Origin of the sequence: Helicobacter canis (genome assembly GCF_900451095.1) — a bacterium.
GTDB classification, from domain to species: Bacteria; Campylobacterota; Campylobacteria; order Campylobacterales; family Helicobacteraceae; genus Helicobacter_B; species Helicobacter_B zhangjianzhongii.
Genome location: NZ_UGHV01000001.1, coordinates 1379627 through 1437297, shown reverse-complemented (window position 1 = coordinate 1437297; position 57671 = coordinate 1379627). Strand labels below are relative to the sequence as shown.

The following is a 57671-nucleotide window of genomic DNA, read 5'->3' as shown; positions in this document are numbered from 1 at the left end:
GCTTCGCTTGTTTTCTAAAAAAACTTTGTAAAATCAATCGCATTGCCCACCCAAGACTGAATCGAGGGAGAGAATCACCACAAGCCTAGATTGCGATATAATGTAGCCCAACCCCACCCCAAAGGCACAGTAATGATAAAACTCGCGGTATTTGACTTTGACTCCACCTTAATGGATGGCGAAACGATCGATTTTCTAGCACAAGAATGCGGCGCACTCCAGCAAGTCTCAGCGATCACGCATAAGGCGATGAGCGGCGAGCTAGACTTTTTTGAAGCTCTGCAAAAGCGCGTGACTCTTTTAGAGGGCTTGCCACTTAGCAAAGCCCAAGAGATCTGCCACAATCTCCCCCTTATGCAAGGCGCGAAAGAGTGTATAACAGAGCTTAAGGCTATGGGAGCAAAGATCGTGTGCTTTAGCGGTGGATTTAGCTTGGCTACGCGCTATTTTGCCAAAGAGCTAGGACTCCACGCGGATTTTAGCAATATCTTGCACGCAAGAGGTGATGTGCTTAGTGGTAAAGTCGGTGGAGATATGATGTTTAGCGACTCTAAGGGCGATATGCTAGCACGCCTGCAATCCTTGCTTGCTATCAGCAAGCAAGAGACACTTGCCATAGGCGATGGCGCGAATGACTGCGCTATGCTTGATCGTGCGGGCTATGCTATCGCCTTTTGCGCCAAGCCCATACTCAAGCAGCACGCCAATATCATCATAGACCACAAAGACTTGCGCGAGATCCTCCCGCATATCCACTAATCACACTTGATGAAAAAGATCTATATCGAGCTTAGCGATATTTGCCACCTTGTTTGCTCCTTTTGCCCAGCACCAAAGGGCGTGCGCGGCATAATGCCCCTAGAAGCTTTCGCACACGCGCTAGACTCCGCGCTTATGCTTACCAAACGCATTGCCCTGCATATTTTGGGCGATCCTTGCGCCCTGCCAAATCTAGCCGACTATCTCGCCCTAGCCCATAGCAAAGGCGCGGAGATCGAGCTAGTTACAAGCGGAGCGTTTTGCCATAAACACCGCCCCCAAACACTCCTAAGCCCCCCTATCTATCAGCTCTCTATCTCCCTAGAAGCGGGCATAGACAATGCTATTGCCAATTATGCTACAAAGCTCGCCCCCCTGCTAGCCTATCATTTACAGCACCCTAGCTGTTTTCTAAATCTTAGAATCCAAGATATAAACCTCTATCAACGCCCACAAATGCTCTGCGATCTGCTCCGCCAAATCCTACCAGAATCCATTTTTACCCTCACGCACAATGCCCACCACCAAACCTACCACCAAGCCTACCACCAAAAATTTTGCCACGCCCTATCGCGCAATGATATATACACCCTTTTTGATGAAAAAGGACGCATACGCCTATGGAGCAAGGCATTTCTCATCATAAAGCCGCATTTCACTTGGGCAGGCTTTGCCACAATGCCCCAAAAGCACAAATCCTGCCACGCGCTAAAAGAGCAAATAGGGATTCTAAGCGATGGCACGATTGTGCCTTGCTGTATGGACACACAAGGCGCGATCAATCTGGGCAATATCACAACTACAAGCTTACAAGAAGCCCTGCACTCCCCTAGGGCAGTGGCGATGAAAAATGGCTTTAAAACTCAAAGAGCAGTTGAGAGCCTATGTCAGCATTGCGGCTTTGTGGGCTAGCTTGTGGAGCTTGCGTGGGGCTTGCTTGCTCTAATTTATCAAGCAGCGCGATCAATAGCCCATAGCGACTTTTAAGCGATTGGCGCAAGGACTTCCACTGCGGACAATGCACCCCCACAAGCCCCCAAAACTGCGCGGAATGGTTTTTATGCACGATATGGGCTAGCTCGTGAATGATGACATAATCTATCTCTTCTTTTGGCACAAAGGCTAGCAAAATCGACAAGCTTAGGCGATCGTGCGTGCAGCTCCCAAAGCGCGTCCTAGATGTGCGCACTGCAAGCTTGCTAAAGCACACCCCCATACTCCCTGCAAATATATTTGCCCTTTGTAGCGCATACTCGTGCAAGCGCGATCGCAGCTCCTTAAGTGAGAGTGCGCTCACCCACTGCCCAAAGAGCAGCACCTCATCGCTATGGCTTTGCAAAACCTCCCAAGTATTTTCTCTAGTTTGCATAAAGCGATCGCACACCCTGCTAATCCACGCCCTATGCGTGTGTAAAAACTCCATAATCGCCTCATCTGTGGCATTTGGCGGACAAGTAAGCTTGATGATAGGCTGGCTAGATCCTCTGCTTGGGCGGACATTTATGCGCATATATTTACTAGGCTTTTGGCTCACTATAATCCCCAAGCCTTCAAACACAAGCGATTTTTGCACAACTTTTACAGACTTCATTTACTACTCGTTATTGTGTAATCATTTTCTAAGTGCTACAATTTCGCGAAATTATACCCAAAGGAAGCGTTATGAAAGTGTTGCTACTAGAAGATATTAAAGGTCTTGGCAAAAAGGGTGAAATCCGCGAGGTCAAAGATGGCTATGGGCAAAATTTTTTGATCGCTAAAAATAAAGCAAAGCACGCCACTAATGAAGTCATCAACAAATACAGATCCCAGCAAAAGCACCAAGCCGAGCTAGAAGCCCTAGAGCTAGAGAAGCGCAAGCAGCTTGCCAAAAGCCTAGAATCCATCACGCTAGTATTAGAGAAAAAGGGCAATAACGGCACGCTCTTTGGCTCTATCACCAAAGAGGAAATCGCCACCACCTTGCAGGAGAAGCACAATCTCCACATCGACAAAAAAGAGGTCGATATACCAACACCCATTAAACACACAGGGGCATTTGCAGTCATTATCCACCTAGGCTTTGGTATCAATGCAAATTTAGCCATAGAAGTCAAAGAGCTATAAGAAGCGTTGATGAAAGCACTTCTTGCTACTTGCTTGTCTCTAGCAAGCTTGTGTGCTGATACAATTGCTAGCTATGCTATGCCGCCACTTATCACGCTTGCACCAAATGTCAATAAGCAGGATTCTACCCTAGCGCAAAAAGCCAATGGCGAGCAGACATTCTTCCACGCAAGAGCCTTTAGCATACAGGGCGCGAGCAACGCCACCTACACCCTAAGCGCGAATGACAAAACCACGCATTTCCAAAGTGCTGGCATTAGCCTAAAACAAGCCAAAGTCGCGCTAATGGGCTACCATACACTTGCCTTTGCTGAAGGCTCTGTGCTAGAAGTGGATTCTAGCTCAAGCTTGTTTGTGATCCTAAGTGATAAATCCATAATCAACCCCCAAGCAAGCGAATATGGCGGAGAATCCAAAGTGCGCTTTGGCGAGCATAGCAAGCTGCTTTTAGCCCCAAACGCCCAAGCTAGCTTCTCGCAGCTGCGGCTCTTTATCCACGATGGCGAAGTGCGTATAGAAAATGGCGCGAATCTTAGCATTGAGGCGGATAAGGCGATTAGATTTCAGCATAGGCTAGAAAATAATGGCGGCACACTCACTCTCAAGGGCAGTGTCTATAATGTCGGCAACACACGCGGACTCACGCCAAATGACTACACCACCACCGCGCAATTTGTAAGCCGCGAAGGCACAATCACGCTACAAGGAGATTTCTACAATGGCGGGCAGACCAACAAGGGCGTAGATAGCACCGGTGGGGGCAGTGGGCTAAACTCCTTTGACCCAGCCTTTGGCGGTGGGGGCGAGCTTATCCTCTATGGCGGGAGTATGACAATTAGCGGGCAGCTCATCTCCCAGAAGGGCGGCGATCTTACCATTGATGGCGATTTGCGTAATCCTAAGGATTCTAGCATTGGGCTTTATGGCTCTGTGCTGCAAGCACAAGGCGTGCAGAATAAAAGCGGCAGCACGATAATTTTTGGCGCGTATAATGGCACGCTTGGTCAAATCAAAGGCAATGTTACTAATACAGGAGCAATCCTAGTAGATTCTAAAGGCTTATCACTAGGCAAGCATACATTCATACAAGGCACACTTACTAATCAAGGCTCACTATCTCTCACACAAGCCACACACGACTTCCTTACAATCGCCCTAGTGGATTCTAACACCGCCATTACCATCACGCACAATGACACTGCCTTGCAAGATTTCTACACTAGCTTAGGAGATGATAGCCAGATCCTACACGCACTAGAGCAAGTGTTTGACCAAAACCACAAAGGCAGTATCTATACCTATGGCGGGCGCAGTGAGCTCTCTCAACTCATCAATGATACCAAGGACACACTAGCGACAGATCAAGCCACGCCGCTAGCCGCACTAGAATCCTTGCAGACCGCCCACCTTGTAGGAGCTCCCTTGCCCCCACAAGTCCTAGCCAAGCTTAATACCTCGCAAGAAAAAGTGCGCCTTGCCTACAATACCCTAGCCTACTCTAGAAATAGACAAAATATGCCAAGATCCTATGCCCCTTATCAAAACGCCCTGCTTGCCACACCTAGCTATGCCTACGCACCACAAAGGCGCGTAGCACTTGATATGCGCGCACTTGGTGGCGGAGTATTTGGCAAGTATGGAGCAGGTGGGCTAGCGGGGCTAGAAGCTGGGGCTAACACACAAATCTATGGGCATAATCTCCGCCTAAGCGGAAGCTTCCTCTACAACACCCTAGGACAAAATCTCACAAACACAAGCACAAAATCCAGCACCTATGCCTTTGGGCTCTCACTCAGTGATACGATCGCGTGGAGAGGCTTGGAGCTAGATTTAGGGCTACTAGGCTCTTTGGGTAGCTTTGAGACGCAAAGCTCTATCACTATGGCGGGGCTAGATTCTCGCACAAGCTTCTTAGCTCATCGCATTATGGGCGAAGTGGCACTTGGGTATAGGGTTTTTATGGGATCAGTCTTTGTAAAGCCCTATGCAAGCGTGCGGCAATATCTCTTCACACAGCATAGCCCACGCACCACATCTGGGGCGATCACTCCGCAAGGCTATATGGATTATATGATCAATATCGGCTTTGGGGCGCAAGGTGGCGTGGCGTTTTCTGCCTTTAGGGGGGTGGGGATACTCACCGCTAGGGCTGATTATGAGCCACATCTCTACAATAGCAAGCAAGAATCCACCATATCGCTAAATGGCTCAAGCGTGGCTATCACACTGCCCTATAATGACCGCTTCACCCTAGGGATCAATGCCCAATACCAGCTCACGCGCAGCACTATGGGGCTAGAGCTATTCTACACGCGTGCTTTTGGCGGTATGCACGCCCTAGGTGGAAGTGCTATGCTATCTTATCGCTTCTAGATTCTACTATGCTGCCTAGCTGCACGCATACTCTCCCCTAGATTCTACAGACTTTAAGCAACTTCTCGCTAGAATCCGCACCGCACAATCCCCATAATCAAACAAGATCAAAGGCAGCAAGTGGCGCATACTCCTAGATTCTCTATCATTATCCCTACTTATAATGTAGAAGCCTACATTGCTCGGTGCCTTGAGTCTTGTATCAATCAAACTTTTAGCGATATTGAGATTTTAGTCGTTGATGATTGTGGGAGTGATAGCTCTATGACAATCGCGCAACGCTACGCCACAAAAGACCCTAGAATCCGCATAATCCACAATGCCAAAAATCTCGGCACATTTGCCACGCGTATCGCTGGGATTGCAGAAGCAAGGGGGGAGTATATCTTGCTCGTTGATGCTGATGATTACTTGCATTTGCACGCGTGCCAGACACTGCACCACGCCACAGCGCATAATGCTTCTATCTTGCACTTCAAAGCCCACTACACAGCCACCGCCAAAGCCCCGCTGCTAGCAAGGCTCACACATTATCTCCGCTATATTTTGCCTACGCGTTTTTGCAAGACTCCCCTGCACAATGAGCAAATCGCCTATAATTTTTTCCTAGACTCAAGGCAGTTTCCTAAATTTACCCTATGGGATAAATGCTACAAGGCTTCTTTGCTGCGCCACGCTTGTGCGCATTTCATAGATTCTAGCTTCACGCCCATCGTGGCAGATGACCTGCTCTTTTTCCTAGTTGTTGCCAGCCTTGCGACAAGCTATATAAGCATTGACAAACGCCTATATTTCTACTGCTTAAACACACACTCAAGTATGCAAAACCCGAGCAAAAAAGCACGCAGGATAGAGAGCTTTAGCTATGTGGCTAATGCCCTACATAGCCTAAAGCTAGATTCTAGCCTTTTGCCCCAAATCGTGCGCATTATGAGCAAAGATCTCGCCGCGCTCATTATCCTAGAGTCGCGCGTTTTAGATCCTAGGGCTTCTACCCCCAGCAGTGTGCAAAGTGTAAAAATAGCGCGTAGGGGGGGGGCAGAGCTAGAGTCTATACTAGCTCCGCTTATACCGCTTGTGGATTCTGGGCTTATCCCAGCACCCAAGATCCCGGCATATATGCGCTTTCTCCGCTCGCCTTATCTGCTCTCTTGCGCCTTGTCTCTGCAGTATTGGAATCGCTTCCTTACTTATATTCGTATGTTTGTTTATATTATTTCTATGAGGTATGTCAAAATCTAGAATCCTCGTTTGCTAAAGTGGATTCTAGGAATGCCCTTTTTGCTAACGCAAAATTTATGGATTGCCACGCCACTGCTAGCGCAGTGTCTCGCAATGACAGCGAGTTGGATTCTAGTGTGGATTGCCACGCCACTGCTAGCGCAGTGTCTCGCAATGACTATAAAAACGCCGTTTTTCAAAATGAGGATTCTAGGGAAAACGCCCAAGGTTTAAACGAGTCGCAGGCGGAAGCAAAGCTAGATTCTAGCACCGAAGCAAATTTAAATGAGCCAGCACAGGATTCTAGGATTTGCGATGAGAAAACCAGCGAAGCGGTGCAAGGCGAAGCCGCAGCAGGTTTCTTTAGCAAACCTTTGCTTTTCAAGCCGCGCAAGGAGATAAGACTCGAGTGTCTATTGACGCAGCGCGGCGCAGAAATCAAAGGTTTATCGCGCAAAGCCGAATCCACCAAAAAAGCTGAATCGCTTTTACTTTTAAAGGCAGCCTATGCCGCTGCCTAAAATCCTCCAACTCGGCAAATTCTACCCCCCAGACATTGGCGGGATTGAAAGTGTAATGCAAGATATTTGCGATGGGATAAATGCTAGAGGGCTAATCTGCGATGTGCTATGCTCTAGCTCTTCTTATAGCTTTAGCTATGAGATTTTAGACTCTAGGGCTAGAATCTACCGCACCAAAAGCTTTGGCAAGCTTGCCTCCACTTCTATCACACCGCAGATGATTTTCACACTGCAAAAGCTTATAAAAGCCTATGACATTATCCACTTGCACCTGCCAGACCCTATGGCAAATCTAGCCCTTTTCCTAAGCGACATACAAGGCAAGCTCATCATCTTGCACTGGCATAGCGACATCATCAAGCAAAAGCACCTGCTAAAGCTCTATGCCCCCCTACAAAGCTGGCTACTACAAAGAGCGCATAGCATTATCGCCACAAGCCCCAAATACGCCCTAGAATCCGCCTTTTTACAGCCCTACTGCGATAAATGTGTAAGTATCCCCATAGGCATAGATGATATAGCCCCTAGCTCCCTAGAATCCACCCTGCCACAACGCCCAGCACAAAGCAAAAAGGAGGAGAAAAAGATTATTTTTGCCCTTGGGAGACTTGCGCAAAACAAAGGCTTTATATATCTAGTCCAAAGCGCGCAATACTTACCAGATGAGTATGAAATCCACATAGGGGGCGATGGCGCATTGCACTCCAAGCTAGAAGCCCTTATCAATGAGCATAAGCTCTCCCATAAAGTCAAATTGCTAGGGCGCATAACGCGCGATAAGCTAGCAAAGCACTATCAGCAATGCCACATTTTCGTGCTGCCTTCTATCCAAGAGTCTTATGGGGTTGTTTTGCTAGAGGCGATGAGCTTTGGCAAGCCAATTATTAGCACCAAGCTTAGCCCATCAGGGAGCGATTATGTCAATGCCCATAATATCAGCGGCATTGTAGTCCCGCCTAAAAGTCCAGCCGCCATAGCTCAAGCCATTAGAGAGATAGAGCGCGACTATGAGCGATTTTCGCGCGATGCTAGGGCTAGATTTTTGCAGCTTTTTACTAGTGAAAAAATGCTAGATTCTATCTATGAGCTTTATTGTAGCCTTTATGCAAGTAGGGAAAATCTCTTAGGGGGGGGGCAGAGCTAGGTTATAAAATCTATATTTTTATAGATTCTAGCCTAGAATCTATTTTTTTATACAACGCCTTTTTTCTGTCATCGCGAGCCGTGTGCCAGCACGGCGTGGCGATCCATAAGCCAGAATCCACTTTTTCAAAAGTGGATTCTAGGAATGCCCTTTTTGCTAACGCAAAATCTATGGATTGCCACGCCGACAAGTCGGCTCGCAATGACAGCGAGTTGGATTCTAGTGTGGATTGCCACGCCACTGCTAGCGCAGTGTCTCGCAATGACAATGAAAAAGTGGATTCTAGGAGTTTTGCCAAAAACGCTAAAAATCTAACAACACTGCAGGCGGAAGCAAGGTTAGATTCTAGTAAAAGTCCCAGCGATTCTAAGATTTTGGAGCTAGAATCGGGGCTTTTACTAAAGAAACCTGCTTCGGCTTCGCCTTGCACCGCTTCGCTTGTTTTCAAGCCGCACAAGGAGATAAGACTCGAGTGTCTATTGACGCAGTGCGGCGATGAAATCCACGATTCTAGCCCAAAAGCTGAATCGCTTTTAAAGCTGCCTAAAATCTCCCTCATCACCACCACCTTCAACTCCGCTACCACCATTTCTAGCACGCTAGAATCTATCCTAGCACAAAGCTATACCGACTTTGAGCATATCATCATCGATAATCAAAGCAGCGACTCCACGCTATCAATCATAGAATCCTACCGCCCACAATATCGCGCAAAAGGTGTGAGCCTACAAGTCTTTAGCCAAAGGGATTTAGGGATTTATGATGGTATGAATAAAGGCTTAGAAAAAGCACGCGGAGAGATTGTGGGCTTTTTGAATGCTGATGACTTTTTTGCCTCAAAGCTTGTGCTAGAGTTTATCGCGTGGGGGTTTGATAAGCCAGATTCTATTGATATTGTCTATGCTAATATCCTTTACATAAGCCACTCTATGCAGCCTTTGCGCACACTTAATGGCAAAAATCTCAAAAAGCTAGATTTCGCACTAGGCTTCCACCCACCTCACCCAAGCTTCTATGCCAAAAAGGCTCTTTATACGCGCTATGGGGGCTTTGATCTCTCCTATGCAATCGCAGCGGATTATGAGATTATGCTGCGATTTTTGCAAAAGTATCAAGCAAAGTCTCTATATATTGATGAATGCTTTGTCAAAATGCGCGTGGGCGGGACCTCCAATGCAAATCTTAGCAATATTATGCGCGCCAATTTTGAATGCGCTCGCGCGTGGCGGGACAATGGCTTAAGCAGCTTCCCTATCTTCATCGTGCTAAAGCCACTGCGCAAGATATTGCATAGGCTTGTAATGCTCTTAGGGGGGGGGGGGGAGAGCTAGAGTCTAAGCCGCTTTATCTCACATATCATATTGCTTTTGCTCCATCTTATCGCTTCGCTTCTTTTGCTTTAGACAATTCTTTTGCCCTACAAGCAAAGCTAGGTGGATACAATGCCGCCTAAAATCCCACGCAAATGCCTTAAACCCCCTAAATTCCAGCTCCCTAGATTTAAGCTCTTAGGCGCGAGCGATTGCAACAATCCTAGCGCGATACCTAAAAAGCAGATTCTAGCGTGGGAAAAGCAAGGGATTATAGAGTATCTAGGCGAGACAAAAGATGTCCGCCCCTTTGTAGAATCTGCCTCCTGTGTGGTGCTGCCAAGCTCATATAAAGAGGGTGTGCCTAGAGTTTTGCTAGAAGCTATGAGTATGGGCAAAGCAATCATTGCCACAAATATCGCAGGGTGCAAGGAGTGTGTCGCCCCACCTTTTACAGCATATAAAAATCTCCTTATCGGGCAAAATGGCATACTTATCCCGCCTAAAGACGCACACGCTCTAAGCCTTGCGATGACCCTGCTTGCCTCAAACACACTGCCAAACACAGCCCCAAACACTTTAACACAAATGGGAGCAAATGCTAGGGCTTTTGTCAAAGCTCGCTTTTGTATATCAAGGGTTATTGCACACTATACAAGGGCAGTTACTTCAATCCTAGAATCTAGTTTTACTAAGAGAGATTCAGCTTTACTAAAGAAACATCGGTTAATGCCAAACGCTTCGCTTGTTTTGGGTAGTCATTCCGCAGATTTTGGGGATTGCCACACTTGGCAAAGCAAAGCTTACAATGAGAGTAAAAAAGTGGATTCTAGGAATGCTCTTTTTACTAACGCAAAATCTATGGATCGCCACGCGGATTTTCAATCCGCTCGCAATGACAATAAAAACGCCGTTTTTCAAAAAGTGGATTCTAGGGAAAACGCCCAAAGTTTAAACGAGTCGCACGCGGAAGCCAAGCTAGATTCTATGGATTGCCACGCCACTGCTAGCGCAGTGTCTCGCAATGACTATAAAAACACAATATGTAAAAAAGTGGATTCTAGCGATGAAGCCCCAAATCTACACCAGCAAGCGCAGGATTCTAGGATTTTTACCCAAAACGCTAAAAATCTAAGCAAGCCGCACGCGGAAGCAAAAGCGGATTCTAGTAAAAGCCCTCGCGATTCTAAGATTTTGGAGCTAGAATCGTGGCTTTTACTAAAGAAACCTGCTTCGGCTTCGCCTTGCACCGCTTCGCTTGTTTTCGAGCCGCGCGCGGAGATAAGACTTGGTGGTCTATCGCACAAGCGCGGCGATGAAATCCACGATTCTAGCCCAAAAGCTGAATCGCTCACAAACCTAGTTTTTGTGAGTAATACTTGTTTTGGTATGTATAACTTCCGCCTCCAAGTCCTGCAATCCTTGCAAAAAAGTGGCTTTGCTATCCATATCATAGCCCCCTTTGATGCAAGCACAAGCTCCCTAAACCAAGAGGGCTTTACCACGCATAATATCCGCCTAGATTCTCGCTCACTCAATCCGTTGAAAGACTTCCGCACCACATATACACTCTACAAACTCTTAAGACGCATACGCCCAGCTCTTGTGTTTAACTACACCATAAAGCCAGCTATTTACTCTTCAAGCGTGTGTAATGCCTTAAAAATCCCAAATATTGCCATCATCACAGGGCTTGGCTATGTATTCATCAATGATAAGGGTGAAAAAAGCAGCCTTAAAAAGCGTGTGCTACGCTTCATTGTGTGCCTTATGTATCGCTTTGCCCTTAAAGCCACGCAAGAAGTGTGGTTTTTAAACAATGATGACAAGCAAGAGTTTTTATCCCACAAGCTTATCGCACAAGATCAGGCATTTTTGCTTGATAGTGAGGGGGTGGATACGGAGTATTTCTCTCCTAAGGTTTGCAAGGATCCTGCACTACAAACACAAGAGACACAAGGGGAAATTGTCTTTTTGCTCGTGGCTAGAATGCTTTGGGATAAGGGCGTGGGCGAGTTTGTAGAAGCGGCAAAAATGGTGCAAGAATCTATGCAAAAGGCTAATAAGATAGAATCTAATGGGGGGGGGGCATAAACAATGCCGTGTCGCTAAAAATCCGCTTTAAGCTCTTAGGCTCAAGCGATTGCAACAATCCTAGTGCGATAAGCAAAGAGCAGATTCTAGCGTGGGAAAAGCAAGGGATCATAGAGTATCTAGGCGAGACAAAAGATGTCCGCCCCTTTGTAGAATCTGCCTCTTGTGTGGTGCTGCCAAGCTACAGAGAGGGGGTGAGTGTATCTCTGCTAGAGGCGATGAGTATGGGCAAAGCAATCATCACAAGCAAGGCAAGTGGCTGCAAGCATTTGGTAAGAGAGTTTGACAATGGCTACTCTAATGGCTTTTTATGTGAAGTGCGAGATGTAAAGTCTCTAGCAGGGGCGTTTCAGGCATTTATCGCGCTAGATTCTGTGGCAAAAGAGCTTATGGGGCAAAATGCAAGGGAGTTTGTGTGTGCAAACTATGATATGAAGCGCATCATTGCCACCTATCACAACGCCTGCCAAAACGCCCCCAACAAATCTATGCTATAATGCCCTATCCCACAAAAGGCAAATATCTTGCATATATCAACCAAAGAGCATATTATCTCTGTCGCGCTTTTGCACCATAATCTCTCTCTATCATCGTTGCGGGCATTGTATGAGGCATTGCGGGCGCGGTTTGCGTATTTTGAGATCGTGCTGCTAAATCCTACGCTAGAGAGTGAAAACAACCCCCCATTAGAATCCATTTTGTCATCACAAGCGACACGCTCTCCGTCATCGCGAGCCGATGAAGCCCTTTTCCTGTCATCGCGAGCGAGTGTAGCGAGCGTGGCGATCCATACACAAAATAAGGATTCTAGTCGTGAAACAATGGATTGCCACGCAAACGCTAGCGCATTTGCTCGCAATGACAGCATAAAAGTGGATTCTAGGGAAGCTCAAAATCTAAACAACTCCGCACAGGATTCTAAGATTTTTGCCAAAAATGCTAAAAATCTAAACGACTCGCACGCGGAAGCAAAAGTGGATTCTAGCACCGAAGCAAATTTAAATGAGCCAGCACAGGATTCTAAGATTGTGGAGCTAGAATCGTGGCTTTTCAAGCCGCACAAGGAAAATAAGACTAGAGGTCTATTGACGCAGTGCGGCGATGAAATCCGCGATTCTAGCCCACAAGCTGAATCCCTAATATTACCCCCCCCCCCCCCGTTACTAACAGCATAACCCACACCATCCCAAATTGCCGCGTGCTGCAAGTGCGCTCTATGGCTGGAAGCCCTAAGCGTTTAGGCTCTATCGCTTATGAGATTTTCTTGCGGCATTGCATTGGGGATTATGTGCTGTTTATGGATTTGCAGAGCGACCCGCTTGAAGTCGCACTTGCAATGCTAGAATCCTGCCATAATTATGACATCACCATAGCCACGCGCAAGAGCAAGCCCTATAACTTTGCGCAAAAATACACTTCAAAGCTTTTTTACAAGCTCTTGCGAGCCTTTAGCGATGGGGCATATAGAGAGGAGTTTAGCGAGTTTTGCGTGCTATCGCGCAGGGCGATCAATGTGCTACTACGCACGCAAGATGACATTAAGCTTTTGCGATTTATCGATTTTGATAGCACGCTAAAGATCTGTGAGCACCCCTACACCCCCACCAAAATCCCCAAAAAATCCCTGCTAGATTCGATCAATCTAGGGCTTGATATGCTCTTTGGTCGCTCTTATAAGCTGCTGCGGCTAGGCACAGGGCTATGCTTGGGCTTTGCGATCTTTAATGCACTATATGGACTATATATCATAATCTCCTTTTACTTTATGCCCCATATAGCCCAAGGCTGGACCTCAACTTCTAGCTATATGGTGCTAAGCAATATCGGGCTATTTTCTATGCTCTGTATTTTTGGCGAGTATATGCGCATAATCTTACTTCGGCAAAAAGATGCCATCTATGAGATCATCGATGAGCAAAGCTCTGTGGTCTTAGACTATGTCGAGCCAAATATCAAGGAGTCCTAATGCCAAAGACACTAAATATCCTGCTACCTGTGCTCAATGAGCAAGACCGCCTAGAATCTGGCGTGCGCACGCTTGCGGCATTTGTGATCAAGCATAATATCCCCTGTATGCTTACGATCGTTGATAATGGATCTAGTGATGCTACGCAAGAAATCGCTTTGTCGCTAACAAGGGATTCAGCTTTTCTAAAGAAACCTGCTTCGGCTTCGCCTTGCACCGCTATCGCTGGTTTTGGGCTAGAATCGCGGATTGCTGCGCCGCGCTGTGTCGATAGACGCCCAAGTCTTATCTCCTTGCGCGGCTTGCAAAGCCACGATTCTAACTCCAAAATCTTAGAATCCCGGAATGAGAATCCACAAACAAGCAAAAATCTTAGAATCTTTGAAGAGAAACAAGCTATGCAAGAATTGTCATCGCGAGCCGATGAAGCCCTTTTCCTGTCATCGCGAGCGAGTGTAGCGAGCGTGGCGATCCACAGCCTAGAATCCATTTTTGAAAAAGTGGATTCTAGGGGTTTTACCCAAACCGCTAAAAATCCAAGCAAGTCGCAGGCGGAAGCAAACGAGGATTCTAGGGGGTTTGATTCTGCTAGCGCAGAATTTGTGGATTGCCACGCAAACGCTAGCGCATTTGCTCGCAATGACAGCAAAAAAGTGGATTCTGGGGAAAACGCCACAAATGTGAGCAAGTCGCAGGCGGAAGGATTTTGCGATGATTTTCTAAAGAAACTTCGTTTTGGGGGCTTTCAAGGCGCGGGCGCAGGGATTTATCTGGGTGATAATGAGCAAGCCCGCGCCGTAGAATCCACCAAAAGCGCGCAAAAGCCAACGCCAACAAGCCCAAAAATCCAATACCTCCGCCTAAACCAAAAAGGCGTAGGTCTCGCCCTCCAAGCCGGCATAGACCACAACGCCTCCCTCCCACGCCCTTGCGAGTTTATCGGCTATATGGATATTGACCTATCCACCGACCTTACTCACCTGCTTGAAGTCTATGCCAAGCTATGCCAAGGACACCCCATAGTCGTAGGCTCAAGACTGCTTCAAGGCTCGCAAGTCGTAGGACGCAAGCTCTTGCGCGAGCTCACCTCCAAGACACTCAACACCATCATCAAAGCCGCCTTACACACAAGCTTTAGCGATGCGATGTGTGGATTTAAATTCTACCGCGCCGATATAGCCGCACTCTTGCGCCAACAATGCAGCGATGATCCTAGCTGGTTTTACTGCGCGCAAATGCTTATCCAAGCCCAAGCCCTAGGCATAGAGATTGAAGAAATCCCCGTGCGCTGGGAAGATGACGCACTAGGCTCAAAGGTGCAAGTAGCCAAGCTTGCTAGAATCTACCTAAAAGAAATCTACCGGCTACGCCACTTGCGCCGCGCGATCCTAGCCCATAAAAGCTAAAGCCAATGCAGCCACGCCAACAATCCCATAATTTCAACAAAGCCCTGCTTATAGGCAGCGGATACTTTGGGCAGATTCTACGCCCCTATATCGCCAAGCACTGCGAGATCCTAGCCATAGCCAACACCTCTACAAGCGACCTCCCTGCCCTTTTGCGCCAAGCAGATCTATGCTTCATCGCCACGCCCTTGCACTCGCACTTTGAGCTAGCTAGAGCCGCCTTGCAAGCCCACTGCCATACATTCATAGAAAAGCCAGCCACCAGCAACGCCCAAGAATACAGCGAGCTTGTATCCCTAGCCACAGCCCATAGCCGCGTGCTTTTCACCGACTATATCTACACCCTAAGCCCATCGATCCGCCACGCGCTGCTACTTTGCCAAGGCTTGCCCCTAGAATCCATCTGCGCCACAATCACCCAATATGGGAAATTTTATGAAAATGAAAGCGTGCTTGAAGTGCTAGGGGTGCATTATCTAAGCGTTTTTGCTCTAATGCAAGAGCTTGGCATTATCGCAGATGTAGAAGTGCAAGAATGCGTGTTTTTAGATCAAAAAAAGCTAAGTGCTAGGCTTAGGCTATGCGCAAAGCAAGCAGAGAGATCTATCCCCATATCGCTAGAATGCTCCTTGCTTAGCCACAAACGCCAAAGAGTGCTAAGGCTCTTTGGCAAAAAGTCCTGCCTGCAAGTCAATATGCTAGATCCAGCCCCACTCTCTTATGTGGATTCTAGCCCAGACCACGCCCTAGAATCCAGCCTACCTATCTTTGATGAGGGGGATAATCTCGCCCATAGCCTAGCGACATTTATGAGCTTCATAGCAAGCGATAATCTAGCTAAGGATATGCATTATGTGGCGCATACAAATATATGTGAGAGGACAGCCTGCTTGCTAGATTCAGCTTTACTAAAGAAACATCGGCTAATGCCGAATGCTTCGCTTGTTTTGGGTAGTCATTCCGCAGATTTTGGGGATTGCCACACTTGGCAAAGCAAAGCTTACAATGAGAGCAAAAAAGCGGATTCTAGGGAAAGCCATTCTGCTAACGCAAAATCTATGGATTGCCACGCCACTGCTAGCGCATTTGCTCGCAATGACAGCAAAAACGCCGCTAGTAAAAAAGTGGATTCTAGCACCGAAGCAAATTTAAATGAGCCTGCAAAGGATTCTAGGATTTGCGATGAGAAATCGGGGTTTTGCGAGCGCGTGCAAGGGCGCATACTTGGCGTATGTAACCGCAGCACGCGCGAAGCAATCCACGATTTATCGCGCAAAGCTGAATCCACCAAAAAAGCCGTATCCGCCAAAAAAGCTGCAACACACTACGACTGCATTATCATAGGGGGTGGGTTTTTTGGCGCATATATCGCAAGCTCAATGTCGCGCACGCACAAAAAGCTTCTTCTCATAGAAAAAGAGCGCGATTTGCTCCTGCGTGCTAGCGTGCATAATCAAGCCCGCGTGCATAATGGCTACCACTACCCACGCTCCCTTAGCACCGCCCTAAGCAGTGCTAGGCATTTTGCGCGATTTTGCGATGAGTTTGCTCCTGCGATTGATAGCAGCTTTGAAAAATACTATGCCATAGCCAAATACGGCTCCAAAACTTCTGCCACGCAGTTTTATCGGCTTTTTAAGCAGTTTTCTATCCCCATTGAGCCAGCAAGCGATATGGCGCGATCATTGTGCGATAATGCGCTGATAGAAGATGTGTTTTGCGTGCAAGAATATGCCTTTAACGCCAATATCCTGCGCCAAATCCTGCAAGAAAGCCTGCGCAAAAATCGCGTCCAAATCGCACTAAACACACAGGCTCTGCGAGTCTTTAGCGATCAAGGGGAGGTAGGGGTGAGCGTGCTAGAATCTAGCGTGCAAAGAGAGCAGATCTTCCACGCCCCGCTTGTGCTAAACTGCACTTATGCTGGGATCAACGCCCTTTTGCACAGATCAAATCTCCCGCCCTTCCCGCTCAAATACGAGCTTACAGAAATGGCTTTGGTGCGCCCGCCAGAGTCTTTGTCTAAAATAAGCTTTACCATTATGGATGGGGCATTTTTCTCCCTTATGCCCTACCCTGCTAGAGATTGCTACACACTAAGCCATGTCCGCTATACGCCGCATTGCGCGTGGAGTGGCACGACAAGCACCGAGCTAGGCAATGCTGATCCTTATGCCTTGCTAGATTCTCTCTTGCACCCTAGCCCTACAACCACATACAAGCTAGAATCCAAATTCCCCCTTATGCGCCACGATGCTATGCGCTATATCCCAAGCCTATCAAAGCTGCAATACATCGACTCTCTCTATGAGATAAAAACACTCCGCACGCACAATGAAATCGATGATGGCAGACCCATAATCTTTGCCAAAGACTATGGGATACCGGGCTTTTGCACCATTATGGGCGGCAAAATCGATAATATTTATGAGATCATTGCCTGCTTGCATAAGCATTTCTAGCACTTCATCATCGCTTCACATTCTGCGTTTATAATCTGCTACAATTTTTACCCACATTGCTAAGTATCTAGGAGATATGTCGTGAGTGTTTTAGCCAAGGATATGTATGCCAAGCTCTACCCCAAGCACACAAAGCGCAAATGGCTTTTTCTATCTATCGCGCTTATCTGTCTAGTGGCTGGGGGGATCATCTGGTGGCTCTATCCTAGCACGCCCAAATACATCTACAAAACCGCTATGCCAAAGACTGCTACAATCACGCAAATCGTCTCTGCTGCTGGCACACTCTCGCCCATTGATACCGTTGAGGTAGGTAGCCAGATCTCTGGGCGTATCCAAGAGGTGCTTGTCGATATAAATGATAGCGTGCAAGAAGGACAGGTGCTAGCGACCATAAATCCAGAGAAGCTTAATCAAACCCTAAACAAGCAAAAAGCCTCCCTAGAATCCGCCAAAGCCCAGCACAAGCTTAGCCTAATAACCCTAGAAAAAGCCAAGTGGAACTACGACCGACTGCAAGAGCTATATAAGCGCACACAAGGCAAATCCCCCTCAAAGCTAGAGCTACAAACCGCCAAGCTAGAGTATGAAAACGCCCTAAGCAGTGCGCAAGTCAATGCCCTAAATATCGCAAATATACAAGCAGATGTCAAAAGCAGTGAAATTGATATAAAAAACTCCATAATCCTAAGCCCTATCAATGGTATCGTGCTAGAGCGCAGTATTGATCCGGGGCAGACCGTGGCAGCAAGCTTTCAAACGCCCACGCTATTTAAGCTAGCAAAAAGCCTTGAAGAGATGAGTTTAGTTGTCAATGTCGCTGAAGCTGATATAGGCAAGGTGCAAATCGGGCAAGCCGTGCGCTTTAGTGTCGATGCCTACCCGGATACAGACTTTAGTGCTAAAGTCGATCGCGTAAGCTATGCTGCCACAGAAGATACTAGCAACAACATCATAAGCTATGAGACTAGAATCCTAGTCAATAACCAAGCCAAGCTGCTTCGCCCGGGTATGAGTGCTAGTGCAAATATCATTATCCAAACACAAAAAGATGTGCAGACAATCCCTGTAAGCGCGCTCTTTTTCGAGCCGCCAAAGCAAGAGGCTAGCAAACGATCCTTTTCTTTCTCCACTCCACCGCCGCCGCGCAAAAGTAGCGCAAAAGCGAGTAAAAAGCCTAGCAAAACCATCTATATCCTAGAAAATGGCAGCCCCACCCCCATAGAGGTAGAAGTAGGCATAAATGATGGCATAAATGCCCAAATCCTTAGCCCAAAGCTCCCAGAAAATACCCAAATCATCACACAAGCAAGCCAAAAGCAATGAGCTTTATCCTCCTAGAAAATGCGCATAAAACCTACAAAGCAGGCTACCAAGCTATGCGCGGGGTCAATCTCGCCATAGAGCAAGGCGAGTTTGTCGCGCTTATGGGTCCTTCTGGCTCGGGGAAATCCACCACTGCAAATATCCTTGGCTGCTTAGATTCGCTCACAAGCGGTCGCTATGTCTTTAATGGCGTAGATGTAACCAGCCTTTCACGCAAGCAAAGAGCCTTGCTACGGCGATTTTACATAGGCTTTATCTTTCAAGGCTTCAATCTGCTCTCACGCACCTCCGCGCTAGAGAATGTCGAGCTGCCGCTTTTATACCGCGGAATCCACAAGCACCAAAGAGAGCAAAAAGCCCTGCAAGCCCTAGAAATGGTAGGACTAAAAGAGTGGTCGCATCATCTAAGCAATGAGCTAAGCGGCGGACAGCAGCAGCGCGTGGCGATCGCTCGGGCAATCGCGCAAGAGCCGATGTTTCTCATCGCTGATGAGCCCACGGGAAATCTGGATTCTAAGCGCAGTGTGGAGATTATGCAGCTACTTAGCGAGCTTAATCAAAATCTAGGCATCACAATCCTTATGGTAACGCACGAGCACGATATGGCACGCTATGCCTCAAGGGAGCTACACTTCCTTGATGGGCAAATCCAGCAGGAGAGAAAAGTGGATTCTAGCATTAGCCCCCAAACACCCAGCCAAATGGATAAATAATGCTGCTAAACTCCTTCCTCCTAGCTTTCAAACAAATCCGCCGCAATCTCTTGCGCGCATTTTTGACAATGCTAGGGGTGATTATCGGCGTGATAAGCGTAGTGGTGATGATAGCTATCGGCAATGGTGTCAAGCAAAATATCCAAACCCAAATCAAAAGCCTAGGAAGCAATATCATTATGCTAAACCCAGCGCGTGGCTTTGGCAGTGGAGGCACAAGCTTAAAGCGTAGCTTTAGCAGCGCAGAAGTCGCGATCCTAAAGCACAATCTAACCTCTGTGCGTGCAGTAGCTCCTGTGGCATACAACGAAACTCTTGTGCGCTATGGTGGGAAAAACGCTCAAGTGCAAATTAGCGGAGTTGATGAAGACTACCTGCTGGCTAGTGCGTGGGAGCTAGAATCTGGACGCGCCATAGAAGAGAGAGAGTATAGCACAGGGGCGCGTGTGTGCTTGATAGGACAAAGTGCGGTAAAAGAGCTCTTCAGCCAAGAAAACCCCCTTGGAGCTAGAGTGCGTATCCGCGATAGTATGTGCGAGGTTGTAGGCGTGCTAGAATCTAAAGGGCAAGGCGGAAGGGGCAATGATCAAGATAATGTAATACTTATGCCTTTAAAAGCCTTTTCAAACTTTGTCTTTGGGACTACTAGCCCATTTTTTATCTCGCAAGTGCTTATCTCACTTGATGATGGAGTCGATAGTATCAGCGCAGTGGCAAAGCTACGGCAGATAATGCTCCAAATCCGCCCAGCACAAGAGGGGCAAAGAGAGCTATTTGAAATCTGGGATACCAAAGAGATGGCAAAAGCTATGGAAGAAACAACCAAAACAATGACCCTATTTCTAGGGGCGATTGCAAGTGTAAGTCTCTTTGTAGGGGGGATTGGGATTATGAATATTATGCTTGTCTCTGTAACAGAGCGCACCAGAGAGATCGGCACTAGGCTTGCCATCGGCGCGCTAGAGAGTGAAGTGCTTATGCAGTTTCTTGTAGAATCCATAGTGCTTAGCTCGCTTGGTGGGTGCATTGGGATCGTGCTTGGATTTTTTGGCGCACTGCTTGCTAGCTATATTATGGTGCTGCCATTTGTGTTTGATATAGGCGTGGCGTTTATGGCATTTGGTATTTCTGTGCTAATTGGCATAATCTTTGGCTACTTGCCTGCCAAAAAAGCTTCGATGCAAGATCCTATTAACGCCCTGCGCTATGAGTAAAAAGGGAGAGGATTTGGCTTTACGCGATAAAGCAGGGAGCTTGTGGCTAGCTCGTGCGATAGACCGCAAGTCTTATCTCCTTGCTCGCCACTGCACAACCCTGCTTTACTAAAGAAACCTGCTTGCGTGCCCCGCCTTGCACCGCTTCGCTGGTTTTCTCATCGTAAATCCTAGAATCCTTTGCTGGCTGTTTTAGAATTGCGGTATTTTCCTAGAATCCACTTTTTGAAAAAGTGGATTCTAGGATTGTGCTTTGTTTTTATGGATTACTAAAGAAGCTGCGCTTTGCCACGCCGACTTCATCGGCTCGCGAGTGAGAGAAAATGGGCGTTTTCACAAAGCCTGTTTTACTTCAAAAAGCTTGGTTTGCTTTACAAAGCTTGCTTTACTGCCGCATTGCTCGCCCAAGACTGAATCGCCAAACCCCATAGAATCCACTTTTGCTGTATCTGCTAGTAACTTCTATGACAAAACCTGTCAGCCTAGTGGGATACAATCTCATACACCACACCAAAGGAGCAGCTATGAAATGGTTCGCATTGGAATGGTTGGCACTTGCTGCCATAGCGACACTTTATTTGCTGCAGCTTTCACTATGCCTATATCTATGCGTTCAAGGCTATCCCTGCATACAAGAATGGCGAATGCCACAGAGCTTTATGGAGGGGCTTGGGCTTTTTGTGATAATTGCAAATATCCTTGTATCGCCAATTTATTTAGTGCTTATCATAGGGTATATAGAGCGCATTTGGCAAAAGATTGGCTAAATGCCATCACAAGCACGCATACGCAAAATTTAAGCTCGTTTTTTTTTTTTTGATTTAATACACTTTTGCACGAAGGAGATCGTATGACACCACAACAAACCCAAATAGACTACGAGAAGCTTTTCACAGAAGCATTGAGTCATTACAACACAATCAAAAAGGATTCTACCACCAAGCTAAATATCCTAATCGCAGGCAAAACCGGCAATGGCAAAAGCACGCTGATAAACGCGATATTTGGCGAAAATCTAGCTAAAACAGGCACAGGCAAGCCTATCACCCAAGCGATCACAGCTTACACTTCTGCTAGCTTGCCAGATCTTACCATCTATGATACCAAGGGGCTAGAGCTAGGAGACCCTAGCACGATTGAAGCAGTGAAGGGCTTCTTGCGAGATAATCACGCCAAAGACCCGCAAGAGCAGATCCATATCGTGTGGTTTTGTATCGCAGAGCCTTCACGCCGACTAGAGCCAGCAGAAAAGGATCTCTTTGACTTTATCAAATCCCAAAACTTCCCCATAATCGCCACGATCACCAAAGCCTCCCAAGACAAAGATGAAAATGGCAAAAGCTTCAAGGAGTTTGTGCAAAAAGAGCTTAAGCTAGGTGAGACTCACATAGAGCGCACAAGAGCCTTAGAGATAGAAGATGATGATGGCAATTTGCAAAAGCCAAAGGGGCTTAACGAGCTTTTAGACAAATCTTATAAACTTATGGGAGAAGCACAGGCAAACGCCCTAGCACGCTTCCAAGCCCACGACAAGGAGCAGCGGCACAAAGCCAATCTAGCCTATGCGAAAACCATCATCAACCGCTATGCCGTATCATCAAGCTTGTCTGGTGCCGCACCTATACCATTTTCTAATATAGGGATTTTGACAGGCTTGCAGGTTTATATGATTCTTCATATCAATAGTATTTTTGGCATTGATATGAAGAAGGAAAATGCCGCCCAGCTTGTCGCCACGCTTGCTTCTGTCGTAAGCGCGGCGTTTGGGGCGCGCTTTTTAGCGCAGATTGCAGGAAATCTGCTTAAGTTTATCCCCGGTCCCGGGAGCATAGCAGGCGGAGTGATCAATGCTACAATCGCTGTTGGCTCGACTAAAGTAATAGGCAATGCCTATCTTGCCTACCTTGATAAAAATTTTGATCATCTCACAAGCATAATTACAGACCTCACGCCAGATATGTTTAAAAGCTATGTAAATAGCGCGAAAGCCGAATACGATAAGGAGAAGAAATAATGGGGATTTTGACCTTTATTTTTTGGATCATTGTTTTGATGCTTGTGATATGGGCTGGTGGTGCCTTGATGGCTATTGGGCTGGTGGTGCTAATGTTTGCTGCTATCATCAAGGGGCTAGAGCAAGGCTACCACTGGTATATCGGCGAGCCTTTTGAAGTGATTTGGATCATCGGCGGTGGCATTGCTCTGCTGTTTTTACTCTATGCATTTCTATCAAAGCGTGATAGCTAGCTAGGCATAAAGCAAAGATTAAACCGCAATGCTGCAAGATATAGAACAAAAGCTAGCAGAGATAGAGAAGTATAAAAACACTTGGGGCGATAATATTACACTCCTGCACTCTAGAATCCGTGAAGAAAGAGCATTGATAGAAGCGCGAAGAGAAAATGCCCCACAAGATGCCAAAAATGCTCTTGACTCTATGGAAAAAAATTGCAAAGATCTTAAAAAACATATAAAAACGCTACAAGATAAAATAAAAGAAGCAGAAGAAGAAATAAACAAACTAAGAAATCTTGAGCCTAATGAATGCCTAAAAATCCTTGGTGAAAAAGAAATTGGGCTTATAGGCTCTATCTTTAAGGGAAAAGATAAATGACAGGGTGTGAATGGCTCGCATTGATACCACTAGCAGCCAAAACAGCAGATAAGGCAAAAAGCTGGCTAGATAAGCCAAAGCGTAAAGCAGCCAATAAGGCAATTCGCAACTACGCAAACAACAAACTAGGAGAGACAAAAGCTCTGGTTGATCAATTAGAAACAGATCTTGCTAAAGCAGATTTTTTGATACGGCAACATAAATCCGCAATCACAGCCAAAGCAAAAAAAACGCACGATATTATTATGGGTGTGTGTGATTGCGAATCTCTCTCTAATGCTGCTTATTTACATCAAGCTCCTATAAGCCCTAGAATCCACTTTTTGACTATCGCCCTTTTTCTCTCACTTGCGAGCACCGCTTGCGCCGCGTGGCAAAGCGCAGCTTCTTTAGTAATCTATAATCAAAAAGTGGATTCTAGATTTGCGTGGTTTGGCTATGGATCGCCACGCCTTTTTCAAGGCTCGCGATGATGATAGAGAAGCTGGCTCGCGCGTGAGAGAAAATGGGCAGTAGGCTTGTGATAAAAAGTGGATTCTAGGACCACACTAGGCTAGATCCACTAAGGCAGATCAAAAATCAGCACTTCATTGCTAGAATCCAAGCCCTTTAGGCTAAAAGTGGATTCTGCGCAGCACATCACGCCATCGCTTGTCTCTATGGTAAATGGCTTGGTTTGGCTAGATCCTATCTCTAGCTTGCCTCGCACCACTTGGATATAAGCTCTGCGACCACTATCAAAGCTAAAAGTCTCATTTGCAATATCCCTATACAGCCACAATCGCATATCTTGATAGACTTTGAGTGAGTCTTGCTCGGCGTTTGGGGATAAAATAAGCGTCTTGCCCTTGCTTGTGTCAAAAGCCCTTTGCTCGTATCGTGGAGCGATGCCTAGCTCATTTGGCTTAATCCAAATTTGATAAAAATGCAGCGGCTCATCTAAAAGATTAAACTCCGAATGCGTAACGCCACTGCCCGCACTCATTATTTGAAACTCCCCGCTAGGCACGCGCTCTTCATTGCCCATACTATCTTTGTGCGCGATGCTCCCGCTTAGCACATAGGTTAAAATCTCCATATCCTTATGCGAGTGCGTCCCAAAGCCCTGACTTGGCTTTACTCTGTCCTCATTGATGACACGCAGCGCGCTAAATCCCATAAATCTCTCATCATAATACCCTGCAAACGAAAAGCTATGATAAGTATCAAGCCAGCCGTGATTGAAATGCCCTCTTTCATTTGCTTTGCGTAGTGTTAGCATATTACTCCTTTTGGTTGGGGTTAGTGGATTCTAGTTAGCTCGATTTTGCGCTCGCAATGCTCGATTGTATTAAGCCTATGGGCGATGACTAGCAGTGTTTTGTCCTTAGCTACGCCATAGATCTCTTCCATAATCCTTGTCTCTGTCGCAGAATCTAACGCGCTTGTGGCTTCATCTAGGACTAAAATCTCTGGATCATCATAAATCGCCCTTGCGATCCCTATGCGCTGCTTCTGCCCCCCACTTAGCAAGATCCCCCCCTCGCCCACGCGCGTATCAATGCCATCGTGCTCGCATAAAAAGTCATAAATATTTGCCTTTTTGCACGCTTCAATGACTCTTTGCCCATCAAGCTCACTGCCAAAGGCGATATTTTGCGCCACACTACCATCAAAAAGATAAATTGTCTGTGGAATATAGCCGATTTTCTTGCGCCAGCTGCGGAGGTTGTGATTATCAATTTTTACTCCATCGATGAGGATCTCGCCCTTTTGGGGCTTATAAATACCGATGATAAGATCTACTAGCGTGCTTTTGCCCGCGCCACTCTCTCCGCAAAATGCTACCTTATCGCCCTTGTTGATGATGAGATTAAAATCCTTGATGATAGGTTTATTAGGCTTGTAGCCAAACTCAATACCGCGCAGCTCAATGCTGCTAGTAAATTGACAAGGGGCATTATCCTCATAATCTGTATGATAAAGCAAATCCTCATAGACTTGCTGCACCGCCACACCATAAAACCCCATCATATTGTAATTTTGCAAGAGCTTTGTCATCGCAGGCAAAATCCTATACAACGCTAGCGCATACATAGAGATGATAGGCAGCACCGCCGCAGCAGAGTCATATCGCACCAAAATATACACCACACTAGCAATCAGCACGCTAAAGCCTATCGTCTCTAAAATGAGCTTGGGTGTAGGCAGAAGAGTTTGCGCGAGAATCTCCGCACCAATGCGCGTGTGGCTAGCACTCTCAAACTCTTTTTGCACATCTTCTTGATTGCCCTTGAGTTTGATGATTTTAAAATTCCCAAAAGTTTTAGAAATAATCTCGTGGAAGCGCATATCCATAGTGTTGCGTATCGTGCCCATTTGTTTAATCTTGCCACCGATAAATCGCGTAATAAGCAGCACCTGCACACCTAGAATCGCACTTAGCACCAAGGTCATCTTCCAGCTAGTAAGCAGCAGTAGTCCATACATCAGCACGATCGTAAAAATCTCTGCAAACATCTGCAGCCAATACTGCACATAAAAAGACGCTTTAAGCGCAGAATCTGTAATGGCGTGGCGAATGGTATCGGTCTTTTTGCGCGTGAAATCAGCATAGTTTAGATCCACTGCCTTACAAAAAAGCCGATAGGCAAAAAAGTGATATTTGCGAAATGCGAAGCGATTAAGCGCGTAATTATACGCCACGCCATACACAATTCTAAAGAGATAAAATGCGATCAAAATCACGCTAAAAAATATCATAAACTGCGTCGATGAGCTACACTCCAATAGCTCATAAATGCGCTTTGAAATATCTTGAGATAGGATTAAATCAGGATTAGAGGCAAAAGTAATATAGGGCATAATGATACTAATGCTAATGGTCTCCATCACAGAGAAAAACACCGTAGCGATAAACAAAAAAAGCAAAATAATCTTATCGCGCCTTGTGAGCATAGCACGCAGCATAGAGACATAGCTCATTGTTTTAGCTTTTTGCTTAGTCATTTTGGGTTGTTTTTGCACCGATAGCTTTAGAGACACTTGCTTGGCAAGCGCGCATAATCGCGCCACGCACGCCACTAGATTCTAGCGCGGCTAGTCCTTCAATGGTCGTGCCTCCGGGTGTGGTTACTTGCTCAATCAGCTCTTGCGGAGTATATCGATCAAGCAATGCCCCAACACCCACAAAGCTCTCTTTCACAAGCTTTAGGGAATCTATCCTACCAAGCCCTGCACGCACCCCAGAATCCACCAACGCCTGAGCGATAAGCGCGAGAAATGCAGGCGAGCTACCGCTTGTAGCAATGCTAGCATCAATGAGTTTCTCATCTTCTACAAATACCACACTGCCAAAACTCTCGCAAATCTTTTTTACCTGATTTCTATTGGCATTGAGACAAAAAGCAGTGGTCGCGCTTAACCCACAAAGAGCAGCGATATTTGGCATAAGGCGGATATATGCTTGCGCACTTATGTGGCTTTGCAGTGTAGCGACACTCACGCCAGCAAGCACACTATACACAGCCTTAGCCTTACCCAAATAGCTAAAACTACCCAGCCCATAAGGCTTGATACAAAGTAGCACGATTTTATCTTGGGCAGGCACAATAGAGGCTTTGCACTCCATAGAAGCTTTAGCGCGATTGCATTTGACTTGATTATTGGAGCTGGATTCTAGCGGGATAGCCTTGGCATTTACCAAACCTAGCTCGGCGATAAATTTCTCTGCCTTTGTGCTATCTCTGCCACAAATCTCTAAAGGATATATGCCATTTAATCCCTTAGCAATAGCCTGTGCCATAGCACCATAGCCCACTATAATAATAGTTTGCATAGTAGTATCTTGCGTGGGGGTTACTTGCCGTGCTGGGTCCGTAGATGATTGTATATGTGTCATTGCTCTTGCTTATGGTGGTTTTGTAACGCTTGTTTCAGCTCATAAAAACTCTCATCAAAATAATACACATTCTTTGCACCCATCTCTACAAGATAAGAGCCATACACAGAAACCGTATAGCCGCTATAACAATGGAGCATATAAGTTGTCTGTGGATTAGCTAAAATCTCTTGCGATAAGCTAGCAAAGTCTTGCATAGGAATATTTCTAGCAATATCTATATGGTCTAAAGCATAATCTTGCGAGTCTCGTATGTCGATGATTTGCATATCTGGAATCTGCTCCAATAATGCTAGAAGATTTGCAGAGCAAGCAAGCTTGGCTTGGCTCTGATGGATAGGAGAATACTGAAAATCACTACTAGGTGTATCACTCATAGCTTCTACACTCTATCAACACTACTGCAGTAGCTTTTCTCTACCTAGACAAACTCAATAAACGCCATCTGTGATGCATCACCTCTCCGCGTCCTAGTTCTTTGTATGCGTGTGTATCCACCTTTACGATCCTTGTATCTCGGTGCTATTTCAGCTACTAGCTTTTTTGTCGCAGCTTTATTTTGCAAATATGCAAAAACTAGCCTATGAGCATTAAAATCACCAACTCTAGCAGTAGTAACAAGCCTTTCAATATAAGTTTGAAGCTCTTTTGCCTTAAATACGCCTGTCTCTATCTTACCATTGTCAATCAAAGCTATCGCTAGATTTTTCAGCAATGCTTTTCTATGAGAGCTTGTTCTACCAAGCTTTCTATATCCGTGTCTATGTCTCATCTTTACTCCTTAAATCAATCAACTATTTTGATCGACCAATTTTTTTATTAAACGCTTCTAGCACTTCTGCGCTCAAAGATGTCCCAATAGGGTAGCCAAAAGAGCTTAACTTTTCAGCAATCTCATCAAAAGACTTCTTCCCTAGATTCTTGATATTTTTCAAATCATTTTCACTCATCATAACAAGCTCGCCAATATATTGGATACCAATTTTATCTAGGCAGTGAAAGCAACGAGTGCTAAAGTTGAGTGTATCAATTTTCACAAGAAGATTTTTAATATCAACAATATCTTCTGCAGGTGTATTTGAATCTGGATTCAAAACCGCCACATCTTGACCAAAAATATTAAGCTGTGTTTGTGCCATAGCTATGGCATTTTTAAACACATCAATTGGCGCAACTTGCCCATCTGTCTCAATCTCAAACACAATTTTTTCAAAATTGGGGTTATCTTCCACAAGAACATCTTCGATTCTATACACAGCACTCTTCACAGGAGTAAAATACGCATCAAGCGGTATCAAACCAATCTCACCGGTAAAATCTTTATCCTTTCTCACCAAGTCATTAGGCTTCAAACCAATAGAACGCTTAATAACAAGAGAGAATCTAAACTTAGCATCTTCATTGATTGTAGCAAGATAGGCATCTTTATTGACCACATCAATCTCATCGCTTGCTAAATTCGCACCACGAAGCTCCATAGGACCAGTAAATTCATAATTAACACGAACAGTGTCCTTAATGTCCGACCCCTTGTTTGTGAAGCGAATGTTTTTCAAATTAACAATAAATGGCGTAACATCTTCAGCAATGCCACGCACAGAATCAAACTCGTGCGCGACACCATCAATATGCAACATAACAGGTGCATATCCAGGCGTGCAAGAGAGCATTAAGCGTCTTAGAGGATGAGCAAAAGTAATCGCATAGCTTGGCTCAAAAGGCCACACACTCACGCGAATGCGATTTTCACCCAAATCTTCTATCTTAATCTCATTGGGAATGTGGGGAATAGTTTTAAAAATATCCATAAATCACCTGCCTAACTATTATTTCGAATATAATTCAACTATCAAACGCTCTTCAATAGGAATAACAACTTCCTCTCTCTGTGGATAGCGCGTAAAAATACCAAAACGCTTGTCTTTATCTATATCCACCCAAGGAACAATTCCCACTTGTGCCGTAAGATCAATGGCTGCCACAATTTGTGGATTATTTTTGGTCTTTTCAACTATTTCAATCTTTTGTCCAGGCTTCACAAAATATGATGGAATATCAAGTCGCTTGCCATCCACTAAAATATGTCCGTGTGTAACAAGCTGTCTAGCGAAACGACGCGTAGTAGCAAACCCCATACGATAAACAACATTATCAAGACGGCATTCAATAAGTCTAACAAGATTCTCACCCGTGTTGCCTTCTTGTCTATTTGCTTCGACAAAAATAGAGCGAAATTGCTTCTCTGAAACGCCATACATTACTTTAGCTTTTTGCTTTTCACGAAGCTGCAAGCCGTATTCAGAAATCTTCCCTCTTCTTTGTCCGTGTTGCCCCGGAGCGTAAGGTCGCTTTTCAAGCGCACTCTTTCCTGCCAATCTTCTCTCGCCTTTTAAAGCCAAAGAAACCCCAAATCGTCGTTCTAATTTTTCAACCGGTCCTCTATATCGTGCCATTTTATCCCCTTACACTCTTCTTCTTTTTGGTGGTCTGCAGCCATTATGTGGCAATGGCGTTACATCTTTCAACCACAAAACCTTAATGCCTTCAATAGCCCCCACGCTCTTAATAGCAGTTTCTCTACCACTGCCAGGTCCTTGCACCTTAATGCCAACTTCCTTAATCCCGTGCTCTTTAGCCTTAGCCAAAGCACTTTCAACTGCTTGTTGCGCGGCATAGGGAGTAGATTTTTTACTTCCTTTAAACCCTAAACCACCAGCCGTAGCCCAACATAGCACATTGCCCATTTCATCTGTAACAGTTACATTTGTATTGTTAAAAGTAGCCGATATACACACGATCCCTCGCGCAATATTCTTTTTAACAACACGCTTTTTTGTTGTATTTTTTGCCATTATGTCTCCTTGATACTATAACTACGAGCTTTTAGAGCCAACAGTCTTGCGCTTACCTTTTCGCGTGCGCGCGTTGTTTTTTGTTGTCTGACCGCGGACAGGAAGCCCTTTCCTGTGTCTCAAACCACGATAACTACCAAGATCCATAAGAGCCTTAATATCCATCTGCACCTTTTTGCGCAAATCACCTTCAACCATATAGCTTTCTTGAATTTTCTTAGCAATCATAGATACTTCATCTTCGCTGAGATCATTAACTCGCTTATCAAAAGAAATATTCACAGCCTTAAGAATATCTCTTGAACTCTTAAGCCCAATGCCATAAATATATGTGAGCGCATACTCAACTCTCTTCTTTTTTGGCAAATCTACACCAGCAATTCTCGCCATTGTTTATCCTTGTCTCTGTTTATGTTTAGGGGTAGCACAAATCACTCGCACAATGCCCTTTCGTTTGATAATTTTACACTTATCACACATTTTCTTGACCGATGGTCGAACTTTCATACAATCTCCTTAATTACTTTTAGGATAATGGGCATATCACGCTATGTAACACACCCTATCAAAACTAAAAACGCGGATTATATCCGAATATAGTTTAAAGCAGGCTTATTTATAGCGATATATAATCCTGCCCTTATCCAAACTATAGGGCGTTAATTCTAGCTTCACCCTATCTCCGGGCAAAATCTTAATATAGTGCATTCTCATCTTTCCTGCAATATGACATAAAACAATATGCCCATTGTCCAGCTCCACTCTAAATGTCGCATTTGGCAAGGCTTCAATCACCTTACCATCAATTTCTATCACATCATCTTTTGCCAACGCTTACTCCTTTTCTAATGAGTTAAAATCCTTGCCTTGCCATCGATCATAGCTATCGTATGCTCATAATGGCTGCCATTTTTCATATCCTTTGCAACAACCGACCATTTATCATCCAAAATCACTGGAGTCCCATCAAGCTGGCACACCATAGGCTCAATGCAAAACACCATTCCATTTTTAATCTTTGGACCTTGCTTGGAATTTGGGGATTCTAGATAGTTTGGTATCTCTGGCTCTTCGTGTGGCTTTCTCCCTATGCCGTGCCCACAAAATCCAAGCAATGGAGCAAAACCTCTGTTTATTATCGCTTGCTCCAAAAATAAGCTTAATTCTTTAAAATGAATGCCAGGTCGGCAAAAATCTATCGCTTCATATAAAACATCTTTGGCACAAGCAATCAGCTGCTTATCTTTAGAATCTATCTTGCCAATACCAACCGTAATAGCCCCATCACCAAACCAACCACCACACTCTACACCCAAGTCAATCCCCAAAATATCGCCTTCTTGCAATCTGTAATCACTTGGGATCCCGTGGATAATCACAGAGTTAAGAGATAAGCAAGTAGCATTTGGAAACCCATACAATCCTTTAAATGCCGGCTTTGCCTGCTGAGACAAGATATAATCTTCTGCAATTCTATCAAGCTCATAAAGACTAACTCCGGGCATCGCATTCTTAGATACAAGCTCCAAGGTCTGCGCCACAATTACTGATGACTTTGCCAAAGCAACAAGATCTTTCTTGCTACGAATCGCTATAGCCACAACAATACCCCGTCCATCACTCTCTAAACCCTAGAATCCTACCGCACTTAGTGTTTTATACTTATTCATATAAACTTGTGCCTCAATCTTACGCATTGTATCGATGGCAACTTGCACGACAATCAAAACAGCCGTTCCACCAAAATAGAATGGCACACCTAAGAGCTTGACCAACACCCAAGGCAAAGTAGAAATAACGGCAAGATACAATGAACCCCATAGGGTCAAATTATTTGCGACAAAATTCAAAAATGATGAAGTCCCCTCACCTGGACGCATTCCCGGAATATACCCTCCTTGACGCTTAAGATTATCTGCAATATCCTTGGCATTAAACACAATAGAAGAATAAAAATATGCAAAAAACACAACAAATGCAAACATCAAAATATGATGCAAATAATGGCTAGGACTCAAAATATCCGCAATAAGTTGGAGATATTGATTACTCGAAGCCTGCAAAATCGTAGAAGGAAACACAAGCAATGCAGAAGCAAAAATAGGAGGTATTACACCACTTAGGTTTAGCTTGATTGGAATGTAATTCATAATGCGCTTATTTTGATTTTGCATAATAACTTTACGCGCATAGGAGATAGGGATTCTCCTCTCGGCAAGCTCAATATACACAATACAACAAATAGTAGCTACAATAATCACGCCAATAACAATAAGACTCAATACACTAATCTCACCCGTATTAACAAGCTTGAATGTTGATCCAATTGCATTCGGTATCCCAGATACAATACCACCAAAGATAATGAGACTTATCCCGTTACCCACACCTCTTTGGGTAATCTGCTCGCCAATCCACACAAGTAGCATTGTCCCAGCAAGCATCGCAAACACAGAAATCAGCAAAAATTCTTTCATATCAATCAAAATTGCACCATTAGGACCTCCGCCAATACTACGCAAACCAAACGATACGCTAATAGCTTGAATAACCGTGATGACAATAGTAACATAACGAATAATTTGCATATATCGTTGCATACCATCACGCTCTTTTTTCATCTTTGCAAGTGGAGCAAAAGTAGCTGCCAAAAGCTCCATAATAATAGAAGCTGTAATATAAGGCATAATACCAAGCGTAATAATGCTAATACGCTCCACAGCACCACCGCTAAACATATTAAAGAGTCCCAATGCATTGCTACTGCTTAAGCGGAAAAAATCTTTAATCACCGCTGCATCAACTCCTGGTATTGGAATGTATGCAAGCACACGATAAGCAAACAAAAAAGCTAAAGTGATAAGAATCTTATTAACAATCGCTTTATTCATAATAAAACTCTTGAGCCACTATCGTTGCCTACTTACAGCAACTCTAGCATCTTTTACTTTGCCAACAAGTGCTGAAGCACCGGATCCTATAAGTTTAACAAGGACATTGGACTGAGTGCCTGAATGCGTAGTCTTCGCATAACCAGGAAGCTTATGTATGCTCTCTATACTCTCTATAGTAATTTCACTAAGCCCAGCCACTGCTTTGACTCTATCCACATTGATGGTGTAGGGTTTTTGGATTTTTGTTGTGAAACCAACCTTTGGCAATCGGCGTTGCAAAGGCTGCTGCCCACCTTCAAACCCTCTTTTAGCCGTATATCCAGCTCGAGCTGTTTGACCTTTGCCACCACGCGTCGATGTCTTGCCCATACCACTTCCCTGCCCTCTTCCTACTCTCTTAATATCTCTTACACTTCCCTTGGCTGGTTTAATTTCGTGTAAAGAAGCCATAACGATCTCCTTATTAAATTATGCTTTAATCTGCGCCAGAGCATCAAAAGTAGCTCTAACGACATTATAGGGGTTGCTAGAACCTAAAGATTTAGTAAGAATATCCTTAATCCCAGCAAGCTCAATAACAGGTCTAGCTGATCCACCAGCAATAACGCCTGTCCCTTCGCCAGCAGGCTTAAGTAGAATCCTACTAGCGTTGTATTTATACTCAATATCATGAGCAATGGTAGTGCCCTTAATATTAACTTTGATGACATTCTTAAAGGCATCATCTACCGCCTTTTTAATGGCATCTGGCACTTCCTTTGCTTTTCCCAAACCAAATCCAACCATACCATTGCGATTACCAACAACCACAAGAGCATTAAAACGAAATCTACGCCCACCTTTCACAACTTTCGTTACACGCCCAATATTTACAACAATCTCACTAAACTCTTCTCTATCAATTTTCATATGCCTTCCTTAATGTTATAGCGTTATACCTTGCTCTCGCAAAGAATCAGCAAATGCACGGATAACACCGTGGAACAAATACCCATTGCGATCAAAAACCGCCTCGTTGATACCTTTACTTTTTAATTCTTGAGCAAATACGACAGCAATCTCCTTTACCTGTTCTTTATTATTGCCAAGCTTAAGTTTTCTCCCATCAACAGTAGCAATTGTTACTTGCTTTACATCATCAATGGCTTGTGCATATAAATATTTATTTGACCTAAAAACACTAATCCTAGGACGAGAATCCACACCACTCACTCTATCTCGTATGCGTGCCTTTCTCTTAAGTCGCAAACTTTTTTTCAATGCCAAAACTTTATCAGTCATAACTAGCCCCTTATATTTTATTTTTTCGCTGTCTTACCAGCTTTTCGTATGATTGTCTCATCAATATACTTAATCCCCTTGCCTTTATAAGGTTCAGGTGGTCTAAACTCTCGTATCTCAGCTGCAATTTGCCCAATTTGCTGTTTATCATCTCCCTTAATAGTGAGTTGATTTTTATCAAGAGTCATTTCCACACCACTAGGTATAGGATACTTGATTGGATGAGAAAAACCAAGTGCAAGCTCAAGAGTATTACCAACTACAGCAGCCTTATAGCCAACACCATTGATTTCTAGGACCTTTGTAAAGCCCTGTGTCAAACCGATAACTATATTATTTGCCAAAGCCCTATATGTACCCCAAAAGGCTCTAGACTGCGGAGCAGAATCTATGGCATAAAAGATAAGCTCCTTATCCTTTAATTCTACCTTCACTCTTCCAAAAGTATCAAGCTCTTTTGTAGCTTTAACACCCTTAAATACAATTTTACTGCCATCGATATTGACCTGCACAGAATCCGGAATACCAATAGGTCTTTTACCAACTCTTGACATAATATTCTCCTATTACCAAATACTACACAAGGCTTCGCCACCAACATTTGCTCTATATGCCGCATCGTTGGATATTACACCTTTGCTTGTGCTTACAACTATTGTCCCATATCCGTTCTTAAATCTCTTTAATTCACTACGAGCCTTATAAACTCTACGACCAGGTTTGCTAATACGCTTTATCTCATTAATCATAGACTTTCCACGCTCATCATAAGCAAGCTGCACGAGAATTGACTGCTTACCATCTTTATCGGTTATATTATATCCCTTAACAAATCCCTTTTCTTTAAAAACCTCTAAAATCGAAACCACAATCTTGGCGTAATACAAAGTCGTGGATTCTAGTCTTCTCATAGAGGCATTACGAATTCTTGTCAAAGAATCTGCAATAATATCATTTACCATAACTACTCCTTATTTTACCAACTAGCTTTGCGCAGACCGGGAATCAAGCCCTCATTGCCCATCTTACGCAAGCAAACTCTACAGAGCCCAAAATCCCTATAAACAGAATGTGGTCGCCCACACACCCTACACCGAGTATATGCTCGCGCACTAAATTTCGCTTTTCTATTGGTTTTTGCGATCATTGATTTTTTTGCCATACTATCTCCCTTTTGCAAATGGCATACCAAATAACTCTAAGAGCTTGAATGCCTCTTTATCATCTTGTGTCGAAGTAACAATGGTAATATTCATACCGTGCGTTACCATAATATCATCATAGACAACTTCCGGAAACATAAGTTGCTCATTTAAACCAAAGCTATAATTACCGCGCCCATCAAATCCATTTCTAGGAACACCTCGAAAATCCTTGACCCTTGGCAACGAAATTACAATAAGTTTTTCTAAGAAGTTATACATCTGTTTTCCACGCAAAGTTACCTTAACGCCCATAGGCATACCTTCACGCATTTTAAAACCTGCAACAGACTTTTTCGCCTTTGTAATAATAGCCTTTTGTCCTGCGATCAACGAGATCGTATCCGCTATATTTTGCATAATCTTAGAATCTTTAGCATAATCTCCAGCACCGACACTAATCACAATCTTCTCTAGTTTTGGAAGTAGCATAGGATTCTTAATATTAAGCTCACTCTTAAGCTGCTCTCTTATCTCATCATTATATTTTTTTTTCAACGCAAACATAATCTACTCCCCATCTTTCTTGACATTAGAAATATGTATAGATTTTTCTTTAGTTACAAAACCACCTTTGGGGTTATCATCAGTAGGTTTAATAGCCTTTTTCACAAGAGCACAACCTTCGACAACAACTAGCGACTTCTTGGGGAATACAGCAAGCACTTTTCCCACTTTTCCCTTATCATCTCCAGCGATAATCTTAACCATATCGCCCTTTTTTATCTTACACTTTATCACTACAACACCTCCGGAGCTAACGATACAATCTTCATAAAATTTGCATATCGCACTTCTCTACTTACTGGACCAAAAATTCTTGTCCCAATAGGTTCCTTTTTTGCATCAAGAATCACTGCTGCATTATCATCAAATCGCACAAGCGAGCCATTAGCTCTGTGGATTTCTTTTTTTGTCCTAACTACAACAGCTTTAACGACCTGCGCTTTCTTCACCTTTCCATTAGGGATCGCCTTTTTTACAGATGCAACAATCACATCACCAACACTGGCATAACGCTTATGACTACCGCCAAGCACCTTGATGCACATAATTTCTTTTGCACCACTATTGTCCGCTACATTTAAGCGTGTAAAACTCTGTATCATACTACACTCCTACCGATACGATCTCTTTGAGATTAAAAGACTTAGTTTTAGAAATAGGCTTACACTCTATAGCTACAATCTCATCGCCAACTTTCACCTGATTTTTCTCATCGTGAATGGTGTATTTTTTAAAACGCTTAACAATCTTGCGATACTTTGGATGGACAACCTTGCGCTCCACCAAAACAACTGCGCTCTTGTCTCCTGCACGAGAAATAACCCTACCTTGTATCACTCTTTTATGTGACTGTGTTTGGCTCATTTACTATCCTTTTTTGCCGATATTGCCGTATTGACTCGAGCAATATCCTTTCTTACCATTGCAATCTGACTAGGATTAGTCAGCTGCCCCGTTTTAAGCTTTAAGCGCAACTCAAAAAGCTCAGACTTTTTCTCTTTGAGAATCTTATGAAGCTCTACCAAATCCTTATCTTTCAAATCAATAAATTTCATTTTCACTCTCGCTAGTTATGATTTTTGTTTTAAAAGGAAGTTTGCTCTGTGCCAATGCCAAAGCATCTCGCGCCATACTTTCTTCAACACCAATAATCTCATAGATAATTCTACCCGGCTGGATATTCATCACCCACTTCTCGACCGCACCCTTTCCTTTACCCATTCTCACCTCAAGAGGCTTTGCGGTTAAAGGCTTATCTGGAAAAACCCGTATCCAAACCTTTCCTGTTCTCTTGATATGTCTAGTAAGGGCAATACGAGCTGCTTCTATTTGACGAGAATCTATCCTGCCAAGCTCAAGAGCCTTGATACCTATATTTCCATAAGCCAAAGAAGATCCACGCATAGACTTACCGCGATTGCGACCTTTCATCTGCTTTCTATATTTTGTTCTTTTGGGCATTAGCATATTTATTGTCCCCCTCTTCTAGATTTTGACCGAGACCCTCGCGAATCCTCTTCGCCATCTTCATCGCGTCTATCAGGCTGAATACCTTTTTGTAGAATCTCACCCTTAAATATCCACACTTTAACTCCAATAATCCCATAGGTAGTAAAAGCTTCGGTGAATCCATAATCAATTTTAGCACGCAAAGTATGAAGCGGAACTCTGCCTTCCATATACCACTCTGTTCGAGCCATCTCTGCTCCAGCCAAACGACCGGATACTTTGATTTTCACACCCCTTGCACCAGATTTCATTGCCGCTTGCATAACTTTCTTCATAGCACGTCTAAATGCCACACGCTTTTCAAGCTGCATAGCTACATTTTCTGCTGCTAACTGGGCATTTGCCTGTGGTCTCTTGACTTCTTTAATATTGATTGATACATCTTTTTTAATGAGATGTTTCAGTGCCTCACGCTTATTTTCAATATCTGCACCCTTTTTCCCTATAATAAGACCAGGACGAGCAGCTACGACAGTTATACGAATCTTAGCCGCAGCTCTCTCAATAATAATTTCACTAATACCTGCATAATAAAGCTCTTTCTTTAGAAACTTTCTAATAATATGATCCTCAACAATATTGTCCGGAGCAGTTTGCGTATTAGGAAACCAACGAGATGTCCAATTTCTATTGATACCTAATCTAAGTCCTATTGGATTAACTTTCTGTCCCATGGTTATTTATCCTTCAGTTTCTGATTTTTCGCTTGAGATTTTGGCTTAGCAGCAGATGAAACAACCTTTTTGCTACTGTTGTTGTCGGCTGGCTTACCTTCTACCTTCTTACCTTTTTTATCTCCCACACTAGCATTAGCGACCGTTTTTTTGCTAGGCTTTTTTGTCTGCAGAGCATTAATCTCACTCTGAGACAAAACTTCCACGAGAATATGTGAAGTGGGTTTGCGTATAGGTGTCGCACGACCCCTAGCCCTAGGCATAAACCTTCTCAATACAGGACCAGCATCAACACGACAAGAATGCACAACAACACCCTTCGCATCATAGCCACCATTTGCAATAGCCGAAGCAATCACTTTGGCAATCAACTTGGCTGCCTTGTTGGGGGTAAATTCTAAGCTTGCCAATGCAATCTCAGCATTCATACCCTGCACCTCCCTTGCCACCAAACGAGCTTTAGTTGGAGACAATCTAACAAAACGCAATAATGCTCTACTCATACTACACTCCTACTTGCCAATCTTTTTTTGAACACTGCCTTTGTGTCCCTTAAAAGTTCGCGTAGGAGCAAACTCACCTAACTTGTAACCAACATGATTTTCTGTTACATATACGGGGACAAACGCCTTACCATTATGAACATTAAAAGTCAAACCTATCATATCCGGCAAAATAGTGCTTCTGCGAGACCAAGTTTTGATAGGTTTGTTGTCTTTGGTCTCTCGAGATTTCGCTACTTTCTTTGCCAAATGCCCATCAATAAAAGGACCTTTCTTAATTGATCTTGCCATCGTTATTCCTTACTTTTTCTTTCTTGAGATAATCAACTTATCACTCGCCTTTTTGCGACGAGTCTTATATCCTTTAGCTGGTGTTCCCCAAGGAGAAACAGGATGCCCACTAGAGCCTGTTTTACCCTCACCACCACCATGTGGGTGATCTACTGGGTTCATAGCACTACCACGCGTTTGCGGACGCACACCTAGATGGCGATTTCTACCAGCCTTACCTATAGATATGTTAATAAAATCTTCATTACCAACAACACCTATAGTCGCCATACATTCATCAAGTACATAACGCATCTCTCCACTTGGCAAGCGCAAGATCACATATTTACCCTCTCTCCCCATAATCTGTGCGCTTGATCCAGCACTTCTAGCAAGTTGCCCACCTGCTCCCGGATGCATCTCTATGTTATGCACAATTGTCCCAATGGGGATATTTTTTAGCTTCATTGCATATCCGGTTTTAATGTCAAGTCCAGATTCTGCAGAGATTACTACATCTCCAACTTGCAAGCCACTAGGCTGAAGTATATAACGCTTATCACCATCGGGATAAACTACCAAAGCAATGCGACAATTCCTATATGGATCATACTCAATTGCTGCAACACGCCCCTGGATACCAAATTTATTACGCTTAAAATCAATCACGCGATACAATTTCTTTGCGCCACCTTCTTTATGCCGACTAGTAATCCTACCATTATTATTTCTTCCAGCAGACACGGGAAGTTTTATCAATAGCTTTCTCACACTGGGCTTTGCCGTAATGTCATTAGAGCTAAGATTGCTCATAAACCTACGGCTTGGGGTATATGGTTTATATGTTTTAATTGCCATACTTTACTCCTCTATGCTGTGAGCGAATCAATCTTCGCACCATCTGGAATCTTCACATAAAACTTTTTATAAGAATTTCTCTGTCCAACTCGACCCTTAAAGCGCTTAATCTTGCCATTTTGACGCAAAGAATTAACGCTCACCGGGACAACGCCAAAATATTCCCTAAAGACCTCTTTGAGTTGATTCTTGGTAACACGCGTTGATGTCTGCACAACCAAAACCCCACTCTCTTGAAGAGACAAAGATTTTTCCGTATAAAGAATGGATTTAATATCTGTTATATCAGCCATTTACTTCCCCTTACTTCCAGATTCTAAAAATGCATCAAACACAGCTTTTTCAATCACTACTGCGTGAAAAACAGCTACAAGATAGGCATTCATCTCACTTGCTTCGATAAAATAACAATCTTGCAAATTACGATAAGCCAAAAATGTCTTCTCATCACGAATAGAGTGAGACACAAAAAGCACACTGCGCTCATTGAGAGTCTTAAACACAGCATAGGCATCTTTTGTCTTGCCGCTTTCAATACTTAGAGAATCCACAATATATAGCTTGCCACTCTGGGCTTTTTGCTTAATGGCATATTCAAGCGCAAGTCTTTTTTGCTTTTTATTGATCTTAAGATCATAGTTTCGGTTATTGCTTGGACCGTGAGCGACACCACCACCAACGAATACTGGAGAAGTAATACTACCAGCCCTTGCGCGTCCGCCGCCCTTTTGTGCCCAAGGCTTCTTGCCACCTCCACTCACTTCGCCGCGTCTTTTAGCCTTAGCATTGTTTGCGCGCAAAGAAGCTAAATATGACTTAATATACAAGTAGAGATTATGCTCCTTAATGCCCTTATAACTATCAGGCAAGGCAATCTCACTTGTCTTTTTAAATGATTTATCTAACACTACTGCACTACTCATTTCTCACCCTTCATTTAATGATAGTAATCTTGCCAAATGCACCATTATGCCCAGCAACAGAACCCTTTAGCACAACAATGCTATTTTCCTTGTCAAAAGAAAGCATCTGTGCTTGAACCGTTACCTTTTCATCGCCATAATGTCCTGCCATTTTTTTCCCGGGCTGAACGCGACCTGGCCACTCACGATTCCCAATTGACCCAAGTCTCCTGTGAAATCGACTACCGTGTGCAGCAGGACCACCTTGGAAATTCCATCGTTTCATAGCCCCGCTGAACCCACGCCCCTTTGTGTTAAAAGACACTTTCAAGCGTTGCGCACTCTCAAGAGAAGCCATATCAAGATCACCAACCTCTGTATTTGCCACCGCTAAAGTAGCGAACCGATTGTATTCCTTGCTAAGATTGTATTTCTTCTGCTGCCCCATAATACTTTTATTTTGCATTTTGCCTTTGGAGTAAGCCACTATCGCCTGTCCATTGTCCTTTATCTCGCATACCTTGGTTTGCAAAACCTTGAGAAGCGTAACAGGCGTGCTGACACTGCCGATAGTCCTACTCATACCTATCTTTTGCACTAAAAATTCCATCTCAAATCCTTGCGTATATATCAATTCTCTCTTAAGCTACTTGCTCATAGAAGTTACTTCTACATCGACCTCTGGAGCCAAGTCAAGCTTCATTAGCCCTTCAACAGTATCCGGCGTGGCAGACATAATATCAATGATTCTAGTATGCACGCGGATCTCAAACTGCTCTCGAGAATCTTTATTTACATGTGGAGATCGCAACACCGTGTATTTCCTACTCCTAGTAGGCAATGGGATAGGACCACATATTTCAGAACCTGTGCGTTTCACAGCCTCGACAATAGAAGCAACAGATCTATCAAGAACCCGATGATCATAAGCCTTTAGCTTCAATCGAATTTTTTCCATAGATTTTCCTTAAGTCATTGAAAGATTTATCAAACTCTAAAACAAAGATTCTCTGGCTATCTTCTTTACTAAAAACCCATAAAGAACCCACTGCCATAAATGCAATGTATGAAATTTGAAACCGAGATTATAGATAAAAAACACAAAAATAGTCAAGCATTTTGCCTATTTTTAGGCAAAAAAAGAAAAAAATATTTCCTTATAAAAAGGATATATTCCCAGACCTGTCCAATCCAGCTTATTGCTTCCTTAAGATAAATAATCTTGACAGGGGCAAAGCCTTTGCAACCACAATAGCTTAAGCTTGTTGCTGCAAAAGCTTTGCTTCATACAAAAAAAGTGATGGCTCATAGCTAATGTTTTTTATCTCATCTTTTTTGGCATAAGAGAGATAGAGGATTTCTTTAGCTCGCGTGATTGCTACATAAAACAACCTGCGCTCCTCTTCGATACTACCACCCTTAGCGATAAGTTTGAGATTAGGAAAACGCCCTTGCATTAAATCAATGATAAAAACCATACCAAATTCTAGTCCCTTGCTCGCGTGGATTGTTAGGAGATTGACACCGCTTCCTTGTGTATTTTCACCGCTACTAAGCACCATAGCATTCAAAAATCGCCCTAGATTCTCGTAGTTTTTCGCAATATCTTGCAGCAAAATAATTTTACGCATAATGGCATCTTTTGCCTGTGTTTTGCGCTCTATATCAACACTGCCATCTTTATTTTTTGCACGCCTTGCACAAAGCAGCTCGACAATATATTGATACAGCTGACTTGAAGCAAGCATAGAAATCAAATCTTTAGGCTTAGTGGCATAGTCATATCGCTCCACCGCCGCATAAAAATCGCTCAAAAATCTCGCACCATCAAAACTTAGCTTTGGGTGTGATAAAATCGGGTGCCCTACAAAATTACCCTGCACGACATTATCAAACTTCTTCACATCTTGCAATGCAAAAAAGTCATCAAACAGCCCTAGCTGCGCGTTTTTAGCCCTCTTTTCAAATGCCCTAACACTAGAATCCGGTGCTAGCAACCCCCTTTTTGCATCGCCATTCCCCAAGCGCAATAGCCCCTCATATAGCTCCCTAGCGATAGAATCCCCAATCCCAGAGCCATAGCTCAAAATATGAATATATGCCATCATATCTTTTGGGTTATACAAAAGTGAGCAAAAATCAAGCATTAGAGCCACTTCTTTAGCATCAAAAAAGCTCACTCCACCCTTGCGCTTTGAAGGGATATTAAGCTCGCGTAGCAACGCCTCGCAGCCATCTGCTGAAGAGTTATTGCGAAAAATGATGGCAATATCATCAAGCGGATAATTAGCTGTAAGGATCTTTTGCGCCACGCCTTGATACTGCTCAAATAGCTCATTGTAAATAAGCAGCTTTGGCGCGATGGGCTCTTGCAGGTTGATTACCTCAAGCCCTTTGGGGTAAATGCGCTCGTTTTTTTCTATCACGCGATTAGCAAGATCAAGGATATAGCGCGTGGAGCGATAATTCTTGCTTAAAGTAAAAACCCTAGAATCCACATAAGTCTCTGTAAAGCTTGAAATAATAGAAATATCCGCGCCATTAAAGGCATAAATACTTTGGTCATAATCCCCCACGCAAAAGAGACTTTTAGGATTTAGCGCGTGGATTACATAATTTTGCAAGGGATTGGTATCTTGATACTCATCGCATAAAATCTCTTTATAAGGACACTCTATGCCGCGCATTTCTTTGGCATATTCCAAAAGCAAGTCATTATAGTCCATATAATTATGTGATTTTTTAAGCGCGTGATACTCTGCAAAAATCCCTTCATAAATATCAATATATGCACTATGATCACTCCCACGCGCCCCAAGCCACTCTTCAAAGCTCTCATTATTGCGCGAATTAAGATAGAGTGAATATAAATCAAACAAATACTCCCCAGAGTAAGGTGGCGTGCTTGTTTGATGCTGATAGACACGCGATTTTGCGATACTTTTAAATAGCACTTTTAATTCTTTAGGCTGCTTTAGAGATATGGCATATTTATCTTTCAAAAACCGATAACTCACAGCGTGAAATGTCCCACACTCTATCTGCTTTGCCACTTCACCAAAGCGACTTGCCACGCGTGCGATCATCTCTTGGGAAGCTTTGTTAGTAAAAGTTAGCAGTAGAATCTCACTTGCTTGCACGCCGCTCTCTAGCAAATGCGCGATCCGCCCCACAATGGTAGAAGTTTTCCCCGTGCCAGCAGAAGCGATGATGAGATTATGCCCCATAGGTGCAGTGGCTGCAGCATATTGCTCTGTGTTTAGATTCTGTAAGGGCATTAGCGATCGACACTTTTAATAATCTCATCAATCACCATATCCACAGGCGTAAAGGCGCGTTTAAGCACTTGCAATGGTGTCTTTAGCAAATCTTGTGCGAGAGAAATTTGTGTCTTAGGATCTTGGATAGTGCCTCGCACGCTTACTTGGGTAGTTACCTTGCCATCTTTGCCTAGCAGCAAATACCCTACAATAGGAATCTTGTTTAAAATCCCGCTAAGATTTTTTAGCGTGGAGATAGAGAGTCCCATATCCACTTCTTGACTCTCAAGCTCGATAAAGCCACCGCCTTGCATATCCATAGATTTGCCGATGAGATTTATGGATTCTAAGCCGACATACTGCGTATTAAGAGCTAGCTTGATGTTGCCTTGCTTCACTTCATAGCCCTTAGCACTAAGACCCGGGCTTCTAAACATCACAAGAGATGGGATTGTATCAATAAGCCCAATGACATTTTGCACGATCGCAAATCCCTTAAAGCTTGTGTTTTGCATATAAATATCACCATTAAAAATGTCATTTTTATAGATTCCACTAAGCTCAAACAACCCTCCATCAACGATATGCCGCCCAACAACACGATTTAAAAACTCTGCACCAAAATTCCCCGCTTTGATGATGGTATTGCCGTGGATAATGTCAATATTCGCAATGCCATTTTTATAAGTCGCATCAGCACTAATGCGATCATCGCGGATTTTGGCATTAAAGTCATCAAATGGGATCACAACATCTTTGAAAAATCCTGTGATATTCTGCGCTTGGATTGCGATGATCCTAGGTTTAATGCCATTTTGTCGCTCATATCTACGCTTAGCGCGTAAAAACTCACTCTCAAGTAAAATCTCTTCTTTTGTGAAAACCGCCTTTTTCTCACTAGAAGTGCTAAAGGCTTCTTGGATCGCTGGGATTTTGCTAGCGAGCAAGCCATCAATACTCACATCAATATCCTTAAAATTTGCAATGATTGTATTGTCATACAAATCAAGCCCGATTAGCCCATCATCGCTAAGGACTTGTAGCTTATTATTTGCATAGCTACCATTGAAAGTAAATGTATGCAATGGCGTCTTATCTTTAGAGAGCAAAAATGTAGGAAAATCAGCAATACGCACTTGGAAAGATAAATCTTGCGCACTTTTTAGATCCACTACCGCACTCCCTGATGAAAGCCCAAGATATTGCATAAGCGGAGAAAAAGGCGCGAACTTGCCAAAATCCACCACATTAGCACGGATACCATCGCTAGATAGCTGCACATACACATCAAGAGCTGGGACACTCACTTTGACAGGATCGCTTGAGAAGTCAATCTCCACATCAATTTGCGGAAGTGTTTGCTGCGTGGCTTTGAAAATATCATAGGTGAATTTCTGCTCATCTTGGTGCTTGATTAGGGCAATGATTTTTTCGCGCATTTCTTGCTCACTCATAGGCTTTGTGAAGTCAAGCTCTATGCCGTTTCTACTATGTATTCTAGCGTGGTTAGTTGGCTTGGCGTGATCGGGGGCTTGCGGATCTTGGTCTTGCGGATTGGCACTAGGTGATTGCGCGGGATCAAGAGCTTGGCTTGAGGCATTGGAGGTGGATTCTATCTCGGGGCTAGATTCTATCTCTTCTTGGGTAGATACATCGCTAGTAGATTCTACTTGGGCGGATTCTGGGTGATTTTCACCCTGCGCTTCTTGCTCTTGCTTAGATGTATTGGCACTCTTGCTATCACTTGGAGAGTCTTGCAAAATGGATTCTAGGCTCTCTAGCTCGCGCGGATTTGCTTCTTGGTCTTGTGCTTCTTCTATGGAGTGATCAGGCGCAGAAAAGTCTATAATCTCTTCTTTGGGGGCTAGGGAGACATCAGGCTTGCTAGGCTCTAGCACCTCTGCGGCTTGGTCTGTGGCAGAATCTGCAGTAGATGCTACTGCTTGATCTGTGGCAAGGGCAGGATCTATCGCTAAAGATCCCTTGCTAGAATCCGCATTTATAGATTCTATCTCTTGTGCGCTAGATTCTTTAGGGGCTGGGTCTTGCGAAGTTTTATGTGTATCTAGCTGGCTAGAATCCTTAGCAGAATCTTGGCTAGAATCTTGGGTGGATTCTAGCGATGGCTTCATATCGCCATTAGCAACGGAAGCAAAATGCGCCATATAAGCAAGCATTTCTTTAGGCGTAAATGGCTTGATAGAATCTCGTTGCCACACATTGCTACTTTGCACGCTTGGCACATTTAGCACATTTGGCACACTTGGCACATTTAGCGCATTTTTGGATTCTAAGCTAGAATCTAGGCTAAAGGCTCTGCCCACGCGCACAAGCTCCCGTGAGCTAGGATCTAGAGTAGAATCCAGCCGGACTTGCTTATGAGACTTGTGTGCAGAATCTTGCGAGTCGATAAGGCGTTGGTTGATTTCTGGATTGGTGCTAACCCGCAAGGAATGCACAAATAAATTTGTCTTAAGTCGCTTTAATGCTAGATCGATATGAGCTTTGACATCAATGTCAAAGAGATTTTCATAGCTAATATTTTGTGTCCATATATCAATGGCATTGCTCCCACTTTTTGGGTTTATATCAATGACGACTGAAGCATTCTTGCTGACAAAATCTAGCCCCCCAGAGCGCAGCACCACCTGCTGTGCGGATACTTTCCCCCCTAGCTCCACCTTAGCATCATCACCAAAGGGGATATGGATAGCAAGATTTGCCTGCATATCTGCACTAATGCGATCAATTGGCAGCTGCACCCCATAAAATGCAAGCAAATCCCGCAGTGCCTGCGTATAAAGCAGCTTCTTAGAAGTGGCAAAGATAGAAAGCGTAGGCACAGAATCCATAAGCGCAAACTCTAGCTTAGAGCCGCTTAGGTCGATGGATTCTAGCTTGGGGGCTATCATCTCAAGTGCTGCCTTGCCATTTTCTGCTTGGATTTTAGCGCGATTTGCGCTAAAGGGTGCTAGAGCTGGGTCAAGCGCATAAGTGGGCTTTGTGGCATAGAGTGTGAGCTTGGTGTTGTTTATGAGTGATTTTATAAACTGCTTTTCGTGCAGTGCCACATCAAAGCTCGCTTGCTCTAGCTCTATGGTATCAAACCTAAGCGCATTAAAAAGCCATATATCTAAAGCAGGTAGCAGATCCTTAGCACTCTGGGCGATGAGAGTCCTTATAGAGCGCAAATCGTTGATTTTTGATGTTTTTGCCTTTAGCACAAGGCGTTTAAAATCGCTTGTGCCTTGCAAAAAGAGCTTGCTTGTGGATTTACTAGCAGATATATGTGTGTCATCATTGCCAGAGTCAATCAGCAAAGGCGCGAGAGAAACACCAAAGCTAAATTGCCCGCTTGCCCCAGAGTAGATGATCCGCCCAGCTACCTCGACATCTGGCTCAAACACTTGTAGCTTGCGGATATTAAGCTCGATTGTATTGCCTTGGTTTTGGACATTAAACACCGCTTGTAGCTTGGGGAAAGATAGCGCGTAATGCTCCCCATCATAAAACACGCTAGCGACATACTCATCACTTAAGACAATCTTCTCTATCCGCAGATTTTCAAAATACGCCAACCCCCATAGCGCGTATTTGACATAATCACTTATCTCTTTCAGCGTAGGTTGCAAAGATGGCTTTGCGTTTTTCTCAGGCTTTTTGCTCATCACCTTTGCTAAATCCAATTCCTGAACTTCTAAGGAGAATTTATTATTGAGTTTTAGATACAATCCGCGTATTTGTATATCAGCAAAGCGCAGCTTATCGATTGCAATCCCATCAGATAGAATCTTAAAACCACCAACAAGGGTAAATATGGTAACAAACAAAATGATAAATATACTCAGCATTCTTTTAGACGGCGTTTTTCTCATTATCTTAGCGATCTTTTTTTATTTGGGGTTACCTATTACTAGCATTACTAGCACACCTATTACTAGCGCGGTAGTTGTCGTGCCACAAGGTTCAATAAGCGCGATTATAACACAGCTAGGCAAAAATGGCTGGGATATTACGCAATTTGATAGGCATATTTTGCGCTTACTTGGCACACCTCAAAGTGGCGTGATTGACATAAGCTATGCTGTGCATAATGGCGTGATCACAAAGGGGGATTTTCTCTACGCACTCACCTCTGCCAAAGCCGCCCAAGAGAGCGTTACGCTAATCCCCGGAGAGACACTGCACTTTTTCATCATAGATATTGGCGTGCAGCTTGACCTAAATGAAGACAAACTCCTAGAATCCTACTTGCGCTATGCGCCTTATGAAGAGGGCGTGATCTTGCCAAATACTTACAAAATCCACGCCAACGCCACAGAAGATAGCCTTATGCGCTCACTTATCCAGCAATCCCTAGCGATCCACGAGGACCTAGCGCGCAAATATTTGGGAAGATATGAGCAAGATGAGTGGTTTAGGCATATCGCTATGGCTTCAATCATTCAAAAAGAAGCCGCCAATACGCAAGAAATGCCCATAATCGCCGCTGTGATTTACAACCGCTTAAAGCTCAATATGCCCTTACAAATGGATGGCTCACTCAACTATGGCAAATACTCCCATAGCAAAGTAACGCCAGAGCGCATACGCAACGACAGCTCGCCTTTCAACACCTACCGCAACAAAGGTATCCCGCCAATCCCGGTAGGCAGTGCTAGCATTGAGGCGATTAAGGCGGTGTTTGAGCCAGCGCAGGTGGATTATCTCTACTTCGTGCGCAACAAAAACGGCACGCACTCTTTCAGCAAAACTTTCAAAGAGCATAGAGAGAATTTTGATAAATAACGACCAAGGTTATTGCTACAATTACTTCAACACTTAAGGAGCAGCTATGCAATCAACAATCACAACACACAAAAACCTCCGCTTTGCCTCAGATTTTGGGCAAGTGGCGTATGATCTCTATGAGCCTGCAAAAGTGGATTCTAGCCCTATAATTATCCAAATCGCCCACGGAATGATCGAGCATAAAGACCGCTATGAGTGGGTAGCTAGCACACTTGCGCAAAAGGGCTATATCGTAGCAGTAAGCGACCATAGAGGGCACGGAGAGAGCCTAAATAGCGACAATGGCATTACACTTGGCTCAATGGGTGAAGATGGATTCTGCCGCGCGAGCTATGATCTCTACAAGCTCTCTTGCTTGCTTAAAGAGCGGTATGCAAATGCGCGCATTGTGCTGCTAGGGCACTCTATGGGGTCGCTACTCTCTAGGCGATATGTCTCGCTCTATAGTGAAGAGCTAAGCGGACTTATCCTTAGTGGCTCACCAGCATTTGATGAGGATCTCAAATACGGCATAGCTCTCGCGAAACTTTTGCGATTTTTTGGGGCAAAAACCTTTGGGCAAAAATTCTTCACCAAGGCTCTTTTTGGCGGATTTAATAAGCGGTTTAAAAAGGATTCTAGCGATGGCTTAGGCTGGCTCTGCTCTAGTGAAGAAGTAAGGCAGGCATATAGAGATGATCCTAAATGCCAATTCCACTTTGATATAGAAAGCTTTTTACACCTCTTTATGGGTATGCAAGAAGTCTATGGCAGCTATCCTAATCCCAAAAATCCGCATTTGCCTATTTTGTTTATCAGCGGGAGCGATGATGCAAGCGGGCATTTTGGCATAGGGGTGAAAAAGGCGCGCACACACCTAAAATCCCAAGGCTTTGACGATGTGGATATTTTGCTCTATGGGGGTGCTAGGCACGAGGTGCTAAATGAGCCGATAAAAGAGCAGGTTATAGCAGATATATTGCTATGGCTAGAGTCTAAAGGGCTATGATGAAGCGCACTTGTGGGCTGCTTTTTGGGCTTTGCTCATTGCTCCAATCACTCTATGCAGGCGCGATTTGTGAGTATAAAATCCAGCAAGCCCAAGATGGGCTTAATGCCTATGAGCAAAAAGCCAGCAAAGATCCAGCCAAGCTACAAGAAGCACGCGATGATCTAGCTCGCTTGCTAGAGCATTGCGATGATACAGAGGTCCTAGCAGAAGTTGCAGAGTATATCACCTATACCAAATCCCAGCTCACTAGTGCTAATATCGCCCTAGCACAAGCAAAAGAATCTAGCGATAAAAGCGCGATCCACCAAGCCACCTTAGCGCAAAAAATCGCCCACAGACAATATATCGCCGCCCGCCAAGAAGAGCTGCGGCTCAAAGATTTACTAAAGCCTAAGCCCTAGATCCATATCCGCACAATTACACGCCTTAAAATCTATTTGCTTCTAGCCCTATCTTAGAATCCACTTTTGCGTATAACGCCCTTCTCTTGCCATATTGAGCCTTTAGGCGAAATATCTCTGTCATCGCGAGCCTTGCGCTACGCTGCCCCTCTGTCATCGCGAGCAAGCGCGGTAGCGATTGCGTGGCGATCCATAATTTTGCGCTAGCAGAAAGTCATTACTAGAATCCACTTTTTGTGTATCGTTGGCATTGTTTTCAAAAGTGGATTCTAGTGTGAAAGCTCTCTCTACGATTCAGTCTCCCTTAACGCAAAAAGCTTACTCTGTTTTATCCGCAAAAAGAAAAAGGTTTATCCCCACCCCGCTCCCCTTAACCCAAAAAGAAAAAGGCGACCGCTTTATCTTTTTGCAATCAAGGGGAGAGCCTCGCACTTCCGCTTCTAGCACTCGCGCGGAGGCGGGACACTACTGCCCGCCGGACTTCCGCGCTCGCGCACCACGAAGCGGGCGAGAATCGGTTGCGCCTTGCGGCGCGATTGAAAAGATGGATTCTGCTAGCGCAGAATCTGTGGATTGCCGCGCGGACAAGTCCGCTCGCAATGACAGAAAAAGCGTTTAGTGTAAAAAGTGGATTCTAGGAGTGAAGCCCAAATTCTGTCATTGCGAGATTTGCGTGGCAAATCGTGGCAATCCACTTTTCAAAACGAGGATTCTAGGGAAATGTTAAAAATGTAAGGGGAAAAATTAAAAAAGTGGATTCTAGGATTTTGGTTTTGTTTTTTATGGATTGCCGCGCGGTGCAAGCACCGCAATGACAGAAAAAGCGTTTAGTGTAAAAAGTGGATTCTAGGAGTAAAGTTAGTTTGAGAGCAACACGATTCTAAGAACTCTAAAGAAGCTACGCTTTGCGGTGGGGCTGTGGGAGCTTTGCGATTTTTGGGGAAGGTTAGAAAAAAGTTTAAATGATAAAAAAGTCTAAATTCTAAAAAAGCTAGCAAAGGATTCTAGGATTTTGGTTTTGTTTTTAATGGATTGCCGCGCCACTGCTAGCGCAGTGTCTCGCAATGACAGAAAATAGGCGTAAGGTGTAAAAAGTGGATTCTAGCAAGCAAGCTTTTATTGTCATCGCGAGCAAGCGCGGTAGTGATTGCGTGGCGATCCATAATTTTGCGCTAGCAAAATAACCTTTACCAGAATCCACTTTTCAAAAAGTGGATTCTAGGGTTAAATGCCAAAAACACAAAAGTGGATTCTAGGGAAATGTTAAAAATGTAAGGGGAAAAATTAAAAAAGTGGATTCTAGGAGTAAGTAAGAATTGTAAAAAAGCTAGCAAAGGATTCTAGGATTTTGTTTATTTTTTCTTATGGATTACTAAAGAAGCTACGCTTTGCCGCGCGGTGCAAGCACCGCTCGCAATGACGATAAAAAAGCTGGAAATTAAAAAGCTTGAAAAACTAAGAGAGTCGCGGCGGTAGGATTACAAAAAGTGGATTCTAGGGTTAAATGCCAAAGGTGTAAAAAATGGATTCTAGGATTGAAGTTAGTTTGAGAGTAAAACGATTCTAAGAATTGCGGTGTTGCTAGTGGGGCTTTTTAAGGATTTTAGGGTGGAGCTAGACTAGAGGTCTGCGGTTCCCCTAAAATCCTTAAAATCGCCACTATGGATACCCAAAGCTGAATCGCTATGGGTTAAAAGAAATAATGCCAGCGCATAGAGGCGTTATGCGTAATCCCCAGCAATCCCCCTACTGCCACATAGCCAGCAGAGAAGTTCCCTAGCTTGTCTGTGTGGTAATTTATCACAAAGGTGCCTTGGTAGAAAAATGGAGCTACATGCACTGCTGCTGCTCTACCTGTCTTTTCATCAATGGTATAAGCCTTGCCATTAAGTGTTGGCATAATGTTTATATCTGTATTCATTAGATACCTAAAGCCACCACCTAGTGTAGTAGAGAGCCTTTTGCCATACTCTTGGTAGTAGTTGAGATTTGCTTGGGCATAAGTAACAGCATAGCCTTGGCTTAGTCCTCCATAGCGTAGCTCACCAGAGCGGTTTGTCCTCATCTCAAACTCTCCTAGATAGCCACCCTCTACACCTACACCAACTGAAGGGAAGAGGATAGACTTAGCCCCATACATATACACAGATGAGCCTAGTCTAAAAGATGAGCCAAAGTTGATATTCCCTACATTAGCACTAAATCGCATACCATTCATATCTTGTCCTACAGATATATCGCTATAGCCGCCATTGATGTCAGCTAGGTAGTAGAATCCTGCTAGCTTCGTCTTAGCAAAGATATGGGAGAATCTAAGCCCTAGGAAGCCTGTGTGTCCTTGGGCATCGATATGGGCTTGCTTATAGCCATTGTAGATATACTCATACCCACCATAGAAGCCGATATTCCCACTTGTTTGTCCAAGAGCTAGATCCCAAGTCGAGCCAAAGAGTGTGCCCACACTCCAAGAGCTTGTTTGTGCGCCATTGGTTGCTTTATGTGAGCCTGTCCCACCATAGGCACGGATAAAGAAATCCCCTTGGACTTTATGCTTAGCTAGTAGCTCTGCACTTATCTCTCCAAGCTTTGGCTCTTGTGGCATTTCTGGTTTGCTAGCTAGGATTTTAGGCTTAGTAGGAGCTTTTGGCTGTATAGGAGCTTTTAGCTTATTGCTTTGGGCATCAGCTAGGGCTATAAGCTTTTGATACTCTCTCTCATAGCTTTTTTTATCTTGCTCGTATTGTTTGAAGTCTTTTAGATAGTCTTTGCGCTCTTGCTCGTATTTGCTCATAGCCTTTCTATAGTCTTTATGATTTGGCTTGAGATTTGGGCGCACAGGGGCTTTTGGCTCTATGGGAGCTTTGAGATTGGCATTAAACTTATTAGTTTTAGCAAGCACTTCTAGGTTTTTTCTCTTTTCTTCATAGCTCTTTTTCTCTAGCTCATAGCGTTTTAGGGCTGTTTGGTAGGCTCTTTGGTTTGACTCATAGGCTGCCATTACTCGCTTATAGTCTTTATGATTTGGCTTTAGATTTGGTCTTATAGGAGCTTTAGGAGCTATGGGGGCTTTAAGGTTGTTTGCTCTAGCTATGGTCTCTAGCTTGCTATTTTCCTCATTATAGATTCTAAGCTCTTGCTCATAGTTGCTCATAGCTTTTTCATATGCTTTTTGTGCTTTGGTGAAATCTGCCATAGCCTTTTTGTAGTGCTTATCGCTTGGCTTTAGATTTGGGCGCACAGGGGCTTTTGGCTCTATGGGGGCTTTTAGCTTTTTGGCTTTAGCGATGGTTTCTAGGTTTTTGCGATTATCTTCATAGGCTTTTTTGTCTTTGTTGTATTGCTCTAGGGCTTTTTGGTAGGCTTTGTCTTCTTGCTCGTATTTAGCGATCAAAGCTTTGTTTTCTTTGGTGCTAGCGAGTTTATCCCATTTGGCTAAGTCTAGCTTGTATTTGGCTAGGTCTTTTTGATACTGGGCTCTTGCATCTCCTAGGGTGGCTGCTTCTATGCGCTGCTTGGTTCTGCGCTCTTTGTTTTTCAAGCTTCTTCTGTTTTGTTCTGCGAGATAGGTGTCTATAAGCATTTTTCGTCGCATAGATTGGCGCACGACTACGCTTGTCATACTTGCAGCCACAGAAGCTTCTACCTCAAAGATAGGGGTGCCATCGGGATTAAACTTCACCCCTATACCTTGGAGCTCTGGGCTTGATTCAAAGGTGGGCTTGCTAGCTCCATCTACATAGCTATGGCTACCAGATGTTACATAGTCTGTAAGATTCTTGCTAATGCTTTTTGCAGGGTCAAAGTTGCCATCAAGGTAGGTTACTTGGATTTTATTGACGGCAAATTCTTTGTTGGTTCCTTGAGTGCTTGTATCGTTATTTATCGTTACTCTCTCTATAGCTTGGTTGCCTTTGAGTCCTACGCTTAGGGTATCAACGGTGAGTTTAGCGTCTTTAGTGATGTTGATATTAGAGAGTGTATGAGGCTCTACATTACCTGCTGTCCCTTGTCCTACACCATTTAGGGTGTTGATGGTGGCACTGCCTTTTGTTACGCTTAGCTCTTTGATGATACCACTTGCTAAGCCACCGCCTGTGTTATACACAGCATTATTGGTTACGCTATCAGCGTCTTTGGTGAGCTCTAGTTTATCAATGGTGCCGTTGTTAGTGATGTGGTTGGTAGCAGCGGCTTGGGCAGCGTAGAAGTTTGTGCCACTTCTAGCTTGTTTTGTGGTGGTGTTGGTAGTGAGTGTGGTGATAGAGCCGTTGTTGGTAAAGGAACCACTCGCTAGAGTAAATTTAGCAACCTTACCGATGATAGTGTGATTGCCACCCTCTTGAGTGATGTTATCAAAGGCAGAATCTGTGCCATTGACAAATGTAGAGCCACTGCCACCAGCTTTTAGCACTACATTGCTAAGTGTGCCGCCATTGTGGGTGAATGTGCCGCCGGAGAGATTGAGATTGGTAATTGTGCCACCTTGCTGGATAGCACCACCACCACTTTGATTGAGTGTAGTTACACTGCCTTTAATTTGCTCAAACACACCATTGCCGCTTAAATCCACCTTTGCAATAGTGCCACCTGTGATTTGAGCATCACTATAGCCACTAGAGCCGCCATTATGCTTACCTTGATGGAATGTCCCATTAGTGATATTTAGGTTGGTAATCTCACCTGCAAGCTGATGTGCTTTGCCACCGCTAAGATTAAAGTCTTCTACCTTTATCTTGTTGAAAATTTGCGTGTCGCTATTTGCACCCGTTTGATTAAGCGTGGTGATATTGAGCTTATCGCTATTTTCATTATTGACTTTTAGGTGTAATAGTTTGGCTTGGTGATTTAGGGTGTCGATGGTGTTCTTACCCCCAGCTAGCTTGATCTCTAGCTTTGTATCGCCTTTTAGCGCAAGCTCTTTTATGGTGAGATTTTCGTTTCGGCGACATTGCTTGCAACTAGAATCGACAAAAAATGACAAAATCCACATAGGCGTATCCTGACTGCCCCTCTTACTTACATCTAACTCAAAATAGTCTATTGTGCTCTTTGCGTAAAAAAGGGGCTTCATCTGCACGGGTCGTCTTGTATAAGCGTAAGCAAACATTGCGTATTTGTAATTGTGTATTTGTTGATCGTTTTTGTTTCCATAGCGACTTAGCACGACACCACTCCTAATATTTGAAAAACTGCCTTCATTCTCTCTTGCACCAGTCCCATTATCTGCAAATGTTTTGCCACTATATCTGTCCCCATCGTTGCCCTGTATTATAAGGTCTTGAGCGTTATTCTTTGGTATGTCATTCGCACTAGCCACTGCGGAGCTAAGAGCAAGAAAGCATATTAAACTTAATCGTGTAGCCTTAGACTTAACTAGCTTTTGAGAATCTGTAGGATTTACAGCATTTAAAGAGAGATTATATACCCCCCCCCCCCCCCGCACGAGTATGGGCGTTATTATTTGAAGTTTTCATAAGTTCTCCTTGTGTAAGTGAAATGTAATAGTAGGAAGCTGGCATTGTTTATAAATTTTGCTTATTTTTTGCTTATTTTTTTGGCGTTTTTTTTTTTTTTGTAAAAATGTGAGATTTTGTGGAATCATTTGGGAGCGGGGATTTGAGATTTATCCTAGATTATACATATTCTTTACATTCTCTTTACAAATTAAGCTTTTTTGCGTTTATTATGGCTTTGATAAATGGAGATCTAAAATATCTCTAACAATACTTGCTATCAAAGAAAGAAAATCTAGCAGACTATCTACTCTCTAGCAGATTCTATAATGGCAAAAAGCTCTTTAATGATTTTTGGATGTAAAGTTTTACCTGTGTGGTGGGGTAGGACTATCCTGTGGGAATTTTTTATGTAGATTCTGTGGCTACCCTTTTGTCTTGCGATAATAAAGCCTTCTTGAAGCAAAAGTTTTTCAGCCTCTTTTGCTGTAAGTTTTGGTAGCTCAGGCATTGGCTAGTTCTATGGGAATAATGGCTGTATCTTTAGCCTGTATATGTCTAATCTCATCTAGCTGCAAACTCTCCATATACAATGCTGCCGCTTCTTTGATATTGCTAATGGCTTCTTCATAGCTATCCGCTTGAGTTACACAGCCACTAAGCTCAGGCACAAAAGCAAAATAACCATTCTCATCTTTTTGGATAATGGCATTTAGAATCATACAAACTCCTTATGGCGAAACTGAAGCGGATTCTAGCAGAAGTTTTATTATCCAAGTCAAAAACTTAGGGATAAGGCATAAGACAAAGCTAAGTTTGGATTCTAAATGTAGGATTTTAAAATGTGATAGAATTGCGATTAGAGGTTGCCTAAGAGAGTGCGACCTCTCTTGGCGTAACCTACTTTGAATAAAGAAGGTTACGATGAGTAAGATTGTTTGCAAAATCTTAGTCGCTATGATATTATTATTTTCATAGTCGTTCGCTTAAAAGCTCACTTAAGACCGCTCACGCGGGAGTAAATCCCGCTTCGCTCCTAAAGGATTGAGTTATGACTACCTGCGGTATTCATCAACTCGTTTTCTAAGGTTGTCAAGTGCTACTAGGATAATCCATAGCTCACCTTATTGAAACCTTTGGTCGTTAAGGGGGTGGGCTAGTCTTACTCTACTCTCTTACTTAACGCGTGCTTCACTCTTGTTTGATTTATTCAAAATCGCTTGTTTTCTAAAGAAACCTGCTTCGGCTTCGCCTTGCACCGCTGCGCTTGTTTTCTAAAGAAACTGCGCTGCGCTTGTTTTGGATTGCCACGCTTTGTCTTGCGCCAAAGCTCGCAATGACCAGAAAAGGGCGTTATTCGAAAAAGTGGATTCTAGGGCTATGCTTCATCTACAACACATACGGAAATGGCAAAGGTATATCCCGCAAAGATTCTAAGATTGTATGAGAGATGTGGATAAGTCGCGCTTGTTTGGGGGCTAGGGCTTTGATAATTTCAGCGGCTTCATAGTGGCTTAGGTGGTTGCTGCTATCTTTTTTGCCATTGCTATCCACAAACGCCCCTGCATCAATGTAGCAAATATCAATGCTCTTTTGCTGTAAAAACTCTAAACTCTCTTGCGGCAGCCCCGCACAATCAGTAAGATAGGCGATATTCTCGCTTGGAGTTTGGATAAAGTAGCCAAAAGTGGGCTTTGAGTGCAGAAGTGGGATAGGCGTGAAAGTGTAGCTATCAATTGCTATGGGTGTAAATGGGCGTAGGACTTGGTAGGTGATAGATTTTGTATGCTTAAATAAATCCCCAAAGCCCTGCCTATCATCTGGGTGGTAGCACGCGATATGCTGCTTACTATAGCGCAAACGCAATAGCCCCAAGGCGTGGTCAGCGTGAAAATGCGTGAGAAAAATAGCACGGATTTTTGCACCATCAAAAAGCGTGGCAGTGGCTTCAATCCCACAATCAAGCAAAATATACTCGCTAGATTCTGTTTGCAAAAACGCGCTTGTGGAGAGATTTTGCCTGCCTTGTTTTCTATACTCTTCACACGCGCCGCAGTTGCAGTTATGGACAGGTATACCGCCGCTGTCGCTGGAGCCTAGGAAGTGTAAAATCTTAGAGGGGTTATTTATATTTGGCGTTGGCTTTTCTGTCATTGGCAGCACCGCTTGCACCGCGTGGCAATCCATAGATTCTGTGGCAGCAAAAATGGCGGT

Annotated in this window: 66 protein-coding genes and 1 pseudogene (1 of these 67 cut by a window edge); 26 read left to right on the top strand and 41 right to left on the bottom strand. The window is 44.0% G+C overall.

The genetic code is table 11. The features are described from left to right. Positions 1-132 precede the first annotated feature (132 nt). Together serB and DX060_RS06765 are read left to right on the top strand one after the other, a co-directional pair. The gene (gene serB / locus DX060_RS06770) at positions 133-759 is read left to right on the top strand and encodes a phosphoserine phosphatase SerB (RefSeq protein ID WP_115011747.1); all 627 of its coding nucleotides are present in this window, start codon (positions 133-135) and stop codon (positions 757-759) included. 9 nt (positions 760-768) lie between these two features. Beyond that, entirely contained in the window at positions 769-1671 is a 903-nt protein-coding gene (locus DX060_RS06765; protein ID WP_115011746.1) for a radical SAM/SPASM domain-containing protein, read from the top strand. On the opposite strand, the gene DX060_RS06760 is transcribed toward DX060_RS06765, so the two are convergent. Further along, complete coding sequence (locus tag DX060_RS06760; protein WP_115011745.1) at positions 1616-2350, bottom strand: M48 family metallopeptidase; 735 nt, start codon at positions 2348-2350, stop codon at positions 1616-1618. The genes DX060_RS06765 and DX060_RS06760 overlap by 56 nt on opposite strands. A gap of 71 nt (positions 2351-2421) precedes the next feature. Here DX060_RS06760 and rplI point away from each other — a divergent pair, with 71 nt between their 5' ends. From rplI to DX060_RS06665, 20 genes are all read left to right on the top strand, one after another. Beyond that, positions 2422-2865 (top strand): 50S ribosomal protein L9, encoded by a 444-nt coding sequence (gene rplI, locus DX060_RS06755; RefSeq protein ID WP_115011744.1) that lies wholly within the window; start codon positions 2422-2424, stop codon positions 2863-2865. 9 nt (positions 2866-2874) lie between these two features. Beyond that, positions 2875-5238: a hypothetical protein gene (locus tag DX060_RS06750; RefSeq protein ID WP_115011743.1), complete on the top strand. Its 2364-nt coding sequence runs from the start codon at positions 2875-2877 to the stop codon at positions 5236-5238. 120 nt (positions 5239-5358) lie between these two features. Continuing rightward, the gene (locus tag DX060_RS12350; protein WP_115011742.1) at positions 5359-6480 is read left to right on the top strand and encodes a glycosyltransferase family 2 protein; all 1122 of its coding nucleotides are present in this window, start codon (positions 5359-5361) and stop codon (positions 6478-6480) included. A gap of 17 nt (positions 6481-6497) precedes the next feature. Further along, a complete protein-coding gene (locus DX060_RS11365) occupies positions 6498-6980 on the top strand; it encodes a hypothetical protein (RefSeq protein ID WP_181814224.1) in 483 nt (160 codons plus the stop codon). Next, entirely contained in the window at positions 6967-8124 is a 1158-nt protein-coding gene (locus DX060_RS06740; protein WP_115011741.1) for a glycosyltransferase, read from the top strand. Before DX060_RS11365 ends, DX060_RS06740 begins: the two co-directional genes overlap by 14 nt. Before the next feature lie 80 nt (positions 8125-8204). Then, positions 8205-9455, top strand: a complete 1251-nt coding sequence (locus tag DX060_RS06735; RefSeq protein ID WP_115011740.1) for a glycosyltransferase family 2 protein — start codon at positions 8205-8207, stop codon at positions 9453-9455. 111 nt (positions 9456-9566) lie between these two features. Then, positions 9567-11528, top strand: coding sequence for a glycosyltransferase (locus tag DX060_RS06730; RefSeq protein ID WP_115011739.1), 1962 nt, complete (start codon positions 9567-9569; stop codon positions 11526-11528). A gap of 8 nt (positions 11529-11536) precedes the next feature. After that, the gene (locus DX060_RS06725; protein WP_181814223.1) at positions 11537-12025 is read left to right on the top strand and encodes a glycosyltransferase; all 489 of its coding nucleotides are present in this window, start codon (positions 11537-11539) and stop codon (positions 12023-12025) included. A gap of 27 nt (positions 12026-12052) precedes the next feature. Then, entirely contained in the window at positions 12053-12703 is a 651-nt protein-coding gene (locus DX060_RS06720) for a hypothetical protein (protein ID WP_115011737.1), read from the top strand. Between the two features lie 41 nt (positions 12704-12744). Then, positions 12745-13494: a glycosyltransferase family protein gene (locus DX060_RS06715; RefSeq protein ID WP_115011736.1), complete on the top strand. Its 750-nt coding sequence runs from the start codon at positions 12745-12747 to the stop codon at positions 13492-13494. After that, entirely contained in the window at positions 13494-14900 is a 1407-nt protein-coding gene (locus DX060_RS06710; protein ID WP_115011735.1) for a glycosyltransferase, read from the top strand. Before DX060_RS06715 ends, DX060_RS06710 begins: the two co-directional genes overlap by 1 nt. A gap of 5 nt (positions 14901-14905) precedes the next feature. Then, positions 14906-17362: an FAD-dependent oxidoreductase gene (locus DX060_RS06705; RefSeq protein WP_115011734.1), complete on the top strand. Its 2457-nt coding sequence runs from the start codon at positions 14906-14908 to the stop codon at positions 17360-17362. A gap of 81 nt (positions 17363-17443) precedes the next feature. Further along, positions 17444-18688 (top strand): efflux RND transporter periplasmic adaptor subunit, encoded by a 1245-nt coding sequence (locus DX060_RS06700; protein ID WP_115011733.1) that lies wholly within the window; start codon positions 17444-17446, stop codon positions 18686-18688. Next, complete coding sequence (locus tag DX060_RS06695; protein WP_115011732.1) at positions 18685-19401, top strand: ABC transporter ATP-binding protein; 717 nt, start codon at positions 18685-18687, stop codon at positions 19399-19401. The genes DX060_RS06700 and DX060_RS06695 overlap by 4 nt, the downstream gene beginning before the upstream one ends. Next, entirely contained in the window at positions 19401-20615 is a 1215-nt protein-coding gene (locus tag DX060_RS06690; protein ID WP_115011731.1) for an ABC transporter permease, read from the top strand. The genes DX060_RS06695 and DX060_RS06690 overlap by 1 nt, the downstream gene beginning before the upstream one ends. A gap of 253 nt (positions 20616-20868) precedes the next feature. Beyond that, positions 20869-21435: a hypothetical protein gene (locus DX060_RS10865; protein WP_147278789.1), complete on the top strand. Its 567-nt coding sequence runs from the start codon at positions 20869-20871 to the stop codon at positions 21433-21435. Positions 21436-21465: 30 nt separating this feature from the next. Further along, on the top strand, positions 21466-22629 hold the full coding sequence (locus tag DX060_RS06680; RefSeq protein WP_115011729.1) for a YcjF family protein: 1164 nt from the start codon (positions 21466-21468) through the stop codon (positions 22627-22629). Continuing rightward, a complete protein-coding gene (locus tag DX060_RS06675; RefSeq protein WP_115011728.1) occupies positions 22629-22862 on the top strand; it encodes a hypothetical protein in 234 nt (77 codons plus the stop codon). Before DX060_RS06680 ends, DX060_RS06675 begins: the two co-directional genes overlap by 1 nt. 28 nt (positions 22863-22890) lie before the next feature. Further along, positions 22891-23229, top strand: a complete 339-nt coding sequence (locus tag DX060_RS06670) for a hypothetical protein (RefSeq protein ID WP_115011727.1) — start codon at positions 22891-22893, stop codon at positions 23227-23229. After that, positions 23226-23702, top strand: a complete 477-nt coding sequence (locus DX060_RS06665; protein ID WP_115011726.1) for a hypothetical protein — start codon at positions 23226-23228, stop codon at positions 23700-23702. The genes DX060_RS06670 and DX060_RS06665 overlap by 4 nt, the downstream gene beginning before the upstream one ends. Positions 23703-23791: 89 nt before the next feature. On the opposite strand, the gene DX060_RS06660 is transcribed toward DX060_RS06665, so the two are convergent. From DX060_RS06660 to DX060_RS06490, 35 genes and pseudogenes are all read right to left on the bottom strand, one after another. After that, positions 23792-24490 (bottom strand): pirin family protein, encoded by a 699-nt coding sequence (locus DX060_RS06660; protein WP_115011725.1) that lies wholly within the window; start codon positions 24488-24490, stop codon positions 23792-23794. Between the two features lie 20 nt (positions 24491-24510). Then, a complete protein-coding gene (locus DX060_RS06655; protein ID WP_115011724.1) occupies positions 24511-26217 on the bottom strand; it encodes an ABC transporter ATP-binding protein in 1707 nt (568 codons plus the stop codon). After that, positions 26210-27109, bottom strand: a complete 900-nt coding sequence (locus DX060_RS06650) for a pyrroline-5-carboxylate reductase (protein ID WP_115011723.1) — start codon at positions 27107-27109, stop codon at positions 26210-26212. The genes DX060_RS06655 and DX060_RS06650 overlap by 8 nt, the downstream gene beginning before the upstream one ends. Next, positions 27106-27486 (bottom strand): rhodanese-like domain-containing protein, encoded by a 381-nt coding sequence (locus DX060_RS06645; protein ID WP_115011722.1) that lies wholly within the window; start codon positions 27484-27486, stop codon positions 27106-27108. Before DX060_RS06645 ends, DX060_RS06650 begins: the two co-directional genes overlap by 4 nt. Before the next feature lie 44 nt (positions 27487-27530). Next, positions 27531-27881 carry a 50S ribosomal protein L17 gene (rplQ, locus tag DX060_RS06640; RefSeq protein ID WP_115011721.1) on the bottom strand — a complete coding sequence of 117 codons (351 nt, stop codon included), beginning with the start codon at positions 27879-27881 and terminating at the stop codon, positions 27531-27533. Positions 27882-27903: 22 nt separating this feature from the next. Continuing rightward, complete coding sequence (locus DX060_RS06635) at positions 27904-28917, bottom strand: DNA-directed RNA polymerase subunit alpha (protein ID WP_115011720.1); 1014 nt, start codon at positions 28915-28917, stop codon at positions 27904-27906. A gap of 18 nt (positions 28918-28935) precedes the next feature. After that, the gene (gene rpsD, locus DX060_RS06630; protein ID WP_115011719.1) at positions 28936-29562 is read right to left on the bottom strand and encodes a 30S ribosomal protein S4; all 627 of its coding nucleotides are present in this window, start codon (positions 29560-29562) and stop codon (positions 28936-28938) included. A gap of 9 nt (positions 29563-29571) precedes the next feature. Beyond that, entirely contained in the window at positions 29572-29961 is a 390-nt protein-coding gene (rpsK, locus tag DX060_RS06625) for a 30S ribosomal protein S11 (RefSeq protein ID WP_115011718.1), read from the bottom strand. 21 nt (positions 29962-29982) lie between these two features. Continuing rightward, positions 29983-30351, bottom strand: coding sequence for a 30S ribosomal protein S13 (rpsM, locus tag DX060_RS06620; protein WP_115011717.1), 369 nt, complete (start codon positions 30349-30351; stop codon positions 29983-29985). Between the two features lie 3 nt (positions 30352-30354). Beyond that, positions 30355-30468, bottom strand: coding sequence for a 50S ribosomal protein L36 (gene rpmJ, locus DX060_RS06615; RefSeq protein WP_115011716.1), 114 nt, complete (start codon positions 30466-30468; stop codon positions 30355-30357). Between the two features lie 105 nt (positions 30469-30573). Then, positions 30574-30792, bottom strand: a complete 219-nt coding sequence (gene infA / locus DX060_RS06610; RefSeq protein WP_115011715.1) for a translation initiation factor IF-1 — start codon at positions 30790-30792, stop codon at positions 30574-30576. Between the two features lie 14 nt (positions 30793-30806). Continuing rightward, complete coding sequence (gene map, locus DX060_RS06605; protein ID WP_115011714.1) at positions 30807-31562, bottom strand: type I methionyl aminopeptidase; 756 nt, start codon at positions 31560-31562, stop codon at positions 30807-30809. 30 nt (positions 31563-31592) lie between these two features. Then, positions 31593-32852 carry a preprotein translocase subunit SecY gene (gene secY, locus DX060_RS06600; protein ID WP_115011713.1) on the bottom strand — a complete coding sequence of 420 codons (1260 nt, stop codon included), beginning with the start codon at positions 32850-32852 and terminating at the stop codon, positions 31593-31595. An 18-nt stretch (positions 32853-32870) separates the two neighbouring features. Then, on the bottom strand, positions 32871-33305 hold the full coding sequence (rplO, locus tag DX060_RS06595; protein WP_115011712.1) for a 50S ribosomal protein L15: 435 nt from the start codon (positions 33303-33305) through the stop codon (positions 32871-32873). Between the two features lie 18 nt (positions 33306-33323). Continuing rightward, positions 33324-33764 carry a 30S ribosomal protein S5 gene (rpsE, locus tag DX060_RS06590; RefSeq protein ID WP_115011711.1) on the bottom strand — a complete coding sequence of 147 codons (441 nt, stop codon included), beginning with the start codon at positions 33762-33764 and terminating at the stop codon, positions 33324-33326. A gap of 15 nt (positions 33765-33779) precedes the next feature. Next, on the bottom strand, positions 33780-34136 hold the full coding sequence (rplR, locus tag DX060_RS06585) for a 50S ribosomal protein L18 (protein WP_115011710.1): 357 nt from the start codon (positions 34134-34136) through the stop codon (positions 33780-33782). A gap of 17 nt (positions 34137-34153) precedes the next feature. Next, positions 34154-34690 carry a 50S ribosomal protein L6 gene (gene rplF / locus DX060_RS06580; protein ID WP_115011709.1) on the bottom strand — a complete coding sequence of 179 codons (537 nt, stop codon included), beginning with the start codon at positions 34688-34690 and terminating at the stop codon, positions 34154-34156. A gap of 12 nt (positions 34691-34702) precedes the next feature. After that, entirely contained in the window at positions 34703-35098 is a 396-nt protein-coding gene (gene rpsH, locus DX060_RS06575; RefSeq protein WP_115011708.1) for a 30S ribosomal protein S8, read from the bottom strand. Between the two features lie 14 nt (positions 35099-35112). After that, a complete protein-coding gene (locus tag DX060_RS06570; protein ID WP_034549599.1) occupies positions 35113-35298 on the bottom strand; it encodes a type Z 30S ribosomal protein S14 in 186 nt (61 codons plus the stop codon). A gap of 1 nt (position 35299) precedes the next feature. Further along, complete coding sequence (gene rplE, locus DX060_RS06565) at positions 35300-35845, bottom strand: 50S ribosomal protein L5 (protein ID WP_115011707.1); 546 nt, start codon at positions 35843-35845, stop codon at positions 35300-35302. 3 nt (positions 35846-35848) lie between these two features. After that, positions 35849-36076, bottom strand: coding sequence for a 50S ribosomal protein L24 (gene rplX / locus DX060_RS06560; RefSeq protein WP_115012331.1), 228 nt, complete (start codon positions 36074-36076; stop codon positions 35849-35851). 2 nt (positions 36077-36078) lie between these two features. Then, complete coding sequence (gene rplN / locus DX060_RS06555) at positions 36079-36447, bottom strand: 50S ribosomal protein L14 (protein WP_023930279.1); 369 nt, start codon at positions 36445-36447, stop codon at positions 36079-36081. 1 nt (position 36448) lies between these two features. Continuing rightward, positions 36449-36709 carry a 30S ribosomal protein S17 gene (gene rpsQ / locus DX060_RS06550; RefSeq protein WP_115011706.1) on the bottom strand — a complete coding sequence of 87 codons (261 nt, stop codon included), beginning with the start codon at positions 36707-36709 and terminating at the stop codon, positions 36449-36451. Continuing rightward, entirely contained in the window at positions 36706-36900 is a 195-nt protein-coding gene (gene rpmC, locus DX060_RS06545; RefSeq protein ID WP_181814222.1) for a 50S ribosomal protein L29, read from the bottom strand. Before rpmC ends, rpsQ begins: the two co-directional genes overlap by 4 nt. Next, entirely contained in the window at positions 36887-37312 is a 426-nt protein-coding gene (gene rplP, locus DX060_RS06540; protein ID WP_115011704.1) for a 50S ribosomal protein L16, read from the bottom strand. Before rplP ends, rpmC begins: the two co-directional genes overlap by 14 nt. A gap of 2 nt (positions 37313-37314) precedes the next feature. Further along, positions 37315-38028 carry a 30S ribosomal protein S3 gene (gene rpsC, locus DX060_RS06535; protein WP_115011703.1) on the bottom strand — a complete coding sequence of 238 codons (714 nt, stop codon included), beginning with the start codon at positions 38026-38028 and terminating at the stop codon, positions 37315-37317. Between the two features lie 182 nt (positions 38029-38210). Continuing rightward, positions 38211-38531: pseudogene (gene rplV, locus DX060_RS12345) on the bottom strand (50S ribosomal protein L22); the annotation flags it as partial. Positions 38532-38540: 9 nt separating this feature from the next. Beyond that, positions 38541-38822: a 30S ribosomal protein S19 gene (rpsS, locus tag DX060_RS06525; protein ID WP_115011701.1), complete on the bottom strand. Its 282-nt coding sequence runs from the start codon at positions 38820-38822 to the stop codon at positions 38541-38543. A 9-nt stretch (positions 38823-38831) separates the two neighbouring features. Next, positions 38832-39659: a 50S ribosomal protein L2 gene (gene rplB, locus DX060_RS06520; RefSeq protein WP_115011700.1), complete on the bottom strand. Its 828-nt coding sequence runs from the start codon at positions 39657-39659 to the stop codon at positions 38832-38834. Positions 39660-39670: 11 nt separating this feature from the next. After that, the gene (locus DX060_RS06515) at positions 39671-39952 is read right to left on the bottom strand and encodes a 50S ribosomal protein L23 (protein ID WP_115011699.1); all 282 of its coding nucleotides are present in this window, start codon (positions 39950-39952) and stop codon (positions 39671-39673) included. Continuing rightward, on the bottom strand, positions 39953-40582 hold the full coding sequence (gene rplD / locus DX060_RS06510) for a 50S ribosomal protein L4 (RefSeq protein ID WP_115011698.1): 630 nt from the start codon (positions 40580-40582) through the stop codon (positions 39953-39955). A gap of 10 nt (positions 40583-40592) precedes the next feature. After that, the gene (gene rplC / locus DX060_RS06505) at positions 40593-41171 is read right to left on the bottom strand and encodes a 50S ribosomal protein L3 (RefSeq protein ID WP_115011697.1); all 579 of its coding nucleotides are present in this window, start codon (positions 41169-41171) and stop codon (positions 40593-40595) included. Between the two features lie 36 nt (positions 41172-41207). Beyond that, a complete protein-coding gene (gene rpsJ / locus DX060_RS06500; protein ID WP_115011696.1) occupies positions 41208-41519 on the bottom strand; it encodes a 30S ribosomal protein S10 in 312 nt (103 codons plus the stop codon). Between the two features lie 298 nt (positions 41520-41817). Further along, positions 41818-43839 carry an ATP-dependent helicase gene (locus DX060_RS06495; protein WP_115011695.1) on the bottom strand — a complete coding sequence of 674 codons (2022 nt, stop codon included), beginning with the start codon at positions 43837-43839 and terminating at the stop codon, positions 41818-41820. After that, entirely contained in the window at positions 43839-47672 is a 3834-nt protein-coding gene (locus DX060_RS06490) for a YhdP family protein (RefSeq protein WP_181814221.1), read from the bottom strand. The genes DX060_RS06495 and DX060_RS06490 overlap by 1 nt, the downstream gene beginning before the upstream one ends. Here DX060_RS06490 and mltG point away from each other — a divergent pair. The 4 genes from mltG to DX060_RS06470 all read left to right on the top strand — a co-directional run bounded on the left by mltG (position 47638) and on the right by DX060_RS06470 (position 50623). Continuing rightward, positions 47638-48609: an endolytic transglycosylase MltG gene (gene mltG / locus DX060_RS06485; RefSeq protein ID WP_115011693.1), complete on the top strand. Its 972-nt coding sequence runs from the start codon at positions 47638-47640 to the stop codon at positions 48607-48609. The genes DX060_RS06490 and mltG overlap by 35 nt on opposite strands. A 46-nt stretch (positions 48610-48655) precedes the next feature. Continuing rightward, positions 48656-49600, top strand: a complete 945-nt coding sequence (locus tag DX060_RS06480) for an alpha/beta fold hydrolase (protein WP_115011692.1) — start codon at positions 48656-48658, stop codon at positions 49598-49600. Then, the gene (locus tag DX060_RS06475; protein ID WP_115011691.1) at positions 49600-50004 is read left to right on the top strand and encodes a hypothetical protein; all 405 of its coding nucleotides are present in this window, start codon (positions 49600-49602) and stop codon (positions 50002-50004) included. Before DX060_RS06480 ends, DX060_RS06475 begins: the two co-directional genes overlap by 1 nt. 244 nt (positions 50005-50248) lie before the next feature. Then, the gene (locus DX060_RS06470) at positions 50249-50623 is read left to right on the top strand and encodes a hypothetical protein (protein WP_115011690.1); all 375 of its coding nucleotides are present in this window, start codon (positions 50249-50251) and stop codon (positions 50621-50623) included. Positions 50624-51191: 568 nt separating this feature from the next. On the opposite strand, the gene DX060_RS11360 is transcribed toward DX060_RS06470, so the two are convergent. The 5 genes from DX060_RS11360 to DX060_RS06445 form a co-directional block, all read right to left on the bottom strand. After that, positions 51192-51338 carry a hypothetical protein gene (locus DX060_RS11360; RefSeq protein ID WP_181814169.1) on the bottom strand — a complete coding sequence of 49 codons (147 nt, stop codon included), beginning with the start codon at positions 51336-51338 and terminating at the stop codon, positions 51192-51194. A 356-nt stretch (positions 51339-51694) separates the two neighbouring features. Next, positions 51695-54994: an autotransporter outer membrane beta-barrel domain-containing protein gene (locus DX060_RS06465; RefSeq protein ID WP_147278787.1), complete on the bottom strand. Its 3300-nt coding sequence runs from the start codon at positions 54992-54994 to the stop codon at positions 51695-51697. A gap of 770 nt (positions 54995-55764) precedes the next feature. Continuing rightward, positions 55765-55968: a type II toxin-antitoxin system HicA family toxin gene (locus tag DX060_RS06455; protein ID WP_104743081.1), complete on the bottom strand. Its 204-nt coding sequence runs from the start codon at positions 55966-55968 to the stop codon at positions 55765-55767. Further along, positions 55961-56179, bottom strand: coding sequence for a type II toxin-antitoxin system HicB family antitoxin (locus DX060_RS06450; RefSeq protein ID WP_115011687.1), 219 nt, complete (start codon positions 56177-56179; stop codon positions 55961-55963). The genes DX060_RS06455 and DX060_RS06450 overlap by 8 nt, the downstream gene beginning before the upstream one ends. A 667-nt stretch (positions 56180-56846) precedes the next feature. Further along, a protein-coding gene (locus tag DX060_RS06445) for an MBL fold metallo-hydrolase (RefSeq protein WP_115011686.1) crosses the window boundary here: on the bottom strand, positions 56847-57671 show its 3' portion. 894 nt of this gene lie beyond the right edge of the window; the window shows 825 of its 1719 coding nt (coding positions 895-1719); the start codon falls outside the window, past its right edge; its stop codon occupies positions 56847-56849.

Bases quoted from the DNA above. Each gene is read 5' to 3' on its own strand.
- DX060_RS06665 (WP_115011726.1), top strand. From the start codon at position 23,226: ATGACAGGGTGTGAATGGCTCGCATTGATACCACTAGCAGCCAAAACA.
- DX060_RS06675 (WP_115011728.1), top strand. From the start codon at position 22,629: ATGGGGATTTTGACCTTTATTTTTTGGATCATTGTTTTGATGCTTGTG.
- rpsK (WP_115011718.1), bottom strand. From the start codon at position 29,961: ATGGCAAAAAATACAACAAAAAAGCGTGTTGTTAAAAAGAATATTGCG.
- DX060_RS06495 (WP_115011695.1), bottom strand. From the start codon at position 43,839: ATGCCCTTACAGAATCTAAACACAGAGCAATATGCTGCAGCCACTGCA.
- DX060_RS06515 (WP_115011699.1), bottom strand. From the start codon at position 39,952: ATGGCTGATATAACAGATATTAAATCCATTCTTTATACGGAAAAATCT.
- DX060_RS06670 (WP_115011727.1), top strand. From the start codon at position 22,891: ATGCTGCAAGATATAGAACAAAAGCTAGCAGAGATAGAGAAGTATAAA.
- rplB (WP_115011700.1), bottom strand. From the start codon at position 39,659: ATGGCAATTAAAACATATAAACCATATACCCCAAGCCGTAGGTTTATG.
- DX060_RS06690 (WP_115011731.1), top strand. From the start codon at position 19,401: ATGCTGCTAAACTCCTTCCTCCTAGCTTTCAAACAAATCCGCCGCAAT.
- rplD (WP_115011698.1), bottom strand. From the start codon at position 40,582: ATGAGTAGTGCAGTAGTGTTAGATAAATCATTTAAAAAGACAAGTGAG.
- rpsJ (WP_115011696.1), bottom strand. From the start codon at position 41,519: ATGGAAAAAATTCGATTGAAGCTAAAGGCTTATGATCATCGGGTTCTT.
- DX060_RS06705 (WP_115011734.1), top strand. From the start codon at position 14,906: ATGCAGCCACGCCAACAATCCCATAATTTCAACAAAGCCCTGCTTATA.
- rplN (WP_023930279.1), bottom strand. From the start codon at position 36,447: ATGATACAGAGTTTTACACGCTTAAATGTAGCGGACAATAGTGGTGCA.
- rpsC (WP_115011703.1), bottom strand. From the start codon at position 38,028: ATGGGACAGAAAGTTAATCCAATAGGACTTAGATTAGGTATCAATAGA.
- DX060_RS06655 (WP_115011724.1), bottom strand. From the start codon at position 26,217: ATGACTAAGCAAAAAGCTAAAACAATGAGCTATGTCTCTATGCTGCGT.
- rpmJ (WP_115011716.1), bottom strand. From the start codon at position 30,468: ATGAAAGTTCGACCATCGGTCAAGAAAATGTGTGATAAGTGTAAAATT.
- rplI (WP_115011744.1), top strand. From the start codon at position 2,422: ATGAAAGTGTTGCTACTAGAAGATATTAAAGGTCTTGGCAAAAAGGGT.
- rplP (WP_115011704.1), bottom strand. From the start codon at position 37,312: ATGCTAATGCCCAAAAGAACAAAATATAGAAAGCAGATGAAAGGTCGC.
- DX060_RS06660 (WP_115011725.1), bottom strand. From the start codon at position 24,490: ATGCTAACACTACGCAAAGCAAATGAAAGAGGGCATTTCAATCACGGC.
- DX060_RS06730 (WP_115011739.1), top strand. From the start codon at position 9,567: ATGCCGCCTAAAATCCCACGCAAATGCCTTAAACCCCCTAAATTCCAG.
- rplO (WP_115011712.1), bottom strand. From the start codon at position 33,305: ATGGCTTCTTTACACGAAATTAAACCAGCCAAGGGAAGTGTAAGAGAT.
- DX060_RS06645 (WP_115011722.1), bottom strand. From the start codon at position 27,486: ATGAGTGATACACCTAGTAGTGATTTTCAGTATTCTCCTATCCATCAG.
- DX060_RS06740 (WP_115011741.1), top strand. From the start codon at position 6,967: ATGCCGCTGCCTAAAATCCTCCAACTCGGCAAATTCTACCCCCCAGAC.
- DX060_RS06715 (WP_115011736.1), top strand. From the start codon at position 12,745: ATGGCTGGAAGCCCTAAGCGTTTAGGCTCTATCGCTTATGAGATTTTC.
- DX060_RS06465 (WP_147278787.1), bottom strand. From the start codon at position 54,994: ATGTGGATTTTGTCATTTTTTGTCGATTCTAGTTGCAAGCAATGTCGC.
- rpsD (WP_115011719.1), bottom strand. From the start codon at position 29,562: ATGGCACGATATAGAGGACCGGTTGAAAAATTAGAACGACGATTTGGG.
- rpsE (WP_115011711.1), bottom strand. From the start codon at position 33,764: ATGAAAATTGATAGAGAAGAGTTTAGTGAGATTGTTGTAAATATTGGG.
- DX060_RS06680 (WP_115011729.1), top strand. From the start codon at position 21,466: ATGACACCACAACAAACCCAAATAGACTACGAGAAGCTTTTCACAGAA.
- DX060_RS06635 (WP_115011720.1), bottom strand. From the start codon at position 28,917: ATGGATATTTTTAAAACTATTCCCCACATTCCCAATGAGATTAAGATA.
- DX060_RS06760 (WP_115011745.1), bottom strand. From the start codon at position 2,350: ATGAAGTCTGTAAAAGTTGTGCAAAAATCGCTTGTGTTTGAAGGCTTG.
- DX060_RS06450 (WP_115011687.1), bottom strand. From the start codon at position 56,179: ATGATTCTAAATGCCATTATCCAAAAAGATGAGAATGGTTATTTTGCT.
- rplF (WP_115011709.1), bottom strand. From the start codon at position 34,690: ATGTCAAGAGTTGGTAAAAGACCTATTGGTATTCCGGATTCTGTGCAG.
- rpmC (WP_181814222.1), bottom strand. From the start codon at position 36,900: ATGAAATTTATTGATTTGAAAGATAAGGATTTGGTAGAGCTTCATAAG.
- DX060_RS06475 (WP_115011691.1), top strand. From the start codon at position 49,600: ATGAAGCGCACTTGTGGGCTGCTTTTTGGGCTTTGCTCATTGCTCCAA.
- DX060_RS06455 (WP_104743081.1), bottom strand. From the start codon at position 55,968: ATGCCTGAGCTACCAAAACTTACAGCAAAAGAGGCTGAAAAACTTTTG.
- rpsS (WP_115011701.1), bottom strand. From the start codon at position 38,822: ATGGCAAGATCAATTAAGAAAGGTCCTTTTATTGATGGGCATTTGGCA.
- rplQ (WP_115011721.1), bottom strand. From the start codon at position 27,881: ATGAGACATAGACACGGATATAGAAAGCTTGGTAGAACAAGCTCTCAT.
- DX060_RS06570 (WP_034549599.1), bottom strand. From the start codon at position 35,298: ATGGCAAAAAAATCAATGATCGCAAAAACCAATAGAAAAGCGAAATTT.
- rplE (WP_115011707.1), bottom strand. From the start codon at position 35,845: ATGTTTGCGTTGAAAAAAAAATATAATGATGAGATAAGAGAGCAGCTT.
- DX060_RS06650 (WP_115011723.1), bottom strand. From the start codon at position 27,109: ATGACACATATACAATCATCTACGGACCCAGCACGGCAAGTAACCCCC.
- DX060_RS06710 (WP_115011735.1), top strand. From the start codon at position 13,494: ATGCCAAAGACACTAAATATCCTGCTACCTGTGCTCAATGAGCAAGAC.
- DX060_RS06490 (WP_181814221.1), bottom strand. From the start codon at position 47,672: ATGCTGAGTATATTTATCATTTTGTTTGTTACCATATTTACCCTTGTT.
- secY (WP_115011713.1), bottom strand. From the start codon at position 32,852: ATGAATAAAGCGATTGTTAATAAGATTCTTATCACTTTAGCTTTTTTG.
- rplC (WP_115011697.1), bottom strand. From the start codon at position 41,171: ATGGAATTTTTAGTGCAAAAGATAGGTATGAGTAGGACTATCGGCAGT.
- serB (WP_115011747.1), top strand. From the start codon at position 133: ATGATAAAACTCGCGGTATTTGACTTTGACTCCACCTTAATGGATGGC.
- mltG (WP_115011693.1), top strand. From the start codon at position 47,638: ATGGTAACAAACAAAATGATAAATATACTCAGCATTCTTTTAGACGGC.
- DX060_RS06750 (WP_115011743.1), top strand. From the start codon at position 2,875: ATGAAAGCACTTCTTGCTACTTGCTTGTCTCTAGCAAGCTTGTGTGCT.
- rpsQ (WP_115011706.1), bottom strand. From the start codon at position 36,709: ATGAGCCAAACACAGTCACATAAAAGAGTGATACAAGGTAGGGTTATT.
- DX060_RS06765 (WP_115011746.1), top strand. From the start codon at position 769: ATGAAAAAGATCTATATCGAGCTTAGCGATATTTGCCACCTTGTTTGC.
- DX060_RS06695 (WP_115011732.1), top strand. From the start codon at position 18,685: ATGAGCTTTATCCTCCTAGAAAATGCGCATAAAACCTACAAAGCAGGC.
- rpsH (WP_115011708.1), bottom strand. From the start codon at position 35,098: ATGGTAAATGATATTATTGCAGATTCTTTGACAAGAATTCGTAATGCC.
- rpsM (WP_115011717.1), bottom strand. From the start codon at position 30,351: ATGGCGAGAATTGCTGGTGTAGATTTGCCAAAAAAGAAGAGAGTTGAG.
- rplR (WP_115011710.1), bottom strand. From the start codon at position 34,136: ATGACTGATAAAGTTTTGGCATTGAAAAAAAGTTTGCGACTTAAGAGA.
- DX060_RS06480 (WP_115011692.1), top strand. From the start codon at position 48,656: ATGCAATCAACAATCACAACACACAAAAACCTCCGCTTTGCCTCAGAT.